Source organism: Parafrankia sp. BMG5.11 (assembly GCF_004337455.1).
In genome coordinates this window covers 1-57,025 of record NZ_SJXI01000004.1, presented here as the reverse complement: position 1 = coordinate 57,025, position 57,025 = coordinate 1, and the positions used below count along the sequence as shown (strand labels likewise).

Genomic DNA, 57,025 nt, shown 5'->3' with positions numbered 1-57,025 from the left:
GGGAAAGACCACCTCGGGGTGGAACATCACCCACGACAAACAACCGCCCTTCTGACCCCGACCGCACCCGAACCCGGACCGCGAGGGTTCCCTGCCGGGCATGGTGCACCCAGGCTGAGGCGGCTGTGACAGCCGCCGCCGTACCGCGCGGCGGCCCTCGGACCCCGCGCCCGTCGCACCTGCTGACGGTAATCAGCCGTTGAGAGTCCGTACTGCTGCCGATCGCCATGTCTGCTCGGCCGGCGCCGGAACCTGCCTGGCGCGTCCGCGCCGCAGAGCCGATCTTCGTGGACGCGGCTTCAGATCGGCGCTAGATCTGGCCGATGGGCTCGCGCTTCTCGGCCTGGAACCGGTCCTCGGTGCGGCCGGCGGCCCAGTACGCGGAGATCGAGAGCCGTTCGCGGGGCACCCCGCGATCCACGGTGAGCAGGCGTCGGGCGGCTTTGACGGTGCCTCGCTCGCCGTGCACGAACACCTGTGGCGTTCCGGTGGGCCAGGGCAGCTCGCGCAGCGCGTCGACGAGTGGGTCGACGTCCGCCACCGCCGTCTCCCGGTGCAGCCAGCGCAGGTTGACACCGTCGGGCCGGGGGATGGGGATCTCGTACTTCGCGGAGTCGACGAGCAGGATCACCGCTCCCGTCGCCTCGGCGGGCATCGCGGCCAGGGCTGAGGTGGTGGAGGGGATCACGGTCTCGTCGCCGGCCAGCAGGTGCCAGTCGGCGGCCGGGTCCGGGCGGTAGGCGCCTCCGGCGCCGCTGAGGACGAGCAGGTCGCCGACCTCGGCGCCCGCGGCCCAGGGCCCGGCGATGCCCTCGTCACCGTGCACGATGAAGTCGATGGCCAGCCGGCGGGTGTCGGGGTCGGCCCAGCGGACGGTGTAGGTCCGGGTCGCGGGCAGCTTCTCCGGGTGCTCGGCCCGCAGCGCGGCGAGGTCGTACGGTGGCTCCAGGCCGTGCGCCGGATCGGCGAAGAAGATCTTCACGTACTTGTCGGTGAACGCGTTGTCGTTGTAGGCATCGAATCCGGGGCCGCCGAGGACGACGCGGACGATGCCGGGGTTGATCCAACGCTTCTCCTGGATGGCGAGAACCGCCTGCGTTCGAACGGGCCGGGTGCGACCAGTCGTGGCCATGGTCCTGACCTCCTTCGTCGCCGGCCGGGCCGCCGGAGACTTTGAATGAAGGTAAGCCTAACCTGACCAAACTGCCGGTGTCGCTCGGGCGTCGGCGACGCGCAGATCACTGAAGGTCACGGACTCCCTGCCGGGCGCTCGCCCGCGTGGGTGACCGGTCTGGAGCAGCGGGTCTGAAACGACGGGTCTGGAGCGGCCGGTCGGGGATGGCGGGCCTGGAACGGCCGGCCTGGAACGTAAGCGATGAGTTTCGGGGCCGGGCGCGGTCCATGTGTCCATGGACGCAACCAACCTTGCCGACCTCTACGACCTCCCGCTGCTGGACTGGGCATCCGTCCAGGCCCGCCTCGACGCCGGGATCACCCAGGCCCCCGGCTCCGGCGGACCCGACCGGCATACCTGCTGGCTGACCACGATCAATCCGGACGGCGCCCCGCACGTCACGGGCATCGGTGCCCTGTTCGCCGACGGCTGCTTCTGGTTCGAGACGGGGGAGCGCACCCGTAAGGCCAGGAACCTCGCGCGCGATCCGCGCTGCGCGCTGAGCGTGGCCACCGCCGAGTTCGATGTCGTGCTCGAGGGGCGGGCGAGCCGGGTCACCGATCCGGTGACCGTGGCGGCGATGGCCGAACGCTGGGCCGCCGAGGGCTGGCCGGCCCGGGTGGACGAGTCGGGACAGGCCCTCACGGCCGAGTTCAGCGCTCCCTCGGCCGGCCCGCCACCCTGGTTCGTGTACCAGGTCGGACCGACGACCGCCACCGCGCTGCGGACTGTCGAGCCGGGTGGCGCCACCCGCTGGCGGTTCTGACCCCGCCGCACCGGTGCCCCGTGGCAGCAGGATCAGCGCCGGTCGGGAGAACGCCGCCGCCGGTAACTCGTTGGCGCGTGAACGGGAACACGCCGCCCGCGGGCGAGGTTGCAGCGGCCGCCGGTCGAGGCGCGGTGTTCGAGCTGTCGGAGGGGTCCAACAATGCAGATCGGGATTATCGGGGCAGGTCAGATCGGTGGGACGCTGACGCGGCGGCTGGCCGCGCTGGGCCATCAGGTGCGGGTGGCCAACTCCCGGGATCCGGAGACCCTGGCCGACCTCGCTCAGGAGACCGGGGCGACGGCTGTCTGGGCGTCGGAAGCCGCCGACGGCGCGGATCTCGTCATCATCAGCATCCCGCAGAAGCGCGTCCCGGATCTTGCGGCGGGGATTCTCAAGGGCGCGAAGCCCGGAGCCCCGGTGATCGAGACGAACAACTACTACCCGCAGCAACGGGACGGACTCATCGCCGCGATCGAGGCGGGCACCCCGGAGAGCGTGTGGGTCGCCGAGCAGATCGGCTCACCGGTGATAAAGGTGTTCAACGGGATCTGGTGGAAGCACCTGCTGGAGTCCGGCCGGCCGAAGGGCGCCGAGGGCCGCATCGCGCTGCCGGTCGCGGGCGCGGGCGGGCCGGGGAAGCAGACGGTCTTCGACCTGGTCGACCACCTGGGCTTCGACCCGGTCGACGGTGGCCCGTTGGAGGAATCATGGCGTCAGCAGCCCGGCACGCCGGTGTACGGCAAGGACCTCGGGGCCGCGGCCGCCATCGAGGCGCTGGCCGCCGCGTCCCCTGTTCGCCCGGAGGAGTTCCGCGCCTGACGAGGCCCGACGACGCCTGACGAGGATGCCGCCTTGATGCGGATCTTCGCCGGGCGAGGTGGCGGAGCCGGGGGCCTGGGTGGGCCCCCGGCATCGGCCGGCGGCGGCGCCCGCATTCCGGATACCGCGGTCCGGATGTGTAGGAAGCCGAATCCGGCCGGCGGGATTCGCCGGCCCTACAGGGTCCGCTTGTTGTATCCCTCGACCCGCGCGGCCAGCTGCGCCGCGCGCTGCTCGGGCGTGACGCGGGGGAGATCCGGCAACGCGTCCACCTCGGAGAGCGAGACGACCTTGAACTCGCGCACGAGGGTGCTCGTGTCGATCGTTGCGCCGGCCGGCGCCGCCTGCCACCGGATCAGCCCGAGTCCTTCGGCGAGACCGGTCGTGTCGAGCCAGTTGGCGACGCCGGGGTCCTCGTGTGACAGCACGAAGGTGAAGGTGCCGTCCGGATTCGGCGCGGTCTGGCCCCGGTTGAGGGAAACCTGGGCCTGCTTGCCGTTCGCGCTGATCATCCAGGGGTCCATCATCTGGAAGCCGGTGTAGGCGGCACCGATCGGATCGGTGGTGACGATGATGGCCTGGTCCGCGGCGAGGTCCCAGCTGAGCGCCGCCATGAAGCCCGCCATGCTGCCGTTGCGGCCCTGAGCGGGCGTGATCTTGTTGCCCTTGAGGCCGCCGAACCAGAGTTCCGGGAACTTCGCCCAGAAGCGGACGTAGGGCGGAAGATCGCGGAGGGCGGCCTTCCCGATCTCCTCGGGATCGAAGGTGCCGGGCGGCACGTCGTCGAGCGGGCGCAGCTCCATGCGGGACGGGCGCTGATCCCAGTCGGCGAGCATGTCGCGGGAACCGAGGGTCAGCCTGCCCGGAGCCGACAGCAGGTGCACCGGGCTCTCCGGTTCCGGGCCGATGGTGATGCGGAACGACCCGTCGGCGGCGATCTGCAGATCACGGTCGGTGATGCTGGCGAGCGGCGTCAGGTCCGACTTGTTGAGATCGATCGGCGGGGGACTGACCTTGTTTCCCCGGTGCAGCTCGATGTTGAGCTGCGCGGGCCGCCGCGCCAGGTCGAACTGGCCGACGACCTCGTAGCGCCGGTCTCCCTCGAGGAAGGTGGTGCGGTAGAGCGCGTCGGGATTGTCTCCCGAGGTTCCGACACCGGGAAGCGTGTGGCCGAGCCATTCACGCGGCGTGTCATCCGTTCCCCACACCGGCGCGGGGGTCGGCAGAAAGTTCCCGATCTCGGCCATGACGAGCGAATTCGTCCACTGCGACATCGCCTCGTCAAGGGTGGCCGCGCCCGACTTCGTCTGCCCCCTGGGTGTCGCCGCCAGCTCGGCGTAAAGCTCCGCCCGCACGTTCTTCAGGGCAGGGTCGTCGAGCAGTTGGAGGAGGGTCTCCTCGGCGAGGATCTGCGCGGGCGTCGCGAGCACCGGTCGAGTGTCCGGGTCACCGGCGAATGTCATCGTGACGACTCCTGTCGGGTGCTTTCCATATATGTCACCTATCCCGATTGGGAATATTTAGTGACAGCATAATGCCACCAATGTGGGTGGACCGCAACGCCTGGCTGCTCCCGGGCCGATGGGATGGGCTCCCGGCGTCCGGCCGCGGCCGTGTGGGCGTGTCCGCTCTGGCGTAGGGGAGTCCGCGCCGGGGTGGCCGGCGGGGCGTCTGCCCCGCTGTCGGATCGGCTCCCGCTGTCGGCCGGCCCGGGGTCGGGGTCGGTCCGGGTTCCGGGCCGTCGCGCCCCGTGGGCTGGAACGGGCGTCGCTGTGCGGAGTGTGACCGACGCCGCCCGGTCATGCACTGACATTCGCTTCATATGCATGATACATATATTTGTATCGTGCAACGAATGTTGGGAGGAGGCATGGCCTCCATCGAGAACACCGGCCACAACGACTCGGCCACCGCCCACCGGGCGGACGGCGCACTGCCCGTCAACGCGATCATCGCCGTCCTGGGCGCCGTGGGCATCGTCGTCGCGATGACGCAGACCCTGATGGTGCCGCTGATCCCGGTACTGCCGTCGCTGCTGCACACGAACGCGTCGGACGCGTCCTGGGTGATCACGGCGACCCTGCTCGCCGCGTCGGTCGCGAACCCGGTGTTCGGCCGGCTCGGTGACCTCTACGGCAAGCGGCGCATGCTGTTCGTCTCCGGGTTCCTGCTCGGCTTCGGCTCCCTGGTCTGTGCCCTGGTCGACACCCTCGTGCCGATGGTCGTCGGCCGGGCGATGCAGGGCCTCGGGCTGGCGATCATCCCGCTGGGCATCAGCATCATGCGTGACCTGCTGCCGGCGAAGCGGCTGATCCCGGCGATGGCGCTGATGAGCTCCTCCCTCGGGATCGGTGGCGCCCTCGGCCTGCCGCTCGCCGCCGCGATCGCCCAGCAGACGAACTGGCACGTGCTGTTCTGGGGTTCGACCGTGGCCGTCGTCGCGCTGATGATCCTGGTCTGGCGGGTCGTTCCCGAGTCGCCGGTGCGCGGCACGGGCCGGTTCGACCTGTCCGGGGCGGTCCTGCTCTCCGGTGGGCTCGTCGCGCTGCTGCTCGCGGTGTCGAAGGGCAGCACCTGGGGCTGGACCAGCATCACCACCCTCGGCCTGGGCGGAACGGCCGCGGCCTTCCTCGTGGCGTGGGCCTGGTGGGAGACCCGCGTCGAGGCGCCCCTGGTGGACCTGCGCACCACGATCCGGCGCCCCGTGCTGCTGACGAACCTCGCCTCGGTCATGCTCGGCTTCGCGATGTACACGATGTCGCTGATCGGCCCGCAGCTGCTGCAGCTGCCGAAGGCCACCGGGCACGGGCTCGGCCAGTCGCTGCTCGCCACCGGCCTGTGGATGGCCCCCGCGGGCCTGGTGATGATGGCCGTCTCGCCCATCGCCGGCCGGCTGATCACGGTGCGCGGCCCGAAGGTGGCGCTACTCGCCGGCTCGGCCGTGATCTCCGCCGGCTACTTCCTCGCCATCGGCCTCACCGGCAGCCCGCTCGGAGTCCTGCTCGTCAGCGTTGTGACCAGCATCGGTGTCGGTCTGGCCTACGCCGCCATGCCCACCCTGATCATGCAGGCCGTCCCGGCCTCGGAGGGCGCCTCGGCGAACGGTCTCAACACCCTCATGCGCTCCATCGGGACGTCCACCGCGAGCGCGGTGATCGGTGTCGTCCTGGCGAACATGACCGTCACCTTCGGCTCGGCCCAGGTGCCGTCCCTCGCCGGTATGCACATCGGATTCCTGATCGGCGCCAGCGCCGCCCTCGTCGCCTGCCTGGTCGCCATCGCCATTCCCGGCCGCCTGGCCCCGACACCGGACGTCGCCTCGAAGCCCGAGGTGGCCCTGAAGTCGGACGTCGTTCTCCCGGCGCCCCGCCCGTCGTCGCCGCGGACGGCCGAGCCGGCGACGGCAGCCGTCTCCGCCCGCTGACCGGGGCCGGCGACCGCCAACCCACGGAATAACGGGAATCCTGGCAGCGAGATCACGGTGGGTGAGCGCGGCGAGGTGCCGGCCGTGCCTCGCCCCGTCAGCTGGCAGCTGTGAGGGCCTTCAACTGTTCCAGCGACTCGCGCATGATCGTGGCCAGGCCCCGGTCGGTCGGCTCGCCGACCCAACGCTCGAACGCCACCCGGAAGACGGCGATCCCCGCCTCCGCGGCCAGGCTGGCGTCCGAGTCGGCGACGCCGCGCCGGCGCAGACCCGCGGCGAGGGCACCGGACAGTGACGCCATTTTGATCAGTTCGCGTTCACGCAGCTCCGCGTTGGCGGCGATGACGGACTGGCGCCGCCGGGAGAACTCGCGCCGCTGGCCGAGCATCGTCGCCGCCGCGTCGAGGGCGGCCGCGACGGCCTCCATCGGCGACGCGGAGGCGGGGGTGCTCTCGAGCGCGGCGATCAGGTGCTCCTCCAGGATGGCCGAGCCGGCGAAGAGCACCTCGCGCTTGTCGGCGAAGTAGCGGAAGAACGTCCGGGCGGTGAGCCCCGCCCGCTGGGCGATCTCGGCGACGGTCGTCTGCTCGAAGCCGCGCTCGACGTAGAGCTCCATCGCCGCCTCGCTGAGCCGGCCGCTCGCGTTCGGCTCCCATCGCCCCATGCGGCGATTCTAGTGATGACACACGCTGACATGGCCTGCTAGGGTCATGTCATCAAGTGACATCACGTCTGCCCCGCGGCGGACGGCCCTCTGGAGGTCCTCATGCGCATCTTCGTCACCGGCGCATCCGGGTGGATCGGCTCGGCTGTCATCCCCGAACTCCGCGACGCCGGCCACCAGGTCGTCGGCCTCGCCCGCTCGGACACCGCCGCGGCCACCGTGAGCGCGCTCGGCGCCGAGGTGCTGCGCGGCGGTCTCGACGACCCCGACAGCCTGCGCGCCGGCGCGGCCGGGTCCGACGGAGTCGTCCACCTTGCCTACGTCCACGACTTCTCCCGCATCGCGCAGGCGGCGCAGACCGACCTGCAGGCGATCGAAGCGCTCGGCGCGGCGCTCGAGGGCAGCGGCCGCCCGCTCCTCATCGCCTCGGGCACGCTTGGGCTCACGGTCGGACGGGTCGGAACGGAGCGGGACAGCGCCGACCCGGGCGTCCACCCGCGGATCGCCAGTGCGCATGCGGCGCTGGCGTACGCCGAGCAGGGCGTGCGGACCTCGGTCGTGCGCTTCGCCCCGACGGTCCACGGCGCCGGCGATCACGGCTTCGTCGCCACCCTGGTCGCGATCGCCCGGGAGCACGGCGTCTCCGGCTACATCGGCGACGGCGAGAACCGGTGGCCGGCGGTCCACCGCCTCGACGCCGCGCACCTAGTCAGCCTCGCCGTGGACGGCGCCCCCGCCGGCTCGGTGCTGCATGCGGTCGCGGAGGAGGGCGTGCCCATCCGCGCCGTCGCGGAGGCGATCGGCCGCGGCCTCGGCGTCCCGGTGGTCTCCGTGCCCGCCGAGCGGGCCGGCGACCACTTCGGCTGGCTCGCCCCGTTCCTCGCGGCGGACTGCCCCGCCTCCAACCACCTGACCAGCGAGCTGCTGAGCTGGAAGCCGACCCGGCAGGGCCTCGTCGAGGACCTCGACCAGGGCCACTACTTCCAGACGTCCAGCTGATCCTTCCGGTCCGTCCCGCGGTGAGCCGGACGGGGAGTTCCCGCAGCCCGTATTCGTGCAAGATTCCGTGCATGAAATGGGCTACGCTGCGCCTGACGAGACGCGAGCGCCGTGGGCCCGGCCCTGCCATCCATCGTGATCCGCGCGTTCGTGTCCTCCGCCCCTCTTCGTGACCGTCTGGAGCCGGCTGTGACGACTACCGAACTTCCCAAGTGCCCGATGGACCCGACTCGTGACGACCGCAAGTCGGCGGCGCTCGCCGCGCAGCGGGTGCGCGCAGATGCCGGGGCGCGCGTCGTCGGCAGCTTCGACTTCGGCCGGGCCATCCTGCGCAGCGCGACGATGCTGCAGGCCGGAGCCGGCTCCGAGCAGGTGAAGGTGGGCGGCGACGAGCACGGCCCGGTCTTCTTCCTCGACGGCGAGGAGCACCGGCGGCGGCGGACGGCGATCGCGCGCTTCTTCACGCCCAAGGCCATCAGCACCCGCCATCGCCTGGTCATGGAGCGGACGTCCGACGAGCTCCTCGCCCGGTTACGGGCGAAGGGCAGCGGGCAGCTCGACGAGCTGAGCTACCAGCTCGCCGTCGCCGTGGCGGCGGAGATCGTCGGCCTGACGGACAGCAACCAGGTCGCGATGGCGCGGCGCATCCAGGCGACCCTGCTCGGCACCCGGCTGCGGGGGATGCATCCCGTGATCCGCGTCGGGGCCCAGGCGTTGACCGCGGTCCACGCGATGCGGTTCTTCCTGCGGGACGTGCGCCCCGCGATCAGGTCGCGGCGGCGGGAGCGGCGGGACGACGTCATCTCGCACCTGATCGACGAGGGCTACCCCGACAAGGCGATCCTCATCGAGTGCATGACCTACGCGGTCGCCGGGATGGTGACCACCCGTGAGTTCATCGTGATGGTGGCCTGGCACCTGTTCGACGACGACGAGCTCCGCGCCCGGTTCGCGGCGGGCGACGAGGCCGACCAGACCGCGATCATCGAGGAGATCCTGCGCCTCGAGCCGGTCGCCGCCATGCTGCACCGGCGCGCGACCCAGGACTCCGACCTCGGGGTGGGCTCCGTCAAGGAGGGCGAGCTGCTCGCCGTGAGCATCCGGGCCGCGAACGTCGACCCGGAGACGGTCGGGGAGTGCCCGCACGCACTCGACCCGGACCGGGCCCGGCGGCTGAAGGCGGTCGGCTCCTACATGAGCTTCGGTGACGGCAGCCACCGCTGCCCCGGCGCGCAGGTGGCGATCAACGAGACCCGCGTGTTCCTGGACCGGCTGATGCGCCTGCCCGACCTCCGGCTCGCGCGAACCCCGGACATGACCTGGTGCGACGGGCTGATGAGCTACGAGCTGCGCGGCGCGACGGTGACCTGCTCCCGGGATCTCACCCCGGCGGCGCACGGAACCGGCCAGGATGCTGGTCCGGACGGCGAACGGACCTGACCCGGTCGGACGTCGGGGCGCCGGGCGAGAGCTGGAGGGCGCGTGTACACGGCCGACATCGAGTACACGTACGAGGGCCTGCGGCTGGTCGGCGCGCTGGCTTTGGACGACACGGTGTCCGGCCCCCGCCCGGCGGTGCTGCTCTGCCACGGGGGCACGGGGCTCGGCGACCAGGTCAGGCACTGGACGCGGCGGGTGGCCGGGCTCGGCTGCGTGGCGTTCGCCCTCGACTGTTACGGCGGGGGCAGGGAGTTACCGCCCGCGGACCTCGGCCCCCGCTTCGCCGAGCTGAGCGCCGCCCCCGCGCGGGCACGGGCGATCGGCCGGGCCGGGCTCGACGTCCTGCGTTCCCACGAGGCGGCGGACCCGGCCAGGGTGGCGGCCGTCGGATTCTGCATGGGCGGCACCCTCGCCCTGGACCTCGCCAGGGACGGGGAGGACCTCAAGGCGGTCGTCGCGTTTCACGCCGATCTCGCCACGCCTCGGCCGGAGGACGCCGGGAACATCACCGGTCGGGTGCTGGTGTGCGCCGGCACCGACGACCCGTTCGTCCCGCTCGAGCAACGTCTCGCGTTCGAACGGGAGATGTGCGCCGCGGGGGTCGACTGGCGGATGATCCTGCACGGGGGAGTGGCCCACGGGTTCACGAACCCGGCCTTCGGCGGCACCCGCCCCGGGATCCGGTACGACGGGCGGGCCGCCGAGCGGTCGTGGCGCGCGATGGTCGACCTGTTCGAGGAGGAGCTCGGTACCCGGATTACCCCGTGCCAGCCAGGCGTTCAGCACGGTGAGGAGGCTCGGCGCGGCCGGGCGGAGGATGGCCGCGGAGAGTAAGGGAGTGTACGTTTACTTTCCAGCGGTTTGCCGTCATGCCGGCTGCTACGGGCGTCACGATCGCTTCACGTCGCGCGCGCCGGACGGGTGGTGGGATCCTGCGCGCGGATGGCGGGCGTGACGGCATCGCGGGCGCCATGATCTTCAATGCGGGATCCTCGGTGAGAACCCGGCGAGTAGTTGTACCGACTGTGAGGAGCGACTGTCATGCGTGACGCGGTGATCGTGGAGGCCCTTCGCACGCCGACCGGCAAGCGCAATGGTTCCCTGTCAGGTGTGCATCCGACGGATCTTTCGGCGCACGTGCTGGCGAGCCTCGCCGAGCGGGCCGGCGTCGATCCGGCTCTGGTGGACGACGTGGTGTGGGGCTGTGTCGGCCAGGTGGGCGAGCAGACCTTCGACATCGCCCGCAACGCCGCGCTCGGCGCCGGCTGGCCGGAGACCGTCACCGGCGTGACCGTCGACCGCCAGTGCGGCTCGGGCCAGCAGGCGGTGCACTTCGCCGCCGCCGGGCTGATCGCGGGGCAGTACGACGTGGTCGTCGCCGGCGGCGTCGAGTCGATGTCCCGGGTGCCGATGGGCTCCTCCCTGATGGACAAGGTCCCCTTCGGCGAGCGGTACCTGGCCCGCTACAACGGCGCCTTCCCGGACCAGGGCATCGGCGCCGAGATGATCGCGGAGCGCTGGGGCCTGTCGCGGACCCAGCTCGACGAGTTCGCGCTGCTCTCCCACGAGCGGGCGGCGGCGGCGCAGGACGACGGCCGCTTCGACGAGCAGATCATCCCGGTCACCCTGGCCGACGGCACCGTGGCCAGCAAGGACGAGGGCATCCGCCGCGGCGGCACGGTCGAGGGCCTCGCCCAGCTCAGGACGGCTTTCAAGCCGGACGGCGTGATCACCGCGGCGAACTCGTCCCAGATCTCCGACGGCTCGTCGGCGCTGCTGATGACGACCAGCGAGAAGGCCGCCGAGCTGGGCCTGCGCCCGGTCGCCCGGGTGCACACCGCCGTCCTCGCCGGCACCGACCCGGTGATCATGCTGACCGCGCCGATCCCCGCCACCCAGAAGGTGCTGGCGAAGTCCGGCCTGAAGCTCGACGACATCGGTGCCTTCGAGGTCAACGAGGCGTTCGCCTCCGTGCCCCTCGCCTGGCTGGCCGACATCGGCGCCGACCCGAAGGCCCTGAACCCGAACGGCGGCGCGATCGCCCTCGGCCACCCGCTCGGGGGCTCCGGCACCCGGCTCATGACCACCCTGATCTACCACATGCGCGACAACGGGATCCGCTACGGCCTGCAGACCATGTGCGAGGGTGGCGGCCAGGCGAACGCCACCATCCTCGAGCTGCTCTGACCCTGAGCTGCTCTGACCCTGAGCTGGTCGAACCCTGAGCTGCTCTGACCCACCAACCCGTCGCGGTCGGGCCGGCACCTGTCAGCCCGATCGCGACAGCTCGGGCACCCGGTGACCGCGCCGGTCGTCCCGTTGCGCCTCTCTCCTGGCGTGCCAGCATGGTCCGGTGAGCGAACCGTCCCCGCGGCCTGCCGGCATCGAGCTCCTTGACGTTCATCGGCTCCGCCTGGTCGAAACCGCCCCGCCTCGGCTGTCACCTGAGGACCGGCTGGCCGTGAACCGCGTGTGGGACGAGGCGGTCCAGGCCAATCCCAGCCTTTTCGACGGGCCGGTGGTGGCGTGCGCCGGACTGGACTGGGACGGGCCACACCGCCTGGTCCTCGCCTGGGCGAGGACGACGTACCGGTTCCACGGCCTGCGTCGACTCCCCGGCGCCAGCTCGCGGCTGTCATCCCTCCTGTTCGTCGGCGTCGTGCAGCCGACCGACGACGAGCGCCTGCTGGTAGGGCGGATGGCGCAGTGGACGGCTTCTGCCGGTCGCTGGCAGCTGCCGGGTGGATCCGTCGAACCGCCCGATGACCACGAGCCCCTCGACGTGGCCGCGCTGCGCCGACATGCCGCTCGGGAACTGGTCGAGGAGACCGGCATCGACGTACCCCTCGAGGACCTGACGCTGTGGCTGGTCATTCGAGGGGAGGACGGCGACGTCGGCGCCCTGTTCCTTGCTCCGCGCAGACCCGCGTCCCTGCTGCGCGAGCAGTTCGACGCCCTCGTATCCGCGGAGACGGCACTGGGTAGCGATCCGGAGCTGGACCAGATGGCCTTTGTTCGTTCTCCGGCCGATCTGGTGGCTCTCGATGGCCCCCAGGCGGACTATCTGGCACCGATCGTCCGTAGGTACGCAGGGGCAGCGCCCCGGCGCGACGCCCCGCCGGTCAGTCGCTCCTGGCCGTGAGGGGTCGGGGGCGCAGCGCGTCGGGGATGTCGGGTTCGGCGTCGAGGACGCGCTGGAGCAGGCTGAACAGCTGCTCGTGCTCGGCGGGGGAGAGAACGCCGAACGACACTGGCGGGACTGCCATGAGCTCCTGGGCCCGCGCCACCACGAGTCGGCCCTCGTCGGTGACCGTGACCGTCTTGGCCCGCCGGTCGGTCGGGTGGGGCTCACGCCGGGCCAGGCCGCGGCGTTCCAGGGTGTCCACCACGCTCGTCAGGTAGGACGGGTCGAAGCGGAACGCGCTGACCAGGTCGCGCATGGGCCGCGCCCCGGAGGACAGCACCAGCAGCATCTTGAGGGCGGCCGGGGTGAGTTCGACATCCTGGCAGATCTGGTGCAGTCGGTTGTGCCCCTCGCCGCCCATGACCAGGGCCTGCATGGCGCGCCAGGCCTCTCCCGCGGCCGATTCGATCACTCCTTGACGGTACCTGTTCGACAGCGCGCCGGTAAATCTTTAGTTCTGCCAACTATATATTTGACAGTACTCAACTATCGACGGATGCTAGGCCTCGACCAGGCCACCGGCGGAGCCGGTGGCCGTCCGTCGCCTCGCTCCGGGAGTACCTGTGTCCGATCAAGCACACGAAGCGGGGGCGGTGACCACCAGAGCCTCCGCACCGGTCGATGCCACCGAGATCGATGCCACCGAGATCGATCCGGCGCTGCGCCGCCTCGCGCTCACGGTCACCCTCGGCGCGATCATGGCCATCCTCGACACGACGATCGTGGCCGTCGCCATCAACACCCTCGGGCGGGACTTCAACGCCTCGCTGTCGACGATCTCCTGGGTGTCCACCGGCTACCTGCTGGCACTCGCCGTCGTCATCCCGCTGACCGGCTGGTCGGTCGAGCGGTTCGGCGCGACCCGGATGTGGAACATCTCGCTGGTGCTGTTCCTGGCCGGCAGCGCGCTGTGCGGTGCCGCCTGGTCGGCCGGCAGCCTGATCGTCTTCCGGGTGCTCCAGGGCCTCGGCGGCGGAATGATCATGCCGATCTGCATGACCCTGCTGGCCAGCGCCGCCGGCCCGCAGCGCATCGGCCGCGTCATGAACATCGTCGGTGTGCCGGCGCTGGTCGCCCCGATCCTCGGCCCGGTCATCGGCGGTCTGCTCGTCGACAACCTCGACTGGCGCTGGATCTTCTTCGTCAACCTGCCGATCGGCGCGGTCGCGCTGGTCGCGTCGTGGCGGGTGCTGCCGCGCGACGACCGCGGGCAGTCACATCACCGGCTCGACGTCCCCGGTCTGCTGCTGATCTCACCCGGCCTCGCGGCCCTCGTCTACGGCCTGTCCGAAGCCGGCTCGGGCGACGGCTTCGGCTCGCTGAAGGTCCAGATCAGCGTCGCCGCCGGCGTGGTCGCGCTGGCCGGCTTCGTCGTGCACGCCCTGCGCCGCGAGGGCGCGCTGCTCGACCTCCGCCTGTTCGGCGACCGCGTCTTCACCGTCGCCGGGGTGACCACGTTCATGGTCGGCGCCGGCCTGTTCGGCGGGATGTTCCTGCTGCCGCTGTACTTCCAGATCGCCCGAGGGCAGAGCGCGCTGGCCGCCGGCCTGTCGCTCGTCCCGCAGGGGGTCGGCGCGATGATCGGCATGCCGATCGCCGGGCGGATCGCCGACCGCCGCGGAGCCGGCTACGTCGTACCGGTCGGGATGGCCGTCTGCCTGCTCGGCACGATCGCGTTCACCCAGGTGGACGCGCACACCAACACCGTCGTGCTCGGGGCGCTGCTGTTCGTGCGCGGCCTGGGCTTCGGTGCCTCGATGATGCCGGCGATGAGCGCCGCCTACGTGACGCTGCGGCCCACCGCCGTGCCGCGGGCCACCACGACGCTCAACATCCTGCAACGGGTGGGCGGCTCGATCGCCACCGCCCTGCTCGCGGTGCAGCTCCAGCACGCGATCACCAGCCGGATCCCCGGCTCGGACGGCGGGGTGCTGAACGCCGCCGAGGGCACCGACCTGCCCGCGACGGTCGCGGACAAGATCGGCCATGCCTTCGGCGTCACGTTCTGGTGGGTCGTCGGCCTGACGGTGCTCGGCCTCATCTCCAGCATCTTCCTGCCCCGCCACGCCCCGAAGCCCACCAGCGCCCCCGCCCCCGCAGCCCCCGCCGCTACTGACGCCGCCGAGCGACCGGCCGGCGCTGTCGCTGCCACCGCGGTCGACGAGCGACCGCCCGCCGACGCGGTCGACGCCGTCGACGGGCCGGCCGGGGACGGGGAGGACGAGCCGGCCGCGGAGGGGGAGTACGTCCCGGTCGGCACTCCGGCACCTGATCCAGCCGTGTGACGGTGGCGGCAACTCGGCCGTGAACGCCGCGTCAGCGGCTCCTGGTGAAGACATGCCGGGTGTGGGTGAAGGCGCCCTTGCCGAAGGCGAGGACCTTCCTCATCCAGCTGAGCTGGGCGGACTCCTGGCCCACCGGCACCCGCCCGGCCTTGAACCAGCCCGTCGGTATGCTCGCCCGACTATGCCCGAAGGCCACACTGTGCACAGGTTGGCGGCCGTCCACCAGCGGATGTTCCGTGGCCGGCCGGTGACCGTGTCGAGCCCGCAGGGCCGGTTCGCCGACGGCGCGCACATGCTGGACGGGCGGGTGCTGACCGAGGCCGAGGCGCACGGCAAGCACCTGCTGCTGGGATTCGGCGACGAGCAGATCCTTCACATCCACCTGGGTATCTACGGCACCTACGTACTCGGTCCCGGCCCGGCGCCCGTGCCGACGGGAGCCGTCCGGCTGCGGCTCACGGCCGACACCGGGTACGCCGACCTGCGTGGGCCGAACGTCTGCGAGCTGCTGGCACCCGGTGAGGTGAAGGCGCTGCGCGACCGGCTGGGCCCCGATCCGCTGCGCGCGGACGCCGATCCGGCGCTGGCCTGGCGCCGGATCGAGCGCAGCCGCACCCCGATCGCCGTGCTCCTGCTGGACCAGAAGGTCGTCGCCGGGCCGGGCAACATCTACCGGGCCGAGGTGCTGTTCCGCGCCGGGATCCACCCGCTGCTACCGGGCCGGGAGCTGACCCGCGACCAGTGGGCCGAGATCTGGGCCGACCTGGTCGCGCTGATGGCCGACGGGGTGCGGACGGGCCGGATCGACACCGTGCGCCCCGCGCACACCCCGGAGGCGATGGGCCGCCCACCGCGCGTCGACGACCACGGGGGAGAGGTCTACGTGTACCGCAGAACAGGCCATCCCTGCCTGGTCTGCGCCGTCGAGGTGCGCACGGTGCAGCTGGCCGGCCGGAACCTGTTCTGGTGCCCCGGCTGCCAGCCACCCGTTCCGGGCTGAGCGCCGATCCGGGCCTCAGGGGGCGACGATCCAGCCGGGGAACCACATGCGGTCGCGCCAGGAGCTCAGCGGAATCGTCTGGGCGGCGAGGATCGGGTAGAAGTAGGCGAACATCAGCACGACGGCGGCCAGGTAGAGCCCGAACGACAACGCCCCGATCATGCGGCGGGTGTCCGACGCGTCGCGGGGGCCGAGCGCGAGACCGGCGGACGCGGTGATCCCGAGGATCAGGAACGGCAGCGACGGCAGGGCGTAGAAGAAGAACATCGTCCGGTTGGGGAACGCCAGCCATGGCAGGAACGACGAGCCGAAGCCGACGAGTACCAGGGCGGCCCGCCAGTCGCGCCGGCTGACCCACAGCGCGAGCATCGCGACCAGCGCGGCTGTGCCGACCCACCAGACCGCCGGATTGCCCAGGGCCAGCACCTCGCGGGAGCAGCCGGCGGCGGCTTGGCAACCCCGCTCGCCGAGCTTCGGGCTGTCGTAGGCGTAGACTACCGGCCTGGCGAGCACCAGCCAGCTCAGCGGCGTGGACTGCGCCACGTGCGGCGCGCTCAGGTGCTCGTGGAAGTCGAGGATGTCCTGCTGGTAGTCCCACCAGCCGTGCCAGGCGGCGAAGAACCCGTCGCCGTACCTGTGCCGGTTGTAACCGCCGTCGGTGACGAACCAGCCCGTCCAGGTGGCCAGGAACGTCACGATCGGCAGCAGGATGTAACAGCCGGACCAGGCCGGCAGGTCGCGGCGCAGCGCCCCGCGCACCGGCCGCCGCGCGCCCGCGGTGCGCCGGGCACCGACATCCCAGGCCAGGGCCAGTGCGGCGAGACCGACCAGCGTGTAGAGCGCGCTCCACTTCACGCCCATCGACGCCCCGAGGCACAGCCCGGCGGCGATCCGCCAGGGCCGCAGCCCGGCGCGCGGCCCGTAGCGGACGAAGCGTTCGGTCGCCCTGGACGGCGCGCCACCGGACGGCGCGCCACCGGACGGCGCGCCACCGGACGGCGCGCCACCGGACGGCGCGCCACCGGACGGCGCGCCACCGGACGGCGCGCCACCGGACGGCGCGCCACCGGACGGCGCGCCCGCGGCGACGCGCGCGGCGAGCGCGGCCCGGCCGTGATCGCGGTCGAGCACCAGGCAGGCCAGCGCGAGCACGAGCCCTGTCATCAGGAAGATGTCGAGGATGCCGATCCGGCTCTGGACGAACTCCAGCCCGTCCAGGGTCAGCAGCAGGCCCGCGAAGCAGCCGAGCACGGTGGACCGGAACATCCGCCGTGCGGTGCGGGTGAGCACCAGCACCGCCAGCGTGCCGAACAGCGCCGAGGCGAACCGCCATCCGAGCTCTGGGCTGCCGTGCGCGACGCCGGCGCAGTCGGTGTAGCCGAAGATCTTCTCGGAGGCGGCCATGAACCACTTGCCCAGGGGCGGATGCACCACGAAGGCGGGGCCGGTGCAGGTCTCGCTGTTCACCTCGTAGCCCGAGGTCATCAGGCCCCAGGCGTCCTTGGTGTAGTAGACCTCGTCGAATTTCATGCCCCGCGGCTCGGTGAGCTGCCAGAACCGCAGGATGCCCGCGACGGCGGTGACCGCGAGCGCGGCCACCCAGCCGATCACCCGGTCATCGGGCATCGGCGGGCACAGCCGCATCCGCAGCGCGTCGGCCGCGGACCCGGTCGGGCGCCGCCGGTCGGAACCGGCCTGGTCGGTTCCGGAGCGGGAGAAATCAGCTGTTGTTGCTGCCGTCACATGGCCAGGCTAGGGACTGCGCCGACGAGACGGACAACTGGTGGCACTCGGGTCCGCGCCGCACGCGGGGATCGCTGGTCTCCGCGTCGAGGAGGCCTCTCCGCGTCGTGCGCGGCCCGGGATGTGCCCTCGCGGCGGAGACGTCCGGACTGGTCTAATAGCAGCAGAAGGGACGTGGATGACCAGCTTGCAGATGAGGGCCGTCGCCGCGATTCTGCGGCTGACCAGAAAGCCGGGGACGGCCACCGTCGAACGGGCCCACCGGCGGATCGCGGCGCGGAAGCGGCCGTCGGCGCCGCCGCCGGCCCTGCGCCGGCGGCACTCGGTGAGCAGCCGGCAGGTCGAGGGGTTCCCCTGCCACAGCGTCGCCCCGAAGGGCCGGCCCGCCGCGCGGGGGGCGGTCTACATCCACGGCGGCTCCTACATCAACGGCATGGCGCCACAGCACTGGACGCTGGTCTCCCGGCTCGCCGACGCCGGGGTGCGGGTGGACGTCCCCGACTACGGCCTCGCGCCGGGGCACACCTACCGCGAGGCGTATCCGTTCCTCACCACGGTCTACCGGCGGCTGCTCGACGAGATGGACCCGGCCACGGTCACCATCGCCGGGGATTCCGCCGGCGCCGGGTTGGCGCTGGGCTTCGCGCAGACCCTGGAAGACCACGGGCTGCCGCAGCCACGTGGCCTGGTACTCATCTCCCCGTGGCTGGACCTCACCCTGGGCGACCCGGCGGTCGCGGCGGCGGAGGCCCGCGACCCCTGGCTGACCCGCATCGGCCTGGTGGAGGCCGGTCGCGCCTGGGCCGACGGCGACGACCCGGCCGCACCGCGGCTCAGCCCGATGAACGGGCGGCTCACCGGCATCGCCCCGACGCAGGTGTACGTCGGCACCCGCGACCTGCTCTACCCCGACGTCCTGCGTTTTCAGAAGCGGGCCGCCGCCGAGGGCCTCCAGGTGGAGCTCACGGTCCGCGACGGTGCCGTGCACGTCTACCCGCTCATCCCGGTACCGGAGGGCCGCGCGGCGTCCCGCGTGATCGTGCGGGACGTCGCCAGCTGACCGTGGCGGCACCGCCGACCCCGCGGCCGGACCGGGATGGGACGATTTCCGCCATGCCCTCGAGAGCCGTGCCGCCGAGCCGGCGGGTGCTGCTGGCCTTCGCGGCGACCGCGGTCGGCGGGGGCCTCGCCGGATGCTCGGACGGCTCCGGTGCGCCCGCGTCGCCCGCGTCGTCCCCGTCAGCGGCACCGGCTTCGGCGGCGACCACTCCGGTGGCGGGTGCGGGCACGCCGGCCGCTTCGGCGGTCGCGGCCGGCCCCGTGGAGGTCTCACGGGTGACCTTCGCGAGCGCGGCCAGGGGCCGGCAGGTCGGCATGGTGGTGATCGCGCCGGGCGGGTCCCGGGACGGGCTGCCGGCCTGCCTCGTCCTGCACGGCCGGGGGGACGACGCCGAGCGGTCGGTCAGCCTGCTGAACCTCGACCGGTATCTCACCGCGGCCCTGGCGGTGGGCGTGGCGCCGTTCGCCCTCGTCGCCGTCGACGGCGGCGAGACCTACTGGCATCGCCGCGCCTCGGGTGACGACCCCGAAAAAATGATCATTGACGAGGTGCTGCCCCGGTTCGCCGGGCTGGGCCTGCGGGCTACCCGGCTGGCGGCGACGGGATGGTCGATGGGAGGGTACGGCGCGCTGCTACTGGCCCGTCGCCATCCCGGACTGGTCGTGGCGGTCGCGGCGAGCAGCCCGGCGATGTGGCCGTCCTACGGGGCGAGCGCCCCCGGCGCCTTCGACTCCAGGGCCGACTTCGCGGCCCACCCGGTCCTCGGGACGCCACCCGTGCCGGGCGTGTCGTACCGAATCGACTGCGGCGCCGCCGACCCGTTCCTCGCCGTGTCCCGCCAGGCCGCCCGTGACCTGGCGGCGAGCGAACAGAACTTCGGCCCGGGCGGTCACACCCCCGAATACTGGCGTTCCGTCGTGCCGGCGCAGCTCGCCTTCCTCAGCGGCGCGCTGAGCCGCGCGGCCTGACGGACGCGCGGCCGGCGGCCGGCCTCGCCCCGCGATCGGGCGGGACGAGACCGGTGACGTGATCGATCAGGGAGCGTCGGCGTAGCGCAGGTAGGGCTTGGTCTCCTCGACGTTCTGGAACCGCTTCTTGGCGTCCTCGGTCGAGACCGAGATCGCGACGATCACGCGGTCGCCGGGCTTCCAGTCGGCCGGGGTCGCGATGGGGTTCGCGTCCGTGGCCTGGAGCGCGTCGATGACGCGGATGATCTCGTCGAAGTTGCGGCCCACCGACTTCGGGTAGGTGAGGGAGAGCCGCACCTTGTTGGCGGGGTCGATGATGAACACCGAACGCACGGTGGAGGTGTCGCCCTCACCCGGGTGGATCATGTCGTACAGCTCGGCGATGCGGTGGTCGGGGTCGGCCACGATCGGGAAGTTGAGCGCGCTGCCGGCGACCTCGGCGATGTCCGGCGCCCAGGCGTTGTGCTGGTCGACCGGGTCGACGGACAGCGCGAGAGCCTTGGTGTTCCGCTTCTGGAACTCGCTCTGCAGCGCGGCGGTGCGGCCCAGCTCGGTGGTGCACACGGGGGTGAAGTCGGCCGGGTGGCTGAAGAAGACCGCCCACGAGTCCTTCTTCCACTCGTGGAAGGTGATCTCGCCGTCGGTGGTCGTGGCGGTGAAGTCGGGAGCGGTGTCGCCCAGGCGGAGACCCACGGGCCGTCCTTTCGTCGTAGCGTCGGGTGGTTGTTCAGGCCAGGCCAAGGCTACGGTCGATCGGCCGCGACCGTATGTGCGAGACCTCATGCGGCCGCCGGACGAGCCTTTTCTTCCCGTGCCGGGGGAGCGTCGGTGGCTACTGAGCCGAGGTGACGCTCAGTGGCATCGGGACTTCGGCTGCGACCGGTGCCGGGCCCTGCGGCGCGGCCGGCGCGTCCGTGTCGAGCGCCCTGATCTCCGACTTGAAGATCCGCAGGGACCGGCCGAGGGACCGGGCGGCGTCGGGAAGCCTCTTGGAACCGAAGAGGACCAGGACGACCACTGCGATGATGAGCAGCTCGGGAGTACCGATGTCAGCCATGGAACCATCCTCTTCGGGACGAGTACGTGTCCGCCTTGCCGGGCCAGATCGGATGCTACGTGCTCCGGACCCGGGCCTGCTCTCAGCGCGCGGCCACCGCGGCGCGGCCGGCCGACGGCGCCAGCGCCCGCCGGAGAAAGGAGATCTGGTGGGCGAGCGCCGGCTCGTGCCACGGCTTGCCCGCGTGGAGATCGAAGTGGTCGCACGGGTAGTGCCGGACCTCGGCCCGGCCACGGACGCGGCCTTGGCCGTCGCGTGCGGCGGCGCGGCGCGGTCGAAGTCGGCTATCTGTACGAACCACCGGGTCCGCAGCACCCGGACCGCCGACCGGCCCGGCCGGAACGAACCGATCTCACTGCCCAGGGTGGCCGCGACCTCGTTGCGCCAGGTCGGCCCGGCGATCGCGAGGTAGTCGTCGTAGTAGCCCACCGGGGTGAGCGCCGCCGTCCTGCCGGGTGGCCCGACCACCGGGATCATCGGGGCCGGGCGGCCGGCCAGCGCCGTGAGCCGGGTGGCCAGGCCTGCGAACGACGGCGATGCCCGCGTCGCGCCCATCGGTCGAGGTGATCCGTTAGGTAATATATTGCCCATCGTGACCGGTGTTGCGCAGCGCGTGGCTTCCCTGCAAGCGGGGGCCGGGGCGGTGGACCTGTGGCCGTACGGTCGTCCGTGCCGGTGGTCGACCGGTCCGGTCCGCCTGATCCGATCCTGGGCTGACACGCCACGCCAGCTCGCGGCGGGCGCCGTGGCCGTCGCCGTCTGGTTGGCGCTGCTCTCGGGCCTCACGACCTTCGTGGCGTTGTCGCGGCACGCTGCCGTCAGCGATGCCCGTGACCGTGCGGGCCAGGTGGTCGTCGAGGCCCAGTTCGTTCGGGGCGAGCTGTCGAGTGCCGACGCGGCCGCCGCGGCGTCGGTGTTCAGGCACGCCCTCTTCGACGTCCAGGCCTCCGACGCGGCCGGGCTGCGCGCCGTGTACGGGCAGATGAGAGACGAGCCCCGGATCGACGAGCGGATCGGGGCGGCGGGGGAAGGAGTCGTCCGGCTGCAGCAACTCGGTGTGCGAAGCTGCCTGGACGCCGACCCGTCCGCCGGGTCGGCTGGGTCGTCCGGGTCGGCGTGCGCCGACGAGATCCTGACCGAACTGGGCCAGCTGATTCCCCGGTACGCGAGTCTGGTGAGCGCCGGCCAGGCCAACAGCCAGACGGGCGACTCGGTCGCCGAGGCGTACCTGCGGGCGGCCTCGGACCTCGTACGGGACCAGATCATCCCCAAGGTCGACATGTTGCTCGAGCTGGGTGGGCGCGACGTCGACGTGGACTTCCGGCGCGCGACCGACGGTGCGGTCGAGACAGCGCTGCTCCTGCTCTTCGCCGGCGGAGGAGCCGGGCTCACCGCGCTCCAGGTCCACTACTGGCGGCGAAGCCGCCGGGTGTTCGAACTCCGGCTGCTCGCCGCGACGGTCTGCCTGTTGGCCGCGGGTGGCCTGTTCGCCGCCGGCGCGCTGGCTCAGCAGGCCCGGGTCCAACACGGCGTCGACGACGGTTACATGCCCATGGTGACCCTCGCGCAGGCGCGGGTCTTCGCGTTGCAGGCCCGGGCCGAGGAGAACCTCGATCTGATGTCCCTGGGAATCGGAACCGAGTACGACGAGGGCCTCGACACGGCGGTAGAGGCCCTCGGATACGACGCGGCGACCGGCGACCGGCTGCCGCCCGGCGCACTGCCCGGCCGCAGCGGATCCCTGGTCCTGGCGCTCCGCATGCTGCCTGGGGACGTCCTCGACCCGGCCGTCGAGGGCCACCTTCGGACGTGGCTGACCAACCGGAATGAGGTCGTGTCGTTGCTGGGGAGTACCGAGGGAACCGACGCGATCAGCTCGGGGGCGAACTCCTTCGAACGGGCGGCCCGGCTGACCGCCGGCCCTGGAGCGGACGCCTTCGGCGCGCTCGACGACGAGCTGGCCGGCGGGATGGAGGTCAGCACCCAGCGGTTCCGCGACCGGATGTCGACCGCCGCCACCCCGCTGACCTTCCTCGGGCTGGCGGCCGGCGTGCTGCTGGCCGTGGCGGCCGGCCTGGTCGTGTGGGGCATGCGGCGACGACTCCGCGAGTACCGGTAGTGACCGCCCTGCCGGGCGAGTCGCGTCGTCCGGGCGGTTCGCGTCGTCGTCGTGGTCGACGACGGCCGGCCGGGCTCGTCGCGGTGCTCACCGCGGCTGCCATCGCCGCCACTGCCGCCGCCTGCGGGACCACCAGCGCGGAGCTGCCGGATGATGCGCGTCCGGTCCCGTCGGCTCCGGCCGTCACCGACCGAGCCGCGGCGCCGGCCGACCCGCGTCCCGCCGGGCCGCCGGCCGGGCCGGACACCGGACAGGTCTGTGCCGATGGCCGGCCGGTACGGGCGAGCCTGCCACCGGTGGGGCCACTGCCTTCCCCCGGCTGGTTCCGCCCGGGTTCGACGATGGCAGCCATCTACGACGGCGGGAACGGCTATCTGGACGTCGGGATCACGACCGACGTGCCCCCGGCCGGTTCGATGAACTGGCGGACACTCAAAATCGAGGGCTTCGACGTCGACATAGCAGCACAGATCGCCACCGCGCTGTTCGGTCCGGCGGGCACCGACCGGATGAAGTTCCACGCGGTCACCACGAGCGAGCGCGGCATTCTCATCATGGACGACGCCGATCCCGCACACCCGGACGCGGATACGGCGACCGACTCGGCGTCCGGGCTGGATCTCGTCATCGCGACCTACACGATCACCTGCGAGCGGAAGGCGGACATCCTTTTCTCCGGGGTGTACTTCGAGTCCAGCTTCAAGTTGCTCATCCCGAAGAACGCCGGATTCCACTCGATCGGCGACTTCGCCGGCCTCACCGTCTGCTCCACCCAGGAGAGCACGTCGGTCGAGAAACTGCGCGAGGCGGCCGCCGGGGCGCCGGCGGCCACGCCGTCCCGGCCACCGATTCCCGGCCTGACGGTCATCGAGCTCCCGCGCGCCGCCGACTGCCTCGTCGCGGTCCAACAGGGCAGGGCGGACGCCGCGGCGACCGATGACGTCGTTCTGGCCGGCATGGCCGATCAGGACGAGTACCTCGAGGTGGCCCCGTCGGCCTTCGACAGGGTGTTCGGGACCGACTCCGCGACCCTGGACGAGCCCTACGGGGTAGCCCTGTGGCGCAGCGGGAATCAGGCCCAGGACGACGAGTTCGTCAGATTCGTCAACGGTGTGCTCAAGAACATGATGCTGAGCGGGAAGTGGGACCGGATCTACAACCTGTGGTTCGGCGCTCTCGGTCCCCGCGACAGTCCGCTCGCGCGGAATCCGTCCTGGCCGGAGGCGGTTGCGGCGGGGGCGGTTCCGTCACAGCGCGAGCATGCCAGCTGCGTCGGCCCGCCATCCGCCGGGCTGATCGGGGGCGTCCGTGGTTGTTAGATCGGCGTCGCTGGGAAAGGGTGTGGTTATGCCGAAGCAGGTCTCCGCGCAGCACCCGACGCCGCGCCGGTCACCGGCCCGCAGTGTCGCCGACCCGGGCGCGCTCGCGCGTGCCTTCCGGCGTCATGCCGCAGGCGTGACGATCGTGACGATGGCGGGGCCACGCGGTCCGGTGGGGTTCACGGCGACGTCTGTCGCCTCACTGTCCGAGCGCCCACCGCTGGTGTCGCTGGCGTTGTCCGTGCGGTCGTCCATCGCGCCCGTGCTCGAGGCCAGCGAGACGCTCATGGTCCACATGCTGTCGGAAGGGCAGCATGAGCTGGCGGCCCGGTTCGCGCAGCCGGGCGCTGACCGGTTCGGCCCGCCGACGCGGTGGCGGGCGCTCCCCGGCGGCGAGCCGCTGCTGCTCGACGCCGCGGTCTGGCTGCTGTGCCGCATCCGGCGCCGCACCGTCGAGGGCGACCATCATCTCGTCGTCGCCGAGGTGCTCGACAGCCAGACCGGCCGGGCCGAGGCCCCGCTGGTCTACCACGACGGCGCCTACGGCACCGTCCAGACGACGTCGGCGGGCGCGACGTCGGCGGGCGCGACGTCGGCGGGCACGGCGGCAGCGGGCACGGCGGCAGCGGGCACGGCGGCAGCGGGCACGGTGCCGACGAGCACGGCGCCCGCGAGTTCGACGCGAGTGTGTGCGAGGCCGGTGCCCTCGGCGGTGCTGTCGGCGGGTGGCGCGGGCCCTCGACCGGGTGCCGGAGAGCCGGATGGGACGATCGGCGACGGCGATCTGAGTATCCGCGGCGCGTGCTGAGGAGCGTGCGCTCCGCGCGGCTGACCGATCGACCGCCTCCCAGGCGTGCCTCCGCGTCAAGGCGCGCCGTCGACCAGCTCGTGCCGTGGTGCCGAGCGGAACCAAGGAGAACCGTCATGCGGACCCGCCCGCTGGGCAGTGCCGGACCAGCCGTCTCGATCGTCGGGCTGGGCTGCAACAACTTCGGGGCCCGGCTCGGTGCCGCCGAGAGCGCGGCTGTCGTCCACGCGGCCCTCGATCTCGGGATCACCCATTTCGACACGGCCGAGATGTACGGCGACGGCGCGTCGGAGGAGTTCCTCGGCGCCGCGCTCGGTTCCCGCCGCGACGCCGCGGTCATCGCGACCAAGGTGCGCCCGCGCCCGCGGGGCGAGGCGTACACGCCCGGCGCGTTGCGGCGGCGGATCCTGGAGGGGTGCGAAGGCAGCCTGCACCGCCTCGGCACCGACCGCATCGACGTCTACTACCAGCACTTTCCCGACGCCGAGGCGCCGCTGAGCGAGGCGATGGAGACCTTCGAGGAGCTGGTGCGCTCGGGCAAGGTACTCAGCATCGCCTGCTCGAACGTCAGCGCCGAGCAGATCGAGGCGCGGGCGGCGTTCACCACCGAGCGGGACGTCGCTCCGTTCGTCGCCGCCCAGATCGAGTGGAGCCTGCTCCGGCGGGCCGTCGAGGCGGAGATCGTCCCGGCGGCGCTCAAGGCGGACATGGGGATCGTGCCCTACTTCCCGCTCGCCTCCGGGATGCTCAGTGGGAAGTACCGGGCCGGTGAGCCGTTCCCGGCAGGCAGCCGGCTGGCCTCCAGCTCCTACTTCGCCGCGATGGCGACCGAGGAGAACTTCGCCTACCTCGACGCCCTCATCGCGTTCGCCACCGACCGCGGCCGCTCCGTGCTGGAGCTGGCGATCGCCTGGCTCGCCGCCCAGGACGGCGTGGCGTCGGTGATCGCCGGTGCGACCAGCCCCGAGCAGGTGTCGGCGAACGCCGCCGCCGCCGGGTGGTCGCTGACGGAGGACGACCTGGCCGCGCTGCCCCAGCCCGCCGCGGGCTGAACAAGCCGGCGCCCGCCTGACCGGCGCGTGCTCGACCGGCGCGCCCGTTGCCGGCCTGAGTGCGCGCCGGTCCGCTCCACTCGATATGTCACCTATCGTGCACAGGTGGGAGGATCGGTCGCCCGGTGGCCAGGATGCCGGTTCGCGAACGAGTGGAGGGCCCTCGGATGAACGTGGGAGACCGGGTCGGTGACCTGTCCGGTGTCGACGAGACCGGCGCCGAACTGCGGCTGTCGGACCTGCTGGCGAAGGGGCCGCTGGTTGTGTTCTTCTACCCGGCGGCGATGACCCCGGGTTGTACCAGGGAGAGCTGCCACTTCCGCGACCTGGCGAGCGAGTTCGCGGCGATCGGCGCCGGCATCGTCGGCGTCAGCGCGGACGACACCGCCAAGCAGGCCGAGTTCAGCGCCAAGCACTCCCTCGGCTTCCCGCTCCTCGCCGACACCGGCCGGACGATCGCGGACGCGTTCGGGGTCCGCCGCAGGTTCGGCCCCAACAAGCGGGCCACGTTCGTCCTCGACCGGGACGGAACGGTCGTCGCCCGGATCGACTCGGAGTTCGCGATGAACCGGCACGCGGACAAGGCGCTCGACGCGCTGCGCGCACTCGGCTGAGGCCTGACTTCAGGGCCGGGTCGTGAGGCCTGAGGCCACGCCCGCGGACCGCCGCACCACCCGGTGAGCGGTCAGCCCGACCCCGCTCCGTCGTGCCGAGACCTGCCTCACGCCGGACGCGACACGCCTCTCAATCTGAACCGACCGGTTTCGTCGTCGATGCCGTGATGGAAATTTGGTCCTGCCTATGGGCTGGAGGCATCTCAATCTCCATCACCGTGGGCATCGGAATGAGTGCGGAGAGTGGAGAAATGCGGGCACTTGTGACGGACGGGTCAGCGGCCAGCGGGCTGCGGCTTGGGGAGGTGCCCGATCCGGTACCCGGGCCCGACCAGGTGCTGATCAGAACGGCGGCGATCTCGCTGGTCGACCGCGACACGGGCTATGCCGCGGCGATGCTCGGCGACGGCGGAGTCTGGGGGTTCGACGCGGCGGGCGGGTCGACGATGACCCGGGCGGTCGACCTGCTGGCGGAGGGCGGCACCGCCCTCGCGGTCGGCGCGATCTCCGGGGAGCGGATGGTCTTCCCGCCGGCGGCCTTCGCGAGCCCGCTGCGCCGACGTGTCCGCGGGTTCTGGGGCAGCTGGCCGGTCGGCGGCGACCTGGCCACGGTCGTCGAGCTGGTCGCCGCCGGGCGGCTGTGCCCACGGCCGGGCTGGCGCGGTGGCTGGGGTGAGGTCGCGGGTCTGCTCGAGAGCTTCGCCGCCGGCCGGACCCGGCGCCGCCGGGCCGTGCTCGACGTCGTCTGAGAACCCGTACCCCCTATCGTCACCGGGGCCGCGGCCGTCCCGTGCCGCGTCCCAGACGAAGGGCAGAGGCTGTGACCAGGCCGATCGACGCCACCGCCGACGAGATCTTCCACCCCGCGGGTGAGGACCCCTACTGGAAGGAAAGCGCCTGGTTCGGCTTCGCCATCCCCGAGCGGGGCATGAACGGCTTCGTCTACTACTTTCACGACGTCCGGACCGACGTCTCCGGTGGCGGGCCCGCGCTGTGGGATGCCAGTGGCGAGGAGACCTACGACTGCCGCTTCTACGACTGGCGCTGGACCCAGCCGGCCACCGGCCCGCTCGACTTCCGTGACTTCCGGCTGCCGAACAGCCTCCGCCAGGAGGTGGTCGAGCCGTTACGGAGCTACCGGCTGTCCTACGCCGAGCTCGGCCTGGAGCTCGACCTCGAGTGGACGGCGCTGATGGCGCCGCACGAGATCCGCTACAGCGACCTGGAGACGATGACCGGGGCCCGGCACTTCGACCAGCCCGGGCGCGCCACCGGGTGGCTGGTGCTGGACGGCGAGCGGATCGAGATCGACTGCTACTCGCTGCGCGACCGTACATGGGGCCCGCACCGCCCGGGCGCGTCGCGATCCGGGGACTACCTCTGGGCCATCGCCGCACCGGACTCGCACTGGCACGCGATCTCCATCGCCGACGACGAGCCCGGCGTGGATCTGGTGATGAACGGTTATCTCGTCCGCAACGGTGAGCTGGGCGAGCTCGTCCGCGGTGAGCGGCGGGTGCTGGAACGGCGTCGCGGCGCACCGACGAGGGTCGTGCTCGACGCCGAGGACGACCGCGGGCGGTCGCTGCACGCCGAGGGCGAGGTGGTGACCGCCCTGCGCTGGTTCGGCTGGCCCGGCAGGCTGGCGTTCTGGACGTTGACCGACTGGCGCTGGGACGGCCAGCAGGGCTGGGGTGAGAACCAGGAGTTCTTCCCGCGGGAGCAGGTCCGGTCGCTGCTCCGCCCCTGAGAGGCGGTGACGCCAGGCCCGGTCAGGTCAACGAGTGCGCAATGGATCGGCTATCGGTGGCGTGGCGTGGCGCGTGGCCACCCGACGGTGCGCCACGGGGCGCCGTCGGTGTGGCCCGCCCCGGGTCCCGGGGCGGGCTGCGGCGGAGGTTCTCATGACAGAGCATCAACCCAGGTCAGCGGGTATCTGTTGAATCGCGACCGCTGTTTCGGTCATATTGTTCGCGTCCATCGGAGCATAGTGTCCATGCACGCCGGAGTGATCATTCGCGAGGTGGTATAGGCGCGCCGATTCATAGTTGTGAGCAGGTCGTTACCCATGTTGGACGTCCGGGATACGGTGGCTGCAAGAATCGGCTCGATCCCCGGGAGGCTTGCATGGCGACAACTCGTTCACTGTCGTGGTTGTCCGCCGTGCTGTTATGCGCCGCCGCTCTGACCGGCTGTCAGGGCGGCGCGGCGCAGAGCGCGACGTCCTGTACCACCGAGGGTGTCACCGCGGACGAGGTCAAGCTGGGGCTGTTGTTTCCGGACACCGGGCTCGGCGCGGTGACGTTCAGTGCCGCCCGGGCCGGAATCGACGCCCGACTCGGAGCGGTGAACGCGGCCGGCGGTGTGCACGGGCGCCAGATCGTCTATGACTGGCGAGACGACACGGCCAAGGTGTCGGTGAATCTCACGATGGCCCGCACACTGATCGAGCGGGAAAACATCTTCGGCATGCTCGAGACGAGCACGGTGGCCTCGGGCAGCGCCGCCTATCTCGCGGAGCGCGGGATTCCGGTGCTCGGGATCGCCGTGGAGGACGCGTGGGCGAAGTACCGGAACATGTTCTCCTTCAACTACAGTTTCACGGCGAAGGGCTCGGTCGACACGTTCGGCAAGTTCGTCCATGAGCGCGGCGGGACCAAGGCGATGATCCTGTACAACCCGCTCGACGCGACGGTGTCGACGCACATCGCCGAACAGTTCACCTCCAGTTTCCGGTCGGTGGGGATCGCGACGACCTCGGTCAGCACCGACAACAACCCCGTCACGGCCCAGGCGGACCAGCTCGCGCGGCAGATGGCCGAGGAGGGCATCGACACGCTGGCCGGCACGCTGAGCACGGAGGGCCTGGCCCAGGTCGTCGCGGCCGCGCGGCGCCAGGGCGTCCCGCTCAAGGTCATCCTCAGTAGCAGCCCCGCGCCGAACGCCGAGCTGTTGGAGACCTACGGCTCGCAGCTGGCGGGTCTGACGACGTTCGCCGCCTACATACCGCTGGAGACGAAGTCGCCCGCGCTCGACTCCTACCGCGCCGCGATGGCCACCCACGCCCCGCAGCTGCAGGACACCGACCAGACGCTGGCACTGGTCGGCTACATCATCGCCGACATGTTCATCCGGGGCCTGGAGGAGGCGGGGGACTGCCCGACCCGGCAGGGCTACATCGACGGCCTCCGGGCGGTGAAGGGCTACAACGCCGGTGGCCTCATCGGCGACATCGACCTCGAACGTGACTTCGGCAAGCCCGCCGAGTGCTACTCGTTCGTCGAGGTGAACCCCGAAGGCTCCGCCATCGAGATCGTCAGCCCGAACTACTGCGGACATCGGCTCGCCGACTGACGAGCCGGTGCCGCCCGCGTGCGATCCGTGTACTCCGAACGAAGGAAACCGCCCGACCATGAAACGTCATGGCCGCCGCCTGCGCTGCCTGGCCATCCTGCTTGCCGTCGGCGCTCTGGTCGCCGCCTGCTCGAACTCCTCCGACCCGAACACCGCCGCCCCCGCCTCGTCCGCCGGTGGCGGCGCGGTACCGGGTGTCACGAACGCCGAGATCCGGTTCTCCGTCCTGGGGACGCGAACCAACAACCCGCTGGGCACCTGCCTGCTGGACTGCTTCTCCCAGGGGATCAAGGCGTATTTCGACTACCGGAACAGCGAGGGCGGCGTCCACGGCCGCAAGCTCGTCGTCGCCCGGGAGCTCGATGACGCGCTCGGGCAGAACCAGCAGAAGGCGATCGAGATCGTGTCGGCGAAGGACACCTTCGCGACCTTCAGCGCCCCGCAGCTCGCCAGCGGATGGCAGAACTTCGCGGACGCGGGGATCCCGTTGTATGGATGGGACATCCACCCGGCGCAGATGATCGGCCGGAAGAGCATCTTCGGTAACGCGGCCCCGCCCTGCCTGGACTGCATGGACCGCACTTTCACCTACGTCGCAGAACTGGCCGGCACCAAGCGGATCGCGGCGCTCGGGTACGGCGTGTCCGACAACTCGAAGCAGTGCGTCACCCAGATCACCGACACGATCGAGCGGTACGGTGCGGCCACCGACCAGGAGATCGTCTACAAGAACGACACCCTGGCGTTCGGCCTGAGTAACGGGGTCGGTCCGGAGGTGGCCGCGATGAAGCGCGTGGACGCGCAGCTGGTCATCACCTGTCTCGATCTGAACGGCATGAAGACCCTGGCCCAGGAACTCGAGCGGCAGGGCATGGGCGACGTCCCGATGTACCACCTGAACACCTACAACCAGAAGTTCGTCGAGGAGGCCGGCGCGCTTTTCGAGGGTGACTACGTCAGCGTCGGGTTCCGGCCGTTCGAGGCCGATCCCGCGGACACCGCCATGGCCACGTTCAAGAAGTGGATCGGCAAGGTGGGCGGCCGGCCCGACGAGATGGCGATGTACGGATGGATCAACGCGGACCTCGCCTACCAGGGCATCCTCAAGGCGGGGCCGGCGTTCACCCAGGCGTCCGTGATCGACGCCACCAACCACCTGACCGACTACACCGCGGATGGCCTGACCGTTCCGGTGGACTGGTCGCGCCAGCACGGCCAGCGTTCCAAGACCGACCCGGTCACCAACGGCTACAAGCTCGACTGCCGGGCGCTCGTCCGCGTACGGGGCGGGAAGTTCGAGATCGTCGGTGGAACGAAGGACAAGCCGTTCGTCTGCTGGCCGCCGAAGGACACCACCTGGTCCGAGCCGAAGCCGACGAGCTTCGGCTGAGGTGACGGGTCACGGCGGCGGTCCCGGCCGCCGCCGTGACGGGCGGTGTGCGGGGTCGGGATGTCGATCAGGAACGGGTTGCTCGCGCTGCTGGCCGAGCGCCCGATGTACGGCTACCAGCTGCGAGCGGAGTTCGAGTCCAGAACCGGGTCGACCTGGCCGCTGAACATCGGGCAGGTCTATACGACGTTGCGCCGCCTCGAGCGCGACGGGCTCGTCGAGGGTGCTGAGGACCCCGGCCCGCAGGCGCCCGCCGGTGGGGAGGGCCGGGGCATCGTCTACCGGCTCAGCGCGTCGGGCCACGCGGCCGCGCGGCGCTGGTGGACGACCCCGGTCAGCCGCCGCACGGTCGGCCGGGACGAGCTCGCCATCAAGCTGGCGCTCGCCGTCACGGTGCCCGGTGTCGATGTCGGCGGGCTGGTGCTGCGGCAGCGCACCGAGACGCTGCGGGCGATGCAGGAGCACACCCGGCTGCGCCGGCAGGCCGACGAGACCGGGGACGTCGCCTGGCTGCTCGTGCTGGACAGTCTGGTCTTCGCCGCCGAGGCCGAGATCCGCTGGCTCGACCACGTCGAGTCCCGCCTGGCGCGGGCCGCCGTGACGCGCACCCGCACCGACGCCGCTGCGCCCGGTGGTGCGTCTGCCGGTGGTGCGTCCGGCGGTGAGCGCCCGGGTGCCGTCACGGAGGCCCGCCGATGACGATCACACTGGACGGCGCCGTCCGGGAGTCGGCGGCCCGCCGCGTCCCTCGCGCCTCCGCCGCACCCCCACGCCCACCGCACTGCCGGCGGCGCGAAGGGCTGGCAGCGCGCGGGCCGGCGGACGCGGTTGGCACCGCGGTGGGGCCCGGCGAGACCACATAGGTGGCGGAGTCCGGCGGCTGCCGCCCCCCAGCGAACTAGCCCGAAATGACCAGCTGACAGGATGCATGGCGGGGGGATAGAGAAGGGACTTGTATGGCGTACCAGGCAGCGCCCGCCGACGTGGCCGGCCCGGCTTCACCCGAGTTCGCGCCACCGTCAGCACCGCCCAGCCTGGCTCCGCGTGAGCCGTCCGCGGTCGCGGCCCCGGCCGTCCCGGCGATCCCGGCGCAGGCCGTGGCCGGCGACACCCGCGACGCCTCCCCGGCCGGGATCCCGCCGCTGGACGGCGTCGACACCTGGGTCAGGGTGCCCGTCGCGTGGTGGAGGGCCGTCGCCGGACGGGTCGTCGGGGTCGCGATCACGCTGATCGGCGCGGTGTACGCGGTGTGGCGCGCCGGGACGCTGGACGGCACCGGCGTGGCCGGCCACCTGTTCTACGCGGCCGAGATCGTCAGCTACCTCACGATCGTGTGGACGGCGGTGATGACCGGCCGGATGCGCACCGGCTACGTCCGGCGCGCCCCGGCGCCGGCCGGCACCCTCGACGTCTTCGTCACCGTCTGCGGAGAGCCGGTCGAGATGGTCGAGGCGACGCTGCGCGCGGCGCTGGCGATCGACTACCCGCACCGCACCTACGTCCTCAACGACGGGCGGATCGCCGGCCGGCCCAACTGGCGCGACATCGACGCCCTCGCCGCCCGGCTCGGGATCACCTGCTTCACCCGCACCGACGGGCCGCGTGGCAAGGCCGCGAACCTCAACCACGGCCTGGCCCGCACCGACGGCGACGCGATCATGACGCTGGACGCCGATCACATCGCGGTGCCCGATCTCGGCGAGCTCGTCCTCGGCTACCTGCGGGACCCGAAGGTCGGGTTCGTCTGCACCGAGCAGCGCTTCGACGTCGGCCGCCACGACGTGCTCAACAACGCCGAACCGATGCTGTACAAGGCGGTGCAGCCGGCGAAGGACCGCGACAGCGCCGCGTCGTCCTGCGGGAACGGCACCCTGTACCGGCGGACGGCGGTCGAGTCCGTCGGCGGCTTCAGCGAGTGGAACATCGTCGAGGACCTGCACACCTCCTACCAGCTGCACGCCGCCGGCTGGCAGAGCGTCTACCACCACGGCCCGGTGTCCGTCGGGATCGCGCCGGCCACCGCGGCGGAGTACGCCAAGCAGCGCAGCCGGTGGGCGATGGACGGCCTGCGCCTGCTGCTGTTCGACAACCCGCTGCGCAAGCCCGGCCTGACCGGCTGGCAGCGGGCGCACTACCTGCACACCGGGATCGGCTACCTGGTGGCGTGCGCGCAGATGATGTTCCTGCTGGGGCCGCCGCTGAGCGTCCTGGCCGGGGTCCAGATCGCGGCCGGGGTGTCGCTGACCGCCTACGTGCTGCACGCCCTGCCGTACCTGGTCGGCTCGCTGCTGTTCATCGTCGCCTACACCGGGCCGCGCGGAGCCCAGCGGACGGTGGCCAGCACCCTGTTCAACGCTCCGCTGTACGCGCTGTCGTTCGTGCGGGTCGTGCTCTCCGGCCGACCCGACTCCGGCGCGACCGCGAAGACCGCGCTGCCGCGGATGTCGCTCCTGCTGCTGCCCCAGGTGCTTTTCGCCGCCAGTCTGGTGGTCACCATTCTCGTCGTCGGCGTCAGCCCGGACGTGGCCGACCTGTCCGCGCTGGTGTGGGCCGGGGTGCTGCTGTCGATGGTGGCCGGGCCGCTGTCGGCGCTCTCGGAACGCCAGGACCGGGTGGAGCGGGCCCAGCTGCCGATCCGGGCCGTCATCCTCGGACTGGTGCTGAGCTTCGCCGTCGTCACCCTCCTGGAGGGCTGACCGGGCTTACCCGAGAATGCTGGCGGTGCCGAAGCCGGCGGTCAGCTGATCGCCGGCGGTGAACCGGCCGGGGGCCGCCCCTCTCGCCGGCTCCGGCCCGTGTCAGCCGTTGGTGGCCCGGGGCTTGGGCCCGGTGGCGCGCATGTTGACCAGCCGTCCGAGCAGGTCGAACCAGAACGGGGCGCCGGCGGTGAGCGCGAAGCAGCCGATCGCGAGGCCGGCGATCTTCAGCAGCCAGCCGCCGACGGAGTCGGGGACCTCCCGCGGGTCGTCCCGCTCCTCCGAGTTGTGCACCCAGCCGATCGGGACGGCGAGTCCGGAGGCGTCCCGCACGGCCTGGACCGCCTGCTCCGCCGCCTCGCCGGCCGTGGGCTGGTCGGGCTCGGGCTGGTCGGGTGCCGCCGCGCCGCCGGAGGTCACCTCGACCTGGGCGGCCGCCACCGCGGCCTGGCGTACCGTCCCGTCCTGCCAGAACGCCCGGGCCAGCCCGATCGCGTCGAGGTTGAACGGGACGGCCAGCAGGATCGCGTAGCAGAGCAGGAAGATGGCGATACGCCGCCGGTACCAGCCGGAGAGGCGGTCCATGGCATCGTCGTACCAGCGGGCCAGCTCGGTGACGATCTTCTCGCGGTCCCCGGCGGCCTGGACGGTCGCCGCGATCAGGGCGTCCTTCGCCGGCGAGGGGGGGAGCGAGGCGAGCCCGTCCTCGATGGTCCCGACCGCGCCGGAGCCGGTGGCGGCGACGAGCGCGGCCGCCATCACCCGCCCGGCCGGGTGGTCCGCGGGCATCGCGGCGTACAGCGCCTGGGCGGTCCGCTCGTCGAGGGCGTGTCGGGCTTCGTCGTAGGCGCGCCGGTAGGCAGCCCGGGCCTCGTCGGTGACATGGTCGGGCAGGGTCTCCGGGCGGAGCTGGGACAGCATGGCCCGGGCGGGCGGGTCGACCCGGTCGAGGAGCGCCTGGGCGAAGGCGGTCGACGGCACGTACGACGGCAGCCGCAGGCTGCGTGCCCGGCGCACCGCGGCCAGGGCCCCGGAGACGGGCGGGTGGTCCGCCATGGCCGGCGGGGTGGCGTTGCGGCCGGTGGCACGGGTGGTGCGCAGCGGGCCGTCCAGCAGTTCGGCGGCGACGTCCGGCGGGTTGCCGCCGTCGGGGCCGTCCTCAGGGTCGCCGTCGGGGGCGCCGGCTGGCCGGGCGCCGAGCAGCCGCCGCAGCTCGGCCTCGAGCTGGCGTCCCCGGTAGCGGAACAGGGCGAGCACAGCCTCGTTGATCCGGGACACGGCGAGGCTGAACACGGCGAAGAGCAGCGCCAGCCCGATCAGCACATCGAAAGCGGATGAGTCCGGCATGGCCCCCGGTTCCCGACCCTCGGCCGCCCGTGCGACCGCTCGCGGGGCACAGGACGCGCACACCGGGACTCTCCCGGCAGACCGCGCATTTCTACACGGTGGCGCAGGGCCACCACCGAGCGGCGCCACCCACCGCGCCGGATGGGCACCGGCAGCCACGAAGAGTGAGGGCGGAGCCGGGCGGCCGGGGCGGAGCCGCCGTCGCCGTCGCCGTCGCAGACCCCGAGAAGAATGGCCGCACAGCAAGCGACGGATGTGACGAGTAATCGAGTTGTACGGCGCATCGTCTGACCTATCTTCCGTAAGTGTCCGCATTTTCATGGCGGATGAACGGGAGGATTGACGGCCGACAGCTGCCGCGGTGCGTGCCGATGCTGATGTCGATGCCACGTGCCAGCCGCTTTCGGGGCCGCGCACCGGCGAGCGCGCCCCGCCGAACCGCCGCCCCCGCACGGTCCGATCTCGCCGTTGCTGTGCCCGCCGGTCAGGAGGCCGGGTGCCCGCGGGTGTTGTCGACCAGCAGAAACGGACCGTCGGTCCGGAATGCTGTTACGATACGGACCGTCAGTCCGCCTCCGTAAGGGGAGGAGCGCCGTGGCTCTCGAAAGAGCAGTGGCTCCGGAAAGATCGGACACCGCCTGCGGCCGGGCGGCGATCGTGGCGGCGGCCGCCATCCTGTTCGAGCGGGGCGGGGTCGAGGCGGTCTCGATGGAGAACATCGCCGAGGCCGCCGGCGTCGGCAGGTCCACGGTGCTGAGCCGCGTCGGTGACCGCGCGGCGCTGATCCACGCGGTGCTGGCCCCCCGCGCCGCCGCGCTGCGGGAGCGGATCGAGGAGGGGCCTGCGCCGCTCGGCCCCGGCGGCGAGCCCGTCGACGCCCTGAACGCCTACCTCGACGCCCTGCTCGAGTTCGTCTGGACCAACCGGGCCCTCATCCGCACCCTGGAGGATGACAGCCTGGAGACCTACTACACCAGCCCACTCAGCGAGTTCTGGATCGGCGAGCTGGCGCGGCGGCTGTCCGCCACCCGTCCCGGCGGTGACGCCGACGCCGACGCCGAATACCTGGCGCACGTGCTGTTCCCCGCGCTGCGGGCCAACGCCGTCGACTACCTGGTCTCGGCGCGCGGGATGCCGCTGTCGCAGGTCCGCGCCGGTCTGCACAGACTCGTCGCCGTCTGAGCCCGCGCCGCGGCCCGAGCCGCTCGGGGCCGTGCCCGGCCGCGCTGGTCGGCCTCACCAGCCGGGCGGCGCACGGTCCCGAGCCCCATCCGATGGGACGGCCCTGTTGGGACGGCCCGGCGCCGGTGGGCGCTACTTCGCCGTGACGATGTCGGCACGCAGGGGCGCGAGCGCCGCTCCGATCTGGCCGGTGGTCTCCGCCGGGACGCCGAGGCCGCTCAGCGCCGAGACCAGGTGGTCCACCACGGCGTCGAAGTTGGCATCGGTGATCCGGAGGCCGGAGTGCACCGAGGCGATCGCTCCGCCCTGGTAGACCTCGGGCCCGCCGATCGCCGCGGAGATGAACGCCTGCTGGTGCGCCTTGAGGTGCGGGATGTCCTTGCCGGCGAAGAAGGGCGCGAGCTCGGGGTCGGCCGTCACCCGGACGTAGAACTCGTCGACCGCGGCCTGCACGGCGCTCGCACCACCGATAGCGTCGTAGATACTCATCAGAGGTCTCGCTTTCGCAGGATGGGCCCAGTCGAGGTCGGTGACCACGTGCGTTTCCATGGGCCGCATTGGTACATTTCCGACACGTCCACTAAATCGCGCAGGTAACGCGTTCGAAAGAGCCGAATGTCGACGCGAGAGCGACGGACGGCACGCGGTCGGGGGCCGCCCGACTCCTCACGGCCACGCGTATCAGCAGGTGAAGCCGCCGCGCCGCTGTCAGCGCCGCTGTCAGCCGGGCGGCGCGCCGGCCGCGGCCGTACCGGCCGGCCGGTACGGCCGCGGACCGTTACCCCTGGGGACGGGAGACCTGTTCCAGTGCTGCCGCGATCTCGGTGGGGATCTCGATGCCCAGAGCCGCGAGGTGCTCGTCCAGCTGGGCCGCGGAGGCGACGTCGAGCGTGATCGAGGTGACGGGTCTCGTCAGTTGCCAGGCCAGCGACAGCTGCGTGGTCGTGCACCCGAGCTCCGCCGCCGTGGCCTCCGTGGCGGCGACGGCGGCGTGCCCGTGCCCGTGGGAGCGGAGTGAGCTCGTGCTGATCAGGCCGAGGCCTTCCTCCGCGAGCAGCGGGAGGTGCTCGTGTTCGAGCTCCCGCGAGAGCAGGCCGTACGGGCCGCGGAACGAGATGAAACGGGCCCGGCCGAGCCGGTCGCTGACCGACAGCGCCTTCATCACCCGGTAGACGTGCAGGTTGGCGACGCCGACGTAGAGGACCTTCCCGGCGCGCACCAGGTCGTCCAGCGCGTCGATCGTCTCCTCCAGCGGGGTCGTCGGGTCGTCGGCGTCGAGTTGGAGGAGGTCGAGATAGTCCGTCCGGAGCCGGCGGAGGGTCGCCTCGCAGGCGGCCCGGATATGACGGCGGCTGTTCCCGCCGTCGTGGGGGCCCTGCCCGCTCGGCCGCCCGACGCTCGAGGCCAGGACGACGCTCGAGCGCCTGTCCCGAACGGCACGGCCGCAGAGTTCCGCCGCGGCGCCGTCCGGGTCCGTGCCGCCCCGGCCGATGTCGCCCGCGGCGGTGGTGTCGAGGAGGCTGCCGCCGGCGTCGAGGAAGCGGTGGATGACGCCGATCGCGGCCCGCTCGTCATGGCCCGCGGGCCCGGCGCCGAGAGCCGCGACTCCCAGCGCGAGCCGCGAGACGTTCAGCCCGCTGCGGCCGAGCCGCCGGTACTCCATCGGCCAGCTCGCACGCGGGACGGCCGGTCCCTCCCCGGCGGGCCTGGCGGCCTCGGCGGCCTCGGTGGGCCTGGCAGCCTCGGTCGGGTGCGGGTCCGGCATGGTCTCCGGCCTGGCCAGGACGCCGTTGAGGAAGAGGCTCACCGCGTGGTGGAGGTGCTCCTCCTCGACCTCGGGGGTCCGGTAGATGCCGTAGGCGGCCAGCCACGCCGGCATCGCGCCGACCATGGCGAAGAACTGCTCGGCGGCGAGGTCGACGTCCCCGACGACCACGGTGCCCGCGCTCTCGTGCCTGCGTAGCAGATCAATGATCAGTTGCACCCGCGGTGACCAGGTGACGGCCTGCGAGCTCGCCGCGAACTCGGGGAAGCGCGCGGACTCGGCGATCGCCATCCGGCTCAGGCGGACGATGTCGGGGTCGACCGAGCGGGCCAGGATCGCCCGCGCGATCACGGTCAGGCTCTCGGCGAGGTCGTCGGGCAGCGGTTCGAGGACGCGCTCGTCGCGCTCCTGGCGGGTGAGCGCCCACGAGCTCACCGCGATGAACAGAGTTCGCTTGTCGGGATAGCGGGCATACAGGGTGCTCTTGGTGATTCCCGCGGCCTGCGCGACGGCCTCCATCGTGGTGCCGTCGTAGCCCGACTCCAGGAACGTGTCGACGGCGGCCCGCCGGAGCCGCTCGGTCAGCCTGGCTGCCTCCGTTGCCGTCGGGCGCCCGGCCCGTGAACGCTCGCCACCCGCCCTGGACTCCATCCACTAAAGCTACGGATGCGTCGGATTCTGGTCAAGGTCGACGGCGGTGCCGTCCGGGCGCCCTCATGGGAGGCGGGCGCGGCCCTGGTCCGCCCGTTGCCGCCGGCTGTTGACCAAAACCATACGGACTCGTAGGGTTCATTCTCACGCGGCTGGAGAAGCAGCACGCGGATGGATCGTTTCGGAGTTCGCGGCGGCCCGTAGCCACGTGGCTCGTACGTGCATCGGCTCGGAGGTAGACGGATGGCGCACTTCCCGAAGCCCGCGGAGGGCAGCTGGACCGAGCACTACCCGGACCTCGGTACCGGGTTCGTCTCGTTCGAGGACTCGATCTCGCCCGAGCACTATGAGCTGGAGCGCAAGGCGATCTTCGGGCGGACCTGGCTCAACGTCGGTCGGGTCGAGCAGATCCCGAGGACCGGCAACTACTTCACGAAGGAGATCCACGCCGCGCGTGCGTCGCTGATCGTCGTCCGCGACGCCGAAGGCGAGGTCCGCGCGTTCCACAACGTCTGCCGGCATCGCGGCAACAAGCTGGTGTGGAACGACTTCCCCCAGGAGGAGACGCACGGCACGGCACGGCAGTTCACCTGCAAGTACCACGCCTGGCGTTACGGGCTCGACGGCTCCTGCACGTTCGTCCAGCAGGAGTCGGAGTTCTTCGACCTCGACAGGTCGCAGCTCGGTCTGGTACCGGTGCGCTGTGAGCTGTGGGAGGGCTTCATCTTCATCAACCTCGACAGCGAGGGCACGACATCGCTGGCCGAGTACCTGGGGCGCTTCGCGAAGGGACTCGAGGGCTATCCCTTCGGTGAGATGACCGAGGTCTACAAGTACCGGGCCGAGGTCGGGAGCAACTGGAAGCTCTACATCGACGCGTTCGCGGAGTTCTACCACGCGCCCGTCCTGCACGCGAAGCAGTACGTGGGCGACGAGTCACGCAAGCTGCTGGGCTACGGCTACGAGTCACTGCACTACGACATCGACGGTCCGCACTCGATGCAGTCGGCGTGGGGCGGGATGTCGCCGCCCAAGGACCTCAACATGGTGAAGCCGATCGAGCGGGTCCTGCGCAGCGGCAACTTCGGGCCGTGGGACCGCCCCGACATCGAGGGCCTGAACCCGCTGCCGTCGGGGGTCAACCCGGTCGGCCATCCGGCGTGGGGCCTGGACTCCTACGTCTTCTTCCCGAACTTCATGATCGTGGTGTGGGCGCCGGGCTGGTACCTCACCTACCACTACTGGCCGACGGCGTACAACCAGCACATCTTCGAGGGCACGCTGTACTTCGTGCCGGCCCGGACCGCGCAGGACCGCATCCGGCAGGAGCTTGCCGCGGTCACCTTCAAGGAGTTCGCGCTGCAGGACTGCAACACGCTCGAGGCCACGCAGACCATGCTCGAGTCCCGCGCCGTCTCGCGGTTCCCGCTCAACGACCAGGAGATCGCCATCCGGCACCTCCACAAGACCGCGGGCGACTACGTCGCCGGGTACCAGGGGTAGCACCGCACGTCGGCGGCCGGGCGCTGCCCCGTAGGGCGCGTCTGGCCTGGTGCCGAACCGGTCCGGCTCCGCCGGGTCCGCCGCCGCCCCCTTGACCTGAAGTCCACTTCATGTCGGAGGCTGGCGGCATGGACTTCACCGAGACCGAACGTGCGTATCTGGCCAGTCAGCGGCTCGGCCGGCTGGCGACCGTCGCCCCGGGCGGCGCGCCGCAGAACTCCCCGGTCGCCTTCCGCGTCAACGAGGCGACCGGCACGATCGACATCCACGGGTACGACCTGGGCGCCAGCCGGAAGTTCCGCAACGTCGCGGCCACCGGCGTGGTGTCCCTCGTCGTCGACGACATCGCCTCCGTCGACCCGTGGCGGGTGCGCGGCGTGGAGATCCGGGGAACGGCGGAGGCGCTGACCGATCAGGACCCGCCGCAGCGTCATCTCAGCCGCGAGGTCATCCGCATCCACCCCGTCCGGATCATCAGCTGGGGTGTCGATCCGGACGGGGCGGCACTGCGGGCGCGCGGGGTCAGTCGGATTTCTGCTGGAACAACGTGACGCTGTGGTCGCCGTTCGCGCTGCCCACGTAGTGGTCGGCGAGGAACGGGGTGCCCATGACCCCCTGCGACCAGTCCACCGACTGCCCGAAATCCCGGAACCAGTCGTAGAGCATGGTGCGGTGCGCGATGCGCCACTCCCCGTCCCGCTTCTCCAGCCGGTCGACGTAACGGCCGCCGATCACGACGTCATGCTCCTGCTCACCGAAGTCGATCCGGTGATAGGAGGTGACGTGGGTCTCGGCCACCGCGGTGTCACCCGTGACGTCGATCAGGGTCTGGCCCAGCGTGTGCAGGGTGACGGGAATCGAGGGCGCGCCGGGCACGACCCACGCCAGGTACTCCTTGAACGTGCCGCGGAAGATGCCGTGGTCGTCGGTCGCGTCCGGCCAGTACGCCCCGCTGATCAGGTCCGCGTCGCGCCGGTCCTCGCCCCTGGCCAGCCGGGCGAGGACGTCGCGGATCTGTTCCCGGTCGAGGACGAAACTCAGGTCGTCGGCGCTGATAGTCATATCCGGCTCACCTCGTGGTCGGCTGGGGGTGGAACGGGCGGTGGCCGCCCCGGGCTAGGGAATCTGCGGCTTGCGGGTGTTGATCAACGGCCGCCGGTAGGAGGGGTCCTCCTTGCCGCGGGCGGGAGCGCCGTCGAGGTGGATGTCCGGCACGTCGGAGAACGGGATGTCCATGGTGGGCACCAGGCCCGACCACTCTATGGCGTTGGTGCGCAGCGCGATCCGCCATTCACCCGCGCGCCGTTCCAGCCGGTCGATGTAGCGGCCACCGGCGATCCAGTTGGAGTCGTCGCGGTTGCGCCCGACGAACAGGTAGTACGTCTCGGTGTGCGCGGTGTCGCCGTCGATGTCGATGGTGACGTTGAGCAGGTTGTGGTGGGTGGCCACCTGGCCCTGCTCATGTCCGGCGGACGCCCAGTCGTACAGCTCGACCGGGCCGCCGACGAACGGACCGGCGGCGATCACGGCGTCGGGATGGAAGGCGGAGAGGAAGAGCTCGCGGTCGAACCGGTCCATGCCCCGGCTGAACCGGGTCAGGGTGTCGTGGATGTCCTGCCGCTCGAGCAGTCGTTCGAGCCGGGCGAGCTTCTCGGCGGTGATGGGCTGGCTCATCGTTCCTCGCGGTTGCTGTGCCGACGTCGGCGTCGACGCCGGGGGTGGAGATGCGGGTCGTGGGTGTGGTGGCGTGCGCTCTGCGATGCTGTGTGCGGCGTAGCTGGTTCAGGGAACGCCGCTGGTTGGGGACCGCGCCTCTGGTTCAGGGGGCGCCGGCGGTTCGCGGGCCGCTAGACGGGGGACCAGAGCGGGGCGCCACGCTGGGCCCGCAGGGACGGGATGACCTTCCCGTCGAGGTCGGTGACGCCGTACTCCTGGGCCAGCTCGGCGGTGATGAAGGTGCCCCCGGAGTGCCGCATCAGGTCCGTGTCCTGGACGAGCGCCGCGATGACGCGGCCGGGGAACTCCGGCGAGCAGCCGATCGTCGGGTTGGTGACGAGCTGCTCCTTCATCGTGGGGTTCAGCGAGATGTTGCGCTCGGCCCGCTCGGTGAAGGTGAGGCCCTGCCACAGCGAGATCGACGCGATGTTGTGCGGCTTGAGCTCGACGGCCATGTCCCTGGCCATGCGGTCGACCGCGGACTTGCAGGTGCCGAAGACGACGCCGTAGGTGTAGGTCACTCCCACGTAGCCGGAGATCGCCACGATGAGGCCGGCCCGGCGCGGAACCATGAGCCGCGCCGCGTGCCAGGCGGCGACGAAGTTCGACCGCACCCCGACGTCGACCATCTCCCAGTTCGACAGCGGCTTCTCCCAGAACGGGTTCGGCTCCGTCAGGTCCTCGGGCAGGGAGAAGGCGTTGTTGACCAGGATGTCCAGCCGGCCCTGCTCGCGCTCGACCTGCTCGAACAGCGCGGCGACCTGGTCGTCGTCCCCGTGGTCGACCTGCACGGCGATGCCCCGGCCGCCCCGGCGGTCCACCTCCGCCGCGGTCTCCCCGACCGTGCCGGGAAGCGGATGCGAGCCGGGGGACACCGTCCGCCCGGTGACGTAGACCGTCGCGCCCTCGTCGGCGAGCGCGAGCGCGATGCCCTTCCCGATGCCCCGGCTGGCGCCGGTGACGACGGCGACCCGGCCCGAAAGTAAACCCATGCGAACTCCCAGCTGGTGTTCATGGCTGTGGTCCGGCCGGCCGCCCCGACGGCACCGTGGTGGCCGGCCGGACCACGGGCGGGGGACCTACCCCGCGAGGTTCATCAGGCGCTGCCGCTCAGACCGCGGCCGGGACCTTCATGAGCTGGGCGAGGTTGCCGCCCATGAGCTTGCGCACGAGCGGTTCCGGCAGGTGGGCGAGCTCGTCGATGTAGCTGACCGGGTTCGCCAGCCCCTCCGGATGCGGATAGTCGGACCCGAACAGCACGTGGTCCTCACCGAGGACCTTGGTCAGCGCGCCGAGGTCCTCCTCCCAGAACGGGCTGACGTAGACGTTGCGCCGGATCACGTCGAGAGGGTTCTCGGGAAAGTCGTGCGGCATCTTCTTGTACAGGTTCTTCATGGCGTCCATCAGCGGGGCGACCCAGCTCATCCCGTTCTCGACGACGGCCACCTTCAGCCGGGGGAAGCGGGAGAGCGCGCCGTGGCAGACGAGCGCCGAGACCGCGTCCTCGACCGGTCGCCAGGCCTGCAGCATCTGGAACGGGTTCGGCTGGAACGGCAGCATCTCGCGGTTGGCGCCCATCCACTCGCCGCTGTAGCGGGCGTACCCGCTGTCGGACGAGTGCAGTGCGACGAGGATGTCGGCCTCCTGCACACGGGCCCAGAACGGGTCGAACTCCGGCAGGCCGAACGAGCGCGGCCCGCGCAGGCCCGGCACGGGCGCCGGCCGGACGAGGATGACCCGGGCGCCCCGCTCGAGGACCCACTCGAGTTCCTCGACGGCCTTCTCCACGATCGGCAGGGTGATCACCGGCGTGGTGAAGATCCGGTCCTGGTAGTTGAACTGCCAGGTCTCGTACAGCCACTCGTTGAGCGAGTGGATGACGGCGTGGACGAGGTCCGCGTCGTCGCGCATCCGCTCCTCGATCAGGCTGGCGAGCGTGGGGAACATCAGGGTGCGGTCGAGCCCCTGCTCGTCCATGACCTTGATGCGCGCGGCCGGCTCCCGCCAGGCGTCGATGGACCGCACCGGCTTGCCGAAGATCTCCCGGTACGTCTTCCCCTCGGGGTTGCCGTGCCGGTAGTAGTCCTCCTGCGCCCCCGGGCGGGCGACGACCTCGAAGGTCGGGTTCGGGATGTACTGGCTGATCTGCCCGCGCACGACGATCTTCGTCCGGCCGTGCACGTCGACGTAGTCGATCGCGCCCCGGTAGCGCGCCGGCAGGAACTTGGTGAGCGCGTCCTGGGTCTCGTACAGGTGGTTGTCGGCGTCGAACACCGGAATGTCGTGGGTGGGCATCACACCTCCTGGTCAGGAGCGGCCGGATCCCCCGCGGGGTACGTCGCGGAAGGCACGGTCACGGTCGAGGGCGGGCTCGCGGGGCATGCCGAGGACACGCTCGCTGATCACGTTGCGGGCCATCTCGGTGGTCCCGCCGCCGATGCAGGTGGTCTGGCGCAGGAGGAAGTCGTTCCCGCACTCGGCGACCGCGCCGTCCTCGGCGCTCCAGGCCGCGCCCGCCGAGCCGGCGATGTCGTACGCCATGCTGGTGACGCGGGTGGAGGCGATGCCGGCGAACAGGCGCCCGATGGCGGCCGACTGGTCGGGCATCCGGCGGGAGACGACGCCGCGGCCGATCCGGCCCTGCAGCGACTCGCGGACCAGGTCGAGCACCCGGCCCTCGCCGATGAGGTCCCGTACCCGCGGCTCGTCGAGGCGGCCGGCGTCGCGGGCGACGTCCACCAGGACGGTGGCGTCGACGCCGCCGTAGGACCAGCCGGCGGGGACGGTGACGAACGGGGAGTTGTGCAGCATCCGCTCGTGGAACATCCACCGGGTGCCGACGGTCCAGCCGTTGTCGACGTCGCCGATGCGGTCGGTGTCGGGGACCCGGACGTCGGTGATGAACTCCTGGCAGAACTCCTTGTTGCCGTTGAGCATCTCGATGCGCTGGACGTCGATGCCGGGCTGGCGCAGCGGCATGATGAACACGGTGAGCCCGCGGTGCTTCGGGACGTCCCAGTTCGTGCGGGCCAGGCAGAGCGCCCAGTCCGACCACCAGGCCCCGGTCGTCCAGATCTTCGAGCCGTTGAGGATCCAGTCGTCGCCCTCGCGCACGGCGGTGGTCAGCGCGCCGGCGACGTCCGAGCCGCTGCTCGGCTCGGAGAGGAACTGCATCCAGATCTCCTCGCCCTTGATGATGGCGGGGAGGTGGCGCTCCTTCTGCTCCGGGGTGCCGAACTCGAGGAGCACCGCGGCGCACGGCGAGAACGTCGGCGCCTGCAGCCGGCCCGGGTACTCGAAGCCGGTGATCTCCTCGTTGAACGCGCGCTGGTGCTCCGGCGACAGGCCCTGACCGCCGTACTCGCGCGGGAAGCAGATGCCGGCGAGGCCGGCGTCGAACAGCATCCGCTGGATCTGCCGCTCGCGGGCGACGGCGGCGAGCTCCTCCTCGTCCGTCGTGTCCGCCCGCATGACGCCGGCGCCCTCGTTGTGCTCGAGGGGGCGCAGGTTGGCGCGGATCCACGTCCGCGCCCGCCGGCGGAAGTCCGCGACGCTCTCCGTGGCTTCCGCGTTCGCCGCGCCGGCGGCCGAGCCGGTGCCGGTGCTGATGTCGGACGTCATGCCCGCTCCTTGAGGTGCTCGACGACGGCGGCGACGCGCTGGCGGTGCTCGGCCGGTGTGCCGCACAGCGCCCGGTTCACGGTGACGCGGCGCAGGTACAGGTGCAGGTCGTGCTCATAGGTCACGCCGATCCCGCCGTGCAGCTGGACGCAGTCCTGCAGCAGCTCCGTCCCGTAGTCGCCGATGAAGGACTTCGCCGCGCTCACCAGCTCCCCGGCGTCGGGTGAGCCGGCGTCGACGGCCGCCGCGGCGCTGTCGTTGACGGCGTGCGCGCCTTCCAGCCAGGTCTTCATGTCGGCGAAACGGTGCTTGAGCGCCTGGTAGGACGCGAGGGGCCGGCCGAAGGAGTAACGCTCGAAGGCCCAGCGGACGGTCATGTCGAAGGCGGCCTGCATCGCGCCGACGGTCTCGGCGTTGAGGATCACGATCGCGCGCTGGAGCTGGCGCTCGATCTGGTCGGCCGCCGCGCCGACCTCGCCGACGACGGCGGCGCGCGGCACCCGGACGCCGTCCATCCGGACGGCGAAGAAGCGCCGGGTCAGGTCGACCGTGCGCAGCGGCTCCACCGTCACCCCGGGCGTGGCCGCAGGCACCAGCAGCTGGGTGAGCCCCTCCTCGCCGCGGGCGGCGACGAGCAGGTGCCCGGCCTGGGCGGCCGACTCGACCGGGCGGCTCACCCCGTCGAGGACGAGGTCGTCGCCGTCGACCCGCAGGGCGAGGCCGACGCTGTCGAGCCGGTCCAGCGGCGGCGGCCCGCCGAGGCACCACGCCGCCACCGTGGCACCCGACAGGATGTCGGCCAGGACCTCGGAATGCGCCGGGCCCGCCGCGCCCAGCGCGGCGGCGACGACATTGGTGGCGGCCAGCGGCCCGGGCGCGGCGCGCAGGCCGAACTCGTGGGCGACCAGCGTCAGGTCGACCAGGGCGGACCCGCTGATCGACCCGCCGCCCTGCTCCTCACCGACCAGCAGGGACGTCCACCCCAGCTCGGCTCCGCCCTGCCAGTAGTCGGCCTCGAAGCCGGCGGGGTCGTGGCGCAGGCGGCGGACCGCCTCGGCCGGGACCCGGTCCGCGAGGTATCTCGCGGTCGCCTCCCTGAGGACCTCCTGGTCGGGACTCAACTCCAGCAGCACGATCCGTCACCTCGCGTCATTCGGCTCCCTTGCCCGACGCCTGCCGCGGCTCGGGTCGCGCCGCGTGGGCTCCCGTCCGACCGCGGCCGCACGGGGCGGTGCACACCGTGGGGTGCGCGCCCGTGGTTCAGGACCGGTCCGGCGGACTAGGCCGTCACGATACGGACCGGCGGTCCACATACGCAAGAGGGTGGTTCGGGCATGATTCGGGCGCCGCGGGCTGACGTCGGCGGTCAGCTGCCGGCGAGGCGGTGCAGGCCGGCGCGGACGCGGTCGGGGTCCATCCGGCGGCCGGAGACCAGGTAGTCGATGACGTCGGCCCGCAGCGCGGTGAACAGGACGTGCGTCAGGTAGTCGGTGTTCTCACCCGGGCGCACGGCGTTGAGGCGCCGGGCGAGCTCGCTGATCCAGTACTGGCTGGACGGGTTGGCGTAGTAGGCGTACGGCCCGTGGTGTTCGAGCGCGCGGATGAGGGTGCGGTTCGTCCAGACGAAGTCGAGCAGCGAGTCGAGGTAGGCGTGCAGCGCGGCCACCGGCTCCCCGCCGGGGCCGAGCGGGGGAGGCCCCTGCTCGACGAGGGTCAGCATCGCGGCGACCCGCGGGTACAGGACGGCCTCGATCAGCGCGGTGCGGTCGCCGAAGCGGCGGAACAGGGTGCCCTTGCCGACCCCCGCGGCCCGGGCGATGTCGTTCATCGACACCTGCTCGGCGCCGTCGCGGTCGAACAGGTCCGCCGCCGCCGCGAGGATCGCCGCCCGGTTGCGGGCGGCGTCGGCGCGCTCGGACCCGGCCACCGCTGCACCTCCTCGCGCCGATGTGCTCGGACCTCTTGCCGATGTGGACCGCCGGTCCGTATCGTAGCGGCCTAGTTCGCAGGACCGGTCCGATCGCGGGTAAGGCGATTCGGGGCGCAGGGCGGACCAGGCGTCGGACCGTGGCGGGGAATGGCGCCGAACGCTGCGGACAACGGGTCATTCGCTTCAGGGCCAGCGGGACACGCGCACAGCGGTGTCGAAGGGATGCGGTGCAGACGGTGAAGAACATCGAGGCGATCGACTTCTTCCGGGGTGACGAGCTCGTCGCGGACCCTTATCCCTATTTCCACGCGCTGCGGGAGCAGTGTCCGGTCCGCCGCGAGCCGCACCACGGCGTGGTGATGGTGACGGGCTACGAGGAAGCCGTCTCGGTGTTCCACGACTCCGACAGATTCTCGTCGTGTACCTCGGTAACCGGGCCGTTTCCCGGATTCCCGGTCCCGCTCGAGGGCCTCGAGGGCGACGACATCTCCGAGCTGATCGAGCGGCACCGTGCCGAGCTGCCGATGAGCGACCAGCTCCCAACGTTCGACCCGCCGATGCACACCGATCACCGCGCGCTGCTGATGCGGCTGATCACGCCGAAGCGGCTCAAGGAGAACGAGGAGTTCATCTGGCGGCTCGCCGACCGGCTGCTGGACGACTACCTCGCCAGCGGCGAGGGCGAGTTCATCCGCGGGTTCGCCGGCCCCTTCGCGCTGCTCGTCATCGCCGACCTGCTCGGCGTGCCCGAGGAGGACCACGAGGAGTTCACCGACCGGCTGCAGCACCGGCCGGCCGAGGGCGGCGGCGTGGGCAGCACCGGCGACCACTCGATGGAGCACTCCCCGCTGCAGTTCCTCTACGACCGCTTCACGACCTACATCGAGGCCCGTCGCCGGGAGCCCCGCGACGACGTCCTCACCGGGCTGGCCACCGCGACGTTCCCGGACGGCTCCACCCCCGAGGTCATCGACGTCGTGCGGGTGGCCGCGAACCTGTTCTCCGCCGGCCAGGAGACCACCGTCCGGCTGGTCAGCACCGCGGCGAAGCTGATCGCCGACAATCCCGGCCTGCAGCGCCTGCTGCGCGCCGAGCGCGACCGGATCCCGAACTTCATCGAGGAGACGCTGCGGCTGGAGAGCCCGGTCAAGGGCGACTTCCGGCTGGCCCGGGTGCCGACCACGGTCGGGGGGGTCGACATCCCCGCCGGCACCACGGTGATGGTCGTGAACGGGGCCGCGAACCGCGACCCCCGCCGCTTCGCCGACCCGGACACGCTCGACGTCGCCCGCCCCAACGCACGTCAGCACATCGCGTTCGGGCGCGGCATCCACAGCTGCCCCGGTGCGCCGCTGGCCCGGGCCGAGGCCCGGGCGGGAATCGAGCGGCTGCTCGACCGCACGGCCGACATCCGGATCTCCGAGCGCGTGCACGGTCCCGCGGGCGCCCGCAACTACCAGTACCTCCCGACGTTCATCCTGCGCGGCCTGACCCACCTGCAGCTCGAGTTCACGCCGGCGGCGTCCGACTCCCGGTAATGGCCCTCCCCGGTGAGAACCGGTCCCGGTGAGACCGGCCCGCGGCGTGGGTCGACATCCCGCGCGGGCCGGTAGCCGAAATTCTTCATCTCAACGACGAGGTTCGGGAGTCCGTCACCATGTTGTCGCAAGGGGCGCGCTACAGCGCCGCATCCATCGGCCTCGCCGAAGGATGGAGCCTGGACCGGCTCACGTCGCCGAGCAGACTTTTCGGCGCGAACGGATTACGCACCGGCCCGGACGGCCGCGTCTACGTGGCGCAGGTGACCGGCAGTCAGATCAGCGCACTCGACGTCGAGACCGGCCAGCTGGAGACCATCAGTGCGAAGGGCGGCGCGATCATCGCCCCCGACGACGTGGCCTTCGGTCCGCAGGGCGACCTCTACGCCACCGAGGTCATGGACGGCCGGGTGAGCGTGCGCGGCGCCGACGGCAACACCCGGGTGCTGCGCGACGATCTCCCGAGCGTGAACGGCATCACCGTCCACCAGGGTCGGCTGTTCGTCAACGAGTGCCGGGTCGGCGGTCGCCTGATGGAGCTCGACCTCAACGGCGGCGAGCCCCGCGTGCTGCTCGAGGACCTGGCGATGCCCAACGCCATGGAGGTCGGCCCCGACGGCCTCCTGTACTACCCGGTGATGGGGACGAACGACATCTGGCGGATCGACCCGGAGGGCGGCGAGCCGCAGCGGGTCGTGGGGGATCTCGGCGTCCCGGACTCGCTGAAGTTCGACCCCGAGGGCTTCATCGTCTCCACCCAGGTCGCCTCCGGCGAGGTGCTGCGGATCAACCCGCGCAACGGCGAGCGCACCGTGCTGGCCGCCCTCACGCCTGGCCTGGACAACTGCACCTTCGTCGGCGACCGGCTGTTCGTCTCGAACTTCACCGGGTCGATCACCGAGATCCTCGGTGGCGGGGCGACCCGCGAGACGCTGCCGGGCGGGCTGAACTGGCCGCTGGACCTGACCGTGGGTGAGGACGGCAACCTCTACATCGCCGACGGGACGTACTTCTACCTCCTGCGCCCCGGCGGCAAGCCGGAGACGCTCGGCATGCTCTTCTCCCCGGGCTACCCGGGCTTCGTCCGCGGGGTCACCGCGGTCGGCGCGGGCGAGTTCATCGTCACCACCTCGGGCGGGCAGGTCACCCGCTACCGGCCGGCGAGCGCGGAGAGCGAGGTGCTGGCCGACGAGCTCGACCAGCTCTACGGCGTGGCGGTCGCCCCGGGCGGCGACGTCGTGGCCGCGGAGCTCGGCAAGGGCCGCGTGCTCTCCATCCGTTCCGGCCGGGTCGAGGAGCTGGCGTCCGGGCTCAACGATCCGCTGGGTGTCGCGTTCGGCCCGGACGGCACGCTCTTCGTCTCCGAGTCGGGCGCCGGGCGGGTCGTCACGATCTCCGGCTTCCGCGTCGACACGGTGGTCGACGGCCTGGAGCAGCCGCAGGGAATCCTCGTGCGCGGCGGGCAGCTCCTCATCGTCGACGCCGGCACGAAGCAGCTGATCAGCGTCGACCTCGGCACCGGGGCCCGGCAGACCATCGCCCGTGACCTCCCGGTGGGCGCCCCGCCCGGCGTGACGCCCAAGCCGCTGCGCGGGCTGCCGCCCTTCTCCGGGCCGCAGGGCCCGTTCGCGGGCATCGCCGCCGGACCGGACGGCACGCTCTACCTATCTGCTGACGCCGAGGGCAGCGTGCTCGCGCTGCGGCGGGAGGGCTGAGGCGACATGACGAACGACTTCCTCAACCTGGACGGGCGCATCGTCATCGTCTCCGGCGCGGGCGGCGGCGGCATCGGAACCTCGGTGGCGAGCGCCGTGGCGCGCGCCGGGGCGACCGTGCTCGCGGTGAGCCGCTCCCAGGAGAACCTCGACACGCACATCGGGCCGCTGGTGAAGGAGGGGCTGCCGGTCGTGCCGGTCGCGGCGGACGCCTCGACCGACGAGGGCATCGCGACGGTGCTGAACGCGGCCTCGCGGACGGACGGCGACCTGTACGGGCTGGTCAACGTCGCGGGAGGTGCCGCCCCCGCGACGTGGATGGCGGCGACCCGGGTGACCCGGGAGGACTGGCGCGCGCTGTTCACCCAGAACCTCGAGACGATGTTCTTCTTCAGCCAGGCGGTCGCCGCCGAGCTGAAGTCGCAGGGCCGCCCCGGGTCGATCGTGTCGGTCTCCTCGATCAGCGGTATGAACACGGCGCCGTTCCACGTCGCCTACGGCACCGCCAAGGCGGGGGTGGTGGCGGCGACGCGCACGCTGGCCGTCGAGCTCGCCGGGGACGACATCCGGGTGAACGCCGTGGCGCCCGGGGTGACCGAGACCCCGTCGTCGGGCGCGTATGTGGACGCCGACCCCGACCGCGACCGCCGTGCCATCACCGCGGGCCGCCGCGGCCGCCCGGAGGAGCAGGCCGGAGCGATCCTCTTCCTCCTTTCGGACCTGTCTTCGTACATCACGGGGCAGACGATTCTCGTGGACGGCGGCCTGAACCTCAGGTGGACCCATCTGGGCGCCGACAACACGTCGCTGTTCCTGAAGGACGAGGAGTTCCGCGCGTCCCTCCTGCGCTGACGCCGAAGCGATTCTGTTTGTTTTCTGCCAGATCCCGGACCTAGGCCACACCCGAACCCGATTACCCCGTGACGCGGGTTGGAGAATGTCATGAGCGAGACTCTCGACAACATCCAGGAAACAGTTTCCACTCCAGTCGAGCCGCTGTCGGAACCGCTCGAGATCGGCGTGGAGGCGTACCTCTCCCCGGAGTACGCCCGGGCCGAACGGGACAAGCTGTGGCGGAAGGTCTGGCAGCAGGTCGGCCGGGTCGAGGAGATTCCGCGGGTCGGCGACTTCCTGACGTACGAGATCCTGGACGACTCGCTCGTCGTGGTGCGCTCGGCGCCGGACCGGATCCGGGCGTACCACAACGTCTGCTCGCACCGGGGCCGCCGGCTGGTCGACACCCCTGAGGGGGCGCGCGACGCCCGCGGCCAGCTGCGGCAGTTCGTGTGCGGTTTCCACGGCTGGCGGTACAACCTCGACGGCGAGAACACGTTCGCGGCCGAGCGCGAGGACTGGCCGTGCGGTCTGACCGACGAGAAGGCCGGGCTCAAGGACGTCCAGGTCGACACCTGGGGTGGCTGGATCTGGGTGAACCTGGACCCGGACGCCGAGCCGCTGCGGCAGTACCTGGAGCCGGCGGCGTCGCTGCTCGACCCCTTCCAGCTCGAGAACATGCGCTACCGGTGGCGCAAGTGGCTGGTCTTCGACTGCAACTGGAAGGTCGCCCTCGAGGCGTTCATGGAGACCTACCACGTGCCGTACACCCATCCGGAGTTCATGAACTTCGGGAACTTCCTGGGCTGGGCGCGGGCGCAGGGCCGGCACAGCAACATCGGGTACGACGCGCCGAAGGGCATGGAGGAGAACCAGGCGAAGCTGCGGATCGGCAGCGGCCCGGACGCCCGGCTGTCGACGATCGAGCTGCAGAACTTCACCTGGGAGAACGCGAACACCAACACCACCCGCACCCTCGTCGACGCCGCCCAGCGGCTGACCGAGGAGCTCCCGGAGGGGACGCCCCCGGGCGAGGTGCTGCAGCACTGGCTCGCCTCGGCCCGCCGGGACGACGCCGCCCGCGGGGTGGTGTGGCCGACGGTCCCCCCGGAGATCGTCGCGAAGAGCGGCACCGCCTGGCAGATCTTCCCGAACTTCCAGATCGGGCACGCGCTGAACAACATGCTCTGCTACAGCGCCCGGCCCTACGGCTACGACCCCGACAAGTGCATCTTCGAGGCCGCCGTCTACGAGCTCTACCCGGCCGGCGGGGAGCCGGAGACCAAGTGGGAGTTCACGCCGCCGGAGGACCCGGGCTGGCGCACGGTGCTGCCGCAGGACTTCGCGAACATGTCGGCCGTGCAGCAGGGCATGAAGTCGGGCGGTTTCTCCGGGCCGAAGCCTAATCCGTACCGCGAGCGCAGTGTCGTGAACCTGCACCACAACCTGGCCAAGTACATGGGAACCGGCGAGCCTCACAAACTCGCCTAGACCCAGCCTCTCCCGCGAATCCCGCCGCGGCGCCTGACGAGTGACCCGAGCACCAGCCCAGATCCGAGGAATGTGCATGCAGAACTGTGCCCCGACCGAGACGCCCGAGGTCGACCATGACGCGCTCCGGACGAAGTATCTGGGAGAGCGGGACAAGCGCCTGCGCCGTGAGGGCCAGAAGCAGTACGTGGTGACCGAGGGCGACTTCGAGGAGTTCTACGAGGCCGACCCGTACACACCGGTCGTGCCCCGGACGCCGATAGTCGAGGACATCGACGTGGCGATCTTAGGCGGTGGCTGGGCCGGCCTGGTGGCCGCGGCGCGGCTTCAGCAGCAGGGCGTCACCGACTTCCGGATCATCGATCTGGCGGGCGACTTCGGCGGCGTGTGGTACTGGAACCGGTATCCCGGCATCCAGTGCGACACCGACAGCTACTGCTACCTCCCGCTGCTCGAGGAGGTCGGCTACATCCCGAAGGAGAAGTACGCCCGGGGCGACGAGTGCCTGGAGCACGCCCAGCGCATCGGGAAGCACTTCGGCCTGTACGAGCACGCCGTGTTCAGCACGCTGGTCCGCTCGCAGGAGTGGGACGAGCAGACGAAACGCTGGAAGATCACGACGAACCGGGGCGACGAGATCAGCGCCCGGTTCGTGGTGATGTGCCAGGGGCCCTTCAACAGGCCGAAGCTGCCGGGCATCCCCGGCATCGCCGACTACCAGGGCCACACGATCCACACCGCCCGGTGGGACTACGAGTACTCCGGCGGCGACCTGCACGGCGGGCTGGACAAGCTCGCCGGCAAGAAGGTCGCGGTGATCGGGACCGGGGCCAGCGGTGTGCAGGTCATCCCGTACGTCGCCGAGACCGCCGAGCACCTGTACGTGTTCCAGCGCACCGCCTCCTCGATCGACGAACGCGGCGACGTCCCGACCGACCCCGAGTGGGCCAGCACGTTGCAGCCGGGCTGGCAGGAGGAGCGGCGGCGCAACTTCCACGCCGCGGCGTACGAGGCGTTCGCGCCGGGACAGCCGGACCTGATCTGCGACGGCTGGACCGAGATCAGCCGTAACCTGCAGGCGCAGCTGGACGCCACCAACGGCTGGGCGGCGCTGGCGGACCCGGCGAAGTTCATGGAGCTGCGCGAGCTCGTCGACTACCAGGTGATGGAGCGGCTGCGGCAGCGGATCGACGCGATCGTCGAGGACCCGGCGACCGCCGAGGCGCTCAAGCCGTACTACCGGTTCCTGTGCAAGCGGCCGTGCTTCAACGACCTGTACCTGCCGACCTTCAACCGCCCCAACGTCACCCTGATCGACGTGGCGGAGACCAAGGGCGTCGAGCGGATCACCGCGAAGGGCATCGTCGCGCACGGCGTCGAGTACGAGGTCGACTGCATCGTGTTCGCCAGTGGCTTCGAGATCACCAGTGACCTCGACCGCCGGCTCGCGATCCACCCGTACGCCGGCCGCGAGGGCCGGTCGCTCTACGAGCACTGGGTCGACGGGTACCGCACCCTGCACGGGATCATGACGCACGGCTTCCCGAACCAGTTCTTCACCGGCTACATCCAGGGCGGCGTCACGGCGGCCGTGCCGGCGATGTTCGAGCAGCAGGCCGTGCACATCGCCCACATCATCTCCGAGACCCTCGCCCGTGGCGCGGTGACCGTCGAACCCACCTTCGACGCGCAGGAGGGGTGGGTCGCGGCGGTCCGGGCCGCGGAGATCGACAACACCAACTTCGCGCGGGAGTGCACGCCCGGCTACTACAACAACGAGGGCGAGCAGCAGATCCGGTCGGTCCTCGGCGACCCCTACTGGGCCGGCTTCTACGCCTTCGGCGAGCTGCTGCAGGAGTGGCGCGACTCAGGCGATATGGCGGGGCTCGTCCTCGGCAAATGACGACCACCCGCCTGCTCACCCATGTCGCGAGAGGACCATTGAATGTCTGAGGCCACACTGCCCGCAGCCCGGTTCGATGACCGGGTAGCCGTGATCACCGGTGCCGGCCGGGGGCTGGGGCGCGCGTACGCCCTGCTGCTCGGCTCGCTGGGCGCCAAGGTCGTCGTCAACGACCCGGGCGGCAGCATGAGCGGGGAGGGCCTCGACACCGGCCCCGCCGAGCAGGTCGTCCAGGAGATCATCGCCGCCGGCGGCGAGGCCGTCGCCTCCACCGACTCGGTGGCCACGGCCGCGGGCGGCCAGGCGATCATCGACACGGCGATCGACAGCTTCGGCCGGATCGACATCCTCATCCACAACGCCGGGACGCACCGCCCGGCGCCGCTGGCGGAGATGACGTACGAGGACTTCGACGCCGTCCTGGACGTCCACCTGCGCGGGGCGTTCCACGTCGTGCGGGCCGCGTTCCCGCTGATGGTCGCGGCGGGGTACGGCCGGATCGTGCTGACCTCCTCGATCGGCGGGCTGTACGGCAACGCCGGGGTCGTCAACTACGGCGTGTCCAAGACCGGAATGATCGGGCTGTCGAACGTGGCCGCGCTCGAAGGGGCCGCGTCGGGCGTGAAGAGCAACATCATCGTCCCCGCCGCGATCACGCGGATGGCGGAGGGGATCGACACCTCGGCCTACCCGCCGATGGGGCCGGAGCTGGTGGCTCCCACCGTGGGCTGGCTCGCGCACGAGTCCTGCTCGATCACCGGGGAGATGCTGACCTCGATCGCCGGCCGGGTGGCCCGCGTCTTCATCGCCGAGACCCCGGGCGTGTACCAGCCGTCCTGGACGGTCGAGCAGGTCGGGGAGCAGCTCGAGACCATCCGCGACACGAGCGACCCCTGGATCCTGCCGGTCGTGCCCTCGGCGCACGTCGACCACATCGTCAACAGTTTCGCGATGGCCGCGAAGGGCGCCGCGAACGCGTCCTGACCACCGCACCACCCGCACCGCACCACCGCACTGACGCAGCACCGCAGACACGGACCAGCGCACACCCGGATCGGAAGGGGGATGGGAAACCGTACCGCGGGCCGGTACCGGCGTTCCCTGACTACCAATGGCGGTAAAAGTCTACGAGCGCATCCTCCAGTTGTTCGAAGCCGAGGGAATCAAGACGATCTTCGGTATTCCCGACCCGAACTTCGTGCACATGTTCCACCTCGCCGAGGAACGCGGCTGGACCGTGGTCTCACCGCACCATGAGGAGTCCGCCGGGTTCATGGCGGAGGCGGTGTCGAGGATGACCGGCAAGGCCGCGGTGGCGATCGGCACCCTGGGCCCGGGTGTCGCGAACCTGGCCGGGGCGATGATGTGCGCCAAGGTCGAGAACTCGCCGGTCATCTTCCTGGGCGGGCAGCGTGCCCGGATCACCGAGCAGCGGGTCCGCCGTGGCCGGATCCAGTTCGTGCAGCAGGCTGAGCTGTTCGCGCCGTCGGTGAAGTACTGCGCCAGCATCGAGTACGCCGACCAGACCGACGAGGTCATCCGCGAGGGCCTGCGCAAGGCCCTGTCCGGCACCCCGGGCCCGGTCTACATCGAGTACCCCTCGAATGTGATCCTCGAGGAGCTCGACGTCCCGGCGCCCCTGCCCCCCGCGGCGTACCGGCTGGTGAACCAGACCGCCGGCCCCGACAGGATCACCGAAGCCGCCGAGTACATCCGCGCGGCCAAGCAGCCGGTCCTGCTCGTCGGGCACGGCGTGCACACCTCCCGCGCGGGAGAGTCCGTCCGCGCGCTCGCGGAGGCGATGGCCTGCCCGGTCATCCAGACCTCCGGCGGCACCTCCTTCATCAAGGGCCTGGAGGACCGCACCTTCCCCTACGGCTTCTCCGCGGCG

General features: G+C 71.5%; 52 protein-coding genes. 35 read left to right on the top strand and 17 right to left on the bottom strand.

Annotated elements, in window-relative coordinates; translation table 11 throughout:
* Positions 1-310: 310 nt before the first annotated feature.
* The gene (locus E0504_RS04440; protein ID WP_131622101.1) at positions 311-1,132 is read right to left on the bottom strand and encodes a siderophore-interacting protein; all 822 of its coding nucleotides are present in this window, start codon (positions 1,130-1,132) and stop codon (positions 311-313) included.
* Positions 1,133-1,409: 277 nt separating this feature from the next.
* On the opposite strand from E0504_RS04440, the gene E0504_RS04435 reads away from it, so the two are divergent.
* Positions 1,410-1,940 (top strand): pyridoxamine 5'-phosphate oxidase family protein, encoded by a 531-nt coding sequence (locus E0504_RS04435; protein WP_112107236.1) that lies wholly within the window; start codon positions 1,410-1,412, stop codon positions 1,938-1,940.
* 108 nt (positions 1,941-2,048) lie between these two features.
* Positions 2,049-2,762 (top strand): NADPH-dependent F420 reductase, encoded by a 714-nt coding sequence (locus tag E0504_RS04430; protein WP_373693862.1) that lies wholly within the window; start codon positions 2,049-2,051, stop codon positions 2,760-2,762.
* A 176-nt stretch (positions 2,763-2,938) separates the two neighbouring features.
* Here E0504_RS04430 and E0504_RS04425 read toward each other — a convergent pair whose 3' ends face one another.
* Positions 2,939-4,225 carry a DUF1214 domain-containing protein gene (locus E0504_RS04425; protein ID WP_112107240.1) on the bottom strand — a complete coding sequence of 429 codons (1,287 nt, stop codon included), beginning with the start codon at positions 4,223-4,225 and terminating at the stop codon, positions 2,939-2,941.
* Between the two features lie 407 nt (positions 4,226-4,632).
* Between E0504_RS04425 and E0504_RS04420 the strand changes: the two genes are divergently transcribed.
* A complete protein-coding gene (locus E0504_RS04420; protein WP_131622099.1) occupies positions 4,633-6,186 on the top strand; it encodes an MFS transporter in 1,554 nt (517 codons plus the stop codon).
* 97 nt (positions 6,187-6,283) lie between these two features.
* Here E0504_RS04420 and E0504_RS04415 read toward each other — a convergent pair whose 3' ends face one another.
* Positions 6,284-6,850, bottom strand: a complete 567-nt coding sequence (locus tag E0504_RS04415) for a TetR family transcriptional regulator (protein WP_071062980.1) — start codon at positions 6,848-6,850, stop codon at positions 6,284-6,286.
* A 102-nt stretch (positions 6,851-6,952) separates the two neighbouring features.
* On the opposite strand from E0504_RS04415, the gene E0504_RS04410 reads away from it, so the two are divergent.
* The 5 genes from E0504_RS04410 (at position 6,953) to E0504_RS04390 (ending at position 12,431) form a co-directional block, all read left to right on the top strand.
* A complete protein-coding gene (locus tag E0504_RS04410) occupies positions 6,953-7,849 on the top strand; it encodes an SDR family oxidoreductase (RefSeq protein ID WP_131622097.1) in 897 nt (298 codons plus the stop codon).
* A gap of 189 nt (positions 7,850-8,038) precedes the next feature.
* On the top strand, positions 8,039-9,289 hold the full coding sequence (locus tag E0504_RS04405) for a cytochrome P450 (protein WP_131622095.1): 1,251 nt from the start codon (positions 8,039-8,041) through the stop codon (positions 9,287-9,289).
* Between the two features lie 42 nt (positions 9,290-9,331).
* Positions 9,332-10,123: a dienelactone hydrolase family protein gene (locus tag E0504_RS04400; protein WP_131622094.1), complete on the top strand. Its 792-nt coding sequence runs from the start codon at positions 9,332-9,334 to the stop codon at positions 10,121-10,123.
* 207 nt (positions 10,124-10,330) lie between these two features.
* On the top strand, positions 10,331-11,476 hold the full coding sequence (locus E0504_RS04395; RefSeq protein ID WP_112107244.1) for a thiolase family protein: 1,146 nt from the start codon (positions 10,331-10,333) through the stop codon (positions 11,474-11,476).
* A 166-nt stretch (positions 11,477-11,642) separates the two neighbouring features.
* Positions 11,643-12,431: an NUDIX hydrolase gene (locus E0504_RS04390; protein ID WP_112107247.1), complete on the top strand. Its 789-nt coding sequence runs from the start codon at positions 11,643-11,645 to the stop codon at positions 12,429-12,431.
* On the opposite strand, the gene E0504_RS04385 is transcribed toward E0504_RS04390, so the two are convergent.
* The gene (locus E0504_RS04385; protein WP_112107249.1) at positions 12,412-12,885 is read right to left on the bottom strand and encodes a MarR family winged helix-turn-helix transcriptional regulator; all 474 of its coding nucleotides are present in this window, start codon (positions 12,883-12,885) and stop codon (positions 12,412-12,414) included. The genes E0504_RS04390 and E0504_RS04385 overlap by 20 nt on opposite strands.
* Positions 12,886-13,036: 151 nt before the next feature.
* On the opposite strand from E0504_RS04385, the gene E0504_RS04380 reads away from it, so the two are divergent.
* Complete coding sequence (locus E0504_RS04380) at positions 13,037-14,758, top strand: DHA2 family efflux MFS transporter permease subunit (protein ID WP_131622092.1); 1,722 nt, start codon at positions 13,037-13,039, stop codon at positions 14,756-14,758.
* 181 nt (positions 14,759-14,939) lie between these two features.
* Complete coding sequence (locus E0504_RS04375; protein ID WP_112105641.1) at positions 14,940-15,758, top strand: Fpg/Nei family DNA glycosylase; 819 nt, start codon at positions 14,940-14,942, stop codon at positions 15,756-15,758.
* Positions 15,759-15,773: 15 nt separating this feature from the next.
* Here E0504_RS04375 and E0504_RS04370 read toward each other — a convergent pair whose 3' ends face one another.
* Positions 15,774-17,501, bottom strand: coding sequence for a dolichyl-phosphate-mannose--protein mannosyltransferase (locus tag E0504_RS04370; RefSeq protein ID WP_131622090.1), 1,728 nt, complete (start codon positions 17,499-17,501; stop codon positions 15,774-15,776).
* Positions 17,502-17,679: 178 nt separating this feature from the next.
* On the opposite strand from E0504_RS04370, the gene E0504_RS04365 reads away from it, so the two are divergent.
* Positions 17,680-18,561 carry an alpha/beta hydrolase fold domain-containing protein gene (locus E0504_RS04365; RefSeq protein ID WP_131622088.1) on the top strand — a complete coding sequence of 294 codons (882 nt, stop codon included), beginning with the start codon at positions 17,680-17,682 and terminating at the stop codon, positions 18,559-18,561.
* Positions 18,562-18,614: 53 nt separating this feature from the next.
* Positions 18,615-19,529: an alpha/beta hydrolase family protein gene (locus E0504_RS04360; protein WP_131622086.1), complete on the top strand. Its 915-nt coding sequence runs from the start codon at positions 18,615-18,617 to the stop codon at positions 19,527-19,529.
* A 66-nt stretch (positions 19,530-19,595) separates the two neighbouring features.
* Here the strand turns inward: E0504_RS04360 and E0504_RS04355 are convergent, their stop codons facing one another.
* Positions 19,596-20,222, bottom strand: a complete 627-nt coding sequence (locus tag E0504_RS04355; RefSeq protein ID WP_071066274.1) for a peroxiredoxin — start codon at positions 20,220-20,222, stop codon at positions 19,596-19,598.
* Positions 20,223-20,361: 139 nt separating this feature from the next.
* Complete coding sequence (tatA, locus tag E0504_RS04350; RefSeq protein ID WP_071066273.1) at positions 20,362-20,586, bottom strand: Sec-independent protein translocase subunit TatA; 225 nt, start codon at positions 20,584-20,586, stop codon at positions 20,362-20,364.
* Positions 20,587-20,734: 148 nt separating this feature from the next.
* Between tatA and E0504_RS50195 the strand changes: the two genes are divergently transcribed.
* The 13 genes from E0504_RS50195 to E0504_RS04290 all read left to right on the top strand — a co-directional run bounded on the left by E0504_RS50195 (position 20,735) and on the right by E0504_RS04290 (position 33,938).
* Positions 20,735-20,998: a hypothetical protein gene (locus tag E0504_RS50195; RefSeq protein ID WP_165938398.1), complete on the top strand. Its 264-nt coding sequence runs from the start codon at positions 20,735-20,737 to the stop codon at positions 20,996-20,998.
* A 333-nt stretch (positions 20,999-21,331) separates the two neighbouring features.
* The gene (locus E0504_RS04340; RefSeq protein ID WP_243657407.1) at positions 21,332-22,705 is read left to right on the top strand and encodes a hypothetical protein; all 1,374 of its coding nucleotides are present in this window, start codon (positions 21,332-21,334) and stop codon (positions 22,703-22,705) included.
* A gap of 83 nt (positions 22,706-22,788) precedes the next feature.
* Positions 22,789-24,024 carry a transporter substrate-binding domain-containing protein gene (locus E0504_RS04335; RefSeq protein WP_243657406.1) on the top strand — a complete coding sequence of 412 codons (1,236 nt, stop codon included), beginning with the start codon at positions 22,789-22,791 and terminating at the stop codon, positions 24,022-24,024.
* A gap of 28 nt (positions 24,025-24,052) precedes the next feature.
* A complete protein-coding gene (locus tag E0504_RS04330) occupies positions 24,053-24,832 on the top strand; it encodes a flavin reductase family protein (RefSeq protein WP_306769212.1) in 780 nt (259 codons plus the stop codon).
* Between the two features lie 116 nt (positions 24,833-24,948).
* Positions 24,949-25,884 carry an aldo/keto reductase gene (locus E0504_RS04325; protein ID WP_131622084.1) on the top strand — a complete coding sequence of 312 codons (936 nt, stop codon included), beginning with the start codon at positions 24,949-24,951 and terminating at the stop codon, positions 25,882-25,884.
* Positions 25,885-26,051: 167 nt separating this feature from the next.
* Positions 26,052-26,498 (top strand): peroxiredoxin, encoded by a 447-nt coding sequence (locus tag E0504_RS04320; RefSeq protein WP_112105647.1) that lies wholly within the window; start codon positions 26,052-26,054, stop codon positions 26,496-26,498.
* A gap of 251 nt (positions 26,499-26,749) precedes the next feature.
* On the top strand, positions 26,750-27,247 hold the full coding sequence (locus E0504_RS04315) for a hypothetical protein (protein ID WP_112105648.1): 498 nt from the start codon (positions 26,750-26,752) through the stop codon (positions 27,245-27,247).
* 71 nt (positions 27,248-27,318) lie between these two features.
* The gene (locus E0504_RS04310; RefSeq protein ID WP_112105649.1) at positions 27,319-28,248 is read left to right on the top strand and encodes a hypothetical protein; all 930 of its coding nucleotides are present in this window, start codon (positions 27,319-27,321) and stop codon (positions 28,246-28,248) included.
* A gap of 377 nt (positions 28,249-28,625) precedes the next feature.
* Entirely contained in the window at positions 28,626-29,852 is a 1,227-nt protein-coding gene (locus tag E0504_RS04305) for an ABC transporter substrate-binding protein (protein ID WP_112105650.1), read from the top strand.
* Between the two features lie 58 nt (positions 29,853-29,910).
* A complete protein-coding gene (locus E0504_RS04300; RefSeq protein WP_131622082.1) occupies positions 29,911-31,242 on the top strand; it encodes an ABC transporter substrate-binding protein in 1,332 nt (443 codons plus the stop codon).
* A gap of 60 nt (positions 31,243-31,302) precedes the next feature.
* Positions 31,303-31,941: a PadR family transcriptional regulator gene (locus E0504_RS04295; RefSeq protein WP_112105652.1), complete on the top strand. Its 639-nt coding sequence runs from the start codon at positions 31,303-31,305 to the stop codon at positions 31,939-31,941.
* The gene (locus tag E0504_RS50190) at positions 31,938-32,105 is read left to right on the top strand and encodes a hypothetical protein (protein WP_157904353.1); all 168 of its coding nucleotides are present in this window, start codon (positions 31,938-31,940) and stop codon (positions 32,103-32,105) included. The genes E0504_RS04295 and E0504_RS50190 overlap by 4 nt, the downstream gene beginning before the upstream one ends.
* 93 nt (positions 32,106-32,198) lie before the next feature.
* Complete coding sequence (locus E0504_RS04290) at positions 32,199-33,938, top strand: glycosyltransferase (protein ID WP_112105653.1); 1,740 nt, start codon at positions 32,199-32,201, stop codon at positions 33,936-33,938.
* Positions 33,939-34,040: 102 nt separating this feature from the next.
* Here the strand turns inward: E0504_RS04290 and E0504_RS04285 are convergent, their stop codons facing one another.
* Positions 34,041-35,285: a hypothetical protein gene (locus E0504_RS04285; protein ID WP_112105654.1), complete on the bottom strand. Its 1,245-nt coding sequence runs from the start codon at positions 35,283-35,285 to the stop codon at positions 34,041-34,043.
* A 594-nt stretch (positions 35,286-35,879) separates the two neighbouring features.
* On the opposite strand from E0504_RS04285, the gene E0504_RS04275 reads away from it, so the two are divergent.
* Positions 35,880-36,467 (top strand): TetR/AcrR family transcriptional regulator, encoded by a 588-nt coding sequence (locus E0504_RS04275; RefSeq protein WP_112105656.1) that lies wholly within the window; start codon positions 35,880-35,882, stop codon positions 36,465-36,467.
* Positions 36,468-36,599: 132 nt separating this feature from the next.
* On the opposite strand, the gene E0504_RS04270 is transcribed toward E0504_RS04275, so the two are convergent.
* Together E0504_RS04270 and E0504_RS04265 are read right to left on the bottom strand one after the other, a co-directional pair.
* Positions 36,600-36,956 carry a group 1 truncated hemoglobin gene (locus tag E0504_RS04270; RefSeq protein ID WP_112105657.1) on the bottom strand — a complete coding sequence of 119 codons (357 nt, stop codon included), beginning with the start codon at positions 36,954-36,956 and terminating at the stop codon, positions 36,600-36,602.
* Between the two features lie 289 nt (positions 36,957-37,245).
* The gene (locus E0504_RS04265) at positions 37,246-38,883 is read right to left on the bottom strand and encodes an aldo/keto reductase (RefSeq protein ID WP_131622080.1); all 1,638 of its coding nucleotides are present in this window, start codon (positions 38,881-38,883) and stop codon (positions 37,246-37,248) included.
* Between the two features lie 243 nt (positions 38,884-39,126).
* Here E0504_RS04265 and E0504_RS04260 point away from each other — a divergent pair, with 243 nt between their 5' ends.
* Together E0504_RS04260 and E0504_RS04255 are read left to right on the top strand one after the other, a co-directional pair.
* A complete protein-coding gene (locus tag E0504_RS04260; protein ID WP_131622078.1) occupies positions 39,127-40,386 on the top strand; it encodes an aromatic ring-hydroxylating dioxygenase subunit alpha in 1,260 nt (419 codons plus the stop codon).
* Between the two features lie 128 nt (positions 40,387-40,514).
* Positions 40,515-40,937 (top strand): PPOX class F420-dependent oxidoreductase, encoded by a 423-nt coding sequence (locus tag E0504_RS04255; protein ID WP_112105660.1) that lies wholly within the window; start codon positions 40,515-40,517, stop codon positions 40,935-40,937.
* Here E0504_RS04255 and E0504_RS04250 read toward each other — a convergent pair.
* From E0504_RS04250 to E0504_RS04220, 7 genes are all read right to left on the bottom strand, one after another.
* Positions 40,909-41,448, bottom strand: coding sequence for a nuclear transport factor 2 family protein (locus E0504_RS04250; RefSeq protein WP_071066257.1), 540 nt, complete (start codon positions 41,446-41,448; stop codon positions 40,909-40,911). The two genes, E0504_RS04255 and E0504_RS04250, sit on opposite strands and share 29 nt — an antisense overlap.
* A gap of 54 nt (positions 41,449-41,502) precedes the next feature.
* Positions 41,503-42,060 carry a nuclear transport factor 2 family protein gene (locus tag E0504_RS04245; protein WP_071066256.1) on the bottom strand — a complete coding sequence of 186 codons (558 nt, stop codon included), beginning with the start codon at positions 42,058-42,060 and terminating at the stop codon, positions 41,503-41,505.
* 173 nt (positions 42,061-42,233) lie between these two features.
* The gene (locus tag E0504_RS04240) at positions 42,234-43,094 is read right to left on the bottom strand and encodes an SDR family NAD(P)-dependent oxidoreductase (protein ID WP_112105661.1); all 861 of its coding nucleotides are present in this window, start codon (positions 43,092-43,094) and stop codon (positions 42,234-42,236) included.
* Between the two features lie 118 nt (positions 43,095-43,212).
* Entirely contained in the window at positions 43,213-44,397 is a 1,185-nt protein-coding gene (locus E0504_RS04235) for an amidohydrolase family protein (protein WP_112105662.1), read from the bottom strand.
* Between the two features lie 12 nt (positions 44,398-44,409).
* Complete coding sequence (locus E0504_RS04230; protein ID WP_116430166.1) at positions 44,410-45,723, bottom strand: acyl-CoA dehydrogenase family protein; 1,314 nt, start codon at positions 45,721-45,723, stop codon at positions 44,410-44,412.
* The gene (locus E0504_RS04225; RefSeq protein ID WP_071066253.1) at positions 45,720-46,856 is read right to left on the bottom strand and encodes an acyl-CoA dehydrogenase family protein; all 1,137 of its coding nucleotides are present in this window, start codon (positions 46,854-46,856) and stop codon (positions 45,720-45,722) included. Before E0504_RS04225 ends, E0504_RS04230 begins: the two co-directional genes overlap by 4 nt.
* Positions 46,857-47,089: 233 nt before the next feature.
* Entirely contained in the window at positions 47,090-47,650 is a 561-nt protein-coding gene (locus tag E0504_RS04220; RefSeq protein ID WP_071066252.1) for a TetR/AcrR family transcriptional regulator, read from the bottom strand.
* Between the two features lie 230 nt (positions 47,651-47,880).
* Here E0504_RS04220 and E0504_RS04215 point away from each other — a divergent pair, with 230 nt between their 5' ends.
* From E0504_RS04215 to E0504_RS04185, 7 genes are all read left to right on the top strand, one after another.
* Positions 47,881-49,191, top strand: coding sequence for a cytochrome P450 (locus tag E0504_RS04215; RefSeq protein WP_373693861.1), 1,311 nt, complete (start codon positions 47,881-47,883; stop codon positions 49,189-49,191).
* Between the two features lie 56 nt (positions 49,192-49,247).
* Positions 49,248-50,906 (top strand): SMP-30/gluconolactonase/LRE family protein, encoded by a 1,659-nt coding sequence (locus E0504_RS04210; protein WP_255565669.1) that lies wholly within the window; start codon positions 49,248-49,250, stop codon positions 50,904-50,906.
* 6 nt (positions 50,907-50,912) lie between these two features.
* Entirely contained in the window at positions 50,913-51,758 is an 846-nt protein-coding gene (locus E0504_RS04205; RefSeq protein WP_112105665.1) for an SDR family NAD(P)-dependent oxidoreductase, read from the top strand.
* A gap of 90 nt (positions 51,759-51,848) precedes the next feature.
* The gene (locus E0504_RS04200) at positions 51,849-53,231 is read left to right on the top strand and encodes an SRPBCC family protein (RefSeq protein ID WP_112105666.1); all 1,383 of its coding nucleotides are present in this window, start codon (positions 51,849-51,851) and stop codon (positions 53,229-53,231) included.
* Between the two features lie 76 nt (positions 53,232-53,307).
* Positions 53,308-55,134 (top strand): NAD(P)/FAD-dependent oxidoreductase, encoded by a 1,827-nt coding sequence (locus E0504_RS04195; RefSeq protein WP_112105669.1) that lies wholly within the window; start codon positions 53,308-53,310, stop codon positions 55,132-55,134.
* 42 nt (positions 55,135-55,176) lie between these two features.
* Entirely contained in the window at positions 55,177-56,118 is a 942-nt protein-coding gene (locus E0504_RS04190) for an SDR family NAD(P)-dependent oxidoreductase (RefSeq protein WP_112105667.1), read from the top strand.
* A gap of 127 nt (positions 56,119-56,245) precedes the next feature.
* On the top strand, positions 56,246-57,025 hold a 780-nt coding region (locus E0504_RS04185; RefSeq protein ID WP_131622076.1), incomplete at its 3' end, for a thiamine pyrophosphate-binding protein.

Excerpts from the sequence above, each read along its gene's own strand:
- E0504_RS04440 (WP_131622101.1), bottom strand. The coding sequence starts at position 1,132 with ATGGCCACGACTGGTCGCACCCGGCCCGTTCGAACGCAGGCGGTTCTC.
- E0504_RS04435 (WP_112107236.1), top strand. The coding sequence starts at position 1,410 with ATGGACGCAACCAACCTTGCCGACCTCTACGACCTCCCGCTGCTGGAC.
- E0504_RS04425 (WP_112107240.1), bottom strand. The coding sequence starts at position 4,225 with ATGACATTCGCCGGTGACCCGGACACTCGACCGGTGCTCGCGACGCCC.
- E0504_RS04420 (WP_131622099.1), top strand. The coding sequence starts at position 4,633 with ATGGCCTCCATCGAGAACACCGGCCACAACGACTCGGCCACCGCCCAC.
- E0504_RS04415 (WP_071062980.1), bottom strand. The coding sequence starts at position 6,850 with ATGGGGCGATGGGAGCCGAACGCGAGCGGCCGGCTCAGCGAGGCGGCG.
- E0504_RS04410 (WP_131622097.1), top strand. The coding sequence starts at position 6,953 with ATGCGCATCTTCGTCACCGGCGCATCCGGGTGGATCGGCTCGGCTGTC.
- E0504_RS04395 (WP_112107244.1), top strand. The coding sequence starts at position 10,331 with ATGCGTGACGCGGTGATCGTGGAGGCCCTTCGCACGCCGACCGGCAAG.
- E0504_RS04375 (WP_112105641.1), top strand. The coding sequence starts at position 14,940 with ATGCCCGAAGGCCACACTGTGCACAGGTTGGCGGCCGTCCACCAGCGG.
- E0504_RS04365 (WP_131622088.1), top strand. The coding sequence starts at position 17,680 with ATGACCAGCTTGCAGATGAGGGCCGTCGCCGCGATTCTGCGGCTGACC.
- E0504_RS04360 (WP_131622086.1), top strand. The coding sequence starts at position 18,615 with ATGCCCTCGAGAGCCGTGCCGCCGAGCCGGCGGGTGCTGCTGGCCTTC.
- tatA (WP_071066273.1), bottom strand. The coding sequence starts at position 20,586 with ATGGCTGACATCGGTACTCCCGAGCTGCTCATCATCGCAGTGGTCGTC.
- E0504_RS04330 (WP_306769212.1), top strand. The coding sequence starts at position 24,053 with ATGCCGAAGCAGGTCTCCGCGCAGCACCCGACGCCGCGCCGGTCACCG.
- E0504_RS04325 (WP_131622084.1), top strand. The coding sequence starts at position 24,949 with ATGCGGACCCGCCCGCTGGGCAGTGCCGGACCAGCCGTCTCGATCGTC.
- E0504_RS04320 (WP_112105647.1), top strand. The coding sequence starts at position 26,052 with ATGAACGTGGGAGACCGGGTCGGTGACCTGTCCGGTGTCGACGAGACC.
- E0504_RS04315 (WP_112105648.1), top strand. The coding sequence starts at position 26,750 with ATGCGGGCACTTGTGACGGACGGGTCAGCGGCCAGCGGGCTGCGGCTT.
- E0504_RS04305 (WP_112105650.1), top strand. The coding sequence starts at position 28,626 with ATGGCGACAACTCGTTCACTGTCGTGGTTGTCCGCCGTGCTGTTATGC.
- E0504_RS04300 (WP_131622082.1), top strand. The coding sequence starts at position 29,911 with ATGAAACGTCATGGCCGCCGCCTGCGCTGCCTGGCCATCCTGCTTGCC.
- E0504_RS04295 (WP_112105652.1), top strand. The coding sequence starts at position 31,303 with ATGTCGATCAGGAACGGGTTGCTCGCGCTGCTGGCCGAGCGCCCGATG.
- E0504_RS50190 (WP_157904353.1), top strand. The coding sequence starts at position 31,938 with ATGACGATCACACTGGACGGCGCCGTCCGGGAGTCGGCGGCCCGCCGC.
- E0504_RS04290 (WP_112105653.1), top strand. The coding sequence starts at position 32,199 with ATGGCGTACCAGGCAGCGCCCGCCGACGTGGCCGGCCCGGCTTCACCC.
- E0504_RS04285 (WP_112105654.1), bottom strand. The coding sequence starts at position 35,285 with ATGCCGGACTCATCCGCTTTCGATGTGCTGATCGGGCTGGCGCTGCTC.
- E0504_RS04270 (WP_112105657.1), bottom strand. The coding sequence starts at position 36,956 with ATGAGTATCTACGACGCTATCGGTGGTGCGAGCGCCGTGCAGGCCGCG.
- E0504_RS04265 (WP_131622080.1), bottom strand. The coding sequence starts at position 38,883 with ATGGAGTCCAGGGCGGGTGGCGAGCGTTCACGGGCCGGGCGCCCGACG.
- E0504_RS04260 (WP_131622078.1), top strand. The coding sequence starts at position 39,127 with ATGGCGCACTTCCCGAAGCCCGCGGAGGGCAGCTGGACCGAGCACTAC.
- E0504_RS04255 (WP_112105660.1), top strand. The coding sequence starts at position 40,515 with ATGGACTTCACCGAGACCGAACGTGCGTATCTGGCCAGTCAGCGGCTC.
- E0504_RS04250 (WP_071066257.1), bottom strand. The coding sequence starts at position 41,448 with ATGACTATCAGCGCCGACGACCTGAGTTTCGTCCTCGACCGGGAACAG.
- E0504_RS04245 (WP_071066256.1), bottom strand. The coding sequence starts at position 42,060 with ATGAGCCAGCCCATCACCGCCGAGAAGCTCGCCCGGCTCGAACGACTG.
- E0504_RS04240 (WP_112105661.1), bottom strand. The coding sequence starts at position 43,094 with ATGGGTTTACTTTCGGGCCGGGTCGCCGTCGTCACCGGCGCCAGCCGG.
- E0504_RS04235 (WP_112105662.1), bottom strand. The coding sequence starts at position 44,397 with ATGCCCACCCACGACATTCCGGTGTTCGACGCCGACAACCACCTGTAC.
- E0504_RS04230 (WP_116430166.1), bottom strand. The coding sequence starts at position 45,723 with ATGACGTCCGACATCAGCACCGGCACCGGCTCGGCCGCCGGCGCGGCG.
- E0504_RS04205 (WP_112105665.1), top strand. The coding sequence starts at position 50,913 with ATGACGAACGACTTCCTCAACCTGGACGGGCGCATCGTCATCGTCTCC.
- E0504_RS04200 (WP_112105666.1), top strand. The coding sequence starts at position 51,849 with ATGAGCGAGACTCTCGACAACATCCAGGAAACAGTTTCCACTCCAGTC.
- E0504_RS04195 (WP_112105669.1), top strand. The coding sequence starts at position 53,308 with ATGCAGAACTGTGCCCCGACCGAGACGCCCGAGGTCGACCATGACGCG.
- E0504_RS04190 (WP_112105667.1), top strand. The coding sequence starts at position 55,177 with ATGTCTGAGGCCACACTGCCCGCAGCCCGGTTCGATGACCGGGTAGCC.